At 37.2% G+C, this 57671-nt stretch carries 46 protein-coding genes and 1 other annotated feature (2 of these 47 only partly in view); of the genes, 28 read left to right on the top strand and 18 right to left on the bottom strand.

Features of this window, described 5'->3' with window-relative positions:
• The 3 genes from A3GQ_RS0105745 to deoC all read left to right on the top strand — a co-directional run.
• Positions 1–1214 carry the 3' portion of a PTS ascorbate transporter subunit IIC gene (locus tag A3GQ_RS0105745; RefSeq protein ID WP_028776237.1) on the top strand. The gene continues 136 nt to the left of window position 1, outside the view, so 1214 of the gene's 1350 nt are visible here — the last part of the coding sequence; the start codon falls outside the window, past its left edge; it ends in the stop codon at positions 1212–1214.
• 82 nt (positions 1215–1296) lie between these two features.
• Positions 1297–3303 carry a transketolase gene (gene tkt / locus A3GQ_RS0105740; protein WP_028776236.1) on the top strand — a complete coding sequence of 669 codons (2007 nt, stop codon included), beginning with the start codon at positions 1297–1299 and terminating at the stop codon, positions 3301–3303.
• A 24-nt stretch (positions 3304–3327) separates the two neighbouring features.
• Positions 3328–3999: a deoxyribose-phosphate aldolase gene (deoC, locus tag A3GQ_RS0105735; protein WP_028776235.1), complete on the top strand. Its 672-nt coding sequence runs from the start codon at positions 3328–3330 to the stop codon at positions 3997–3999.
• A 52-nt stretch (positions 4000–4051) separates the two neighbouring features.
• Here deoC and A3GQ_RS23530 read toward each other — a convergent pair whose 3' ends face one another.
• A complete protein-coding gene (locus tag A3GQ_RS23530; protein WP_051271243.1) occupies positions 4052–4741 on the bottom strand; it encodes a 4'-phosphopantetheinyl transferase family protein in 690 nt (229 codons plus the stop codon).
• 147 nt (positions 4742–4888) lie between these two features.
• Between A3GQ_RS23530 and A3GQ_RS0105725 the strand changes: the two genes are divergently transcribed.
• From A3GQ_RS0105725 to A3GQ_RS0105705, 5 genes are all read left to right on the top strand, one after another.
• Entirely contained in the window at positions 4889–5188 is a 300-nt protein-coding gene (locus tag A3GQ_RS0105725) for a hypothetical protein (protein ID WP_028776234.1), read from the top strand.
• Positions 5189–5270: 82 nt separating this feature from the next.
• Positions 5271–5461, top strand: a binding site (T-box leader).
• 44 nt (positions 5462–5505) lie between these two features.
• Positions 5506–6489 carry a tryptophan--tRNA ligase gene (trpS, locus tag A3GQ_RS0105720; protein ID WP_028776233.1) on the top strand — a complete coding sequence of 328 codons (984 nt, stop codon included), beginning with the start codon at positions 5506–5508 and terminating at the stop codon, positions 6487–6489.
• Positions 6490–6743: 254 nt separating this feature from the next.
• Entirely contained in the window at positions 6744–7190 is a 447-nt protein-coding gene (locus A3GQ_RS0105715; protein WP_028776232.1) for an SRPBCC domain-containing protein, read from the top strand.
• Between the two features lie 196 nt (positions 7191–7386).
• Positions 7387–8253: a hypothetical protein gene (locus A3GQ_RS0105710; RefSeq protein WP_028776231.1), complete on the top strand. Its 867-nt coding sequence runs from the start codon at positions 7387–7389 to the stop codon at positions 8251–8253.
• Between the two features lie 114 nt (positions 8254–8367).
• Entirely contained in the window at positions 8368–8673 is a 306-nt protein-coding gene (locus A3GQ_RS0105705) for a hypothetical protein (protein ID WP_169818252.1), read from the top strand.
• A gap of 174 nt (positions 8674–8847) precedes the next feature.
• On the opposite strand, the gene A3GQ_RS26715 is transcribed toward A3GQ_RS0105705, so the two are convergent.
• Both A3GQ_RS26715 and A3GQ_RS23525 read right to left on the bottom strand, forming a co-directional pair.
• Positions 8848–8991 (bottom strand): hypothetical protein, encoded by a 144-nt coding sequence (locus tag A3GQ_RS26715; protein ID WP_156877564.1) that lies wholly within the window; start codon positions 8989–8991, stop codon positions 8848–8850.
• A gap of 104 nt (positions 8992–9095) precedes the next feature.
• Positions 9096–9764, bottom strand: coding sequence for a DUF2238 domain-containing protein (locus tag A3GQ_RS23525; RefSeq protein WP_051271242.1), 669 nt, complete (start codon positions 9762–9764; stop codon positions 9096–9098).
• A 196-nt stretch (positions 9765–9960) separates the two neighbouring features.
• On the opposite strand from A3GQ_RS23525, the gene A3GQ_RS0105690 reads away from it, so the two are divergent.
• From A3GQ_RS0105690 to A3GQ_RS28195, 5 genes are all read left to right on the top strand, one after another.
• Entirely contained in the window at positions 9961–11589 is a 1629-nt protein-coding gene (locus A3GQ_RS0105690; protein ID WP_028776229.1) for an FAD-dependent monooxygenase, read from the top strand.
• A gap of 594 nt (positions 11590–12183) precedes the next feature.
• A complete protein-coding gene (locus A3GQ_RS0105685; RefSeq protein ID WP_028776228.1) occupies positions 12184–12594 on the top strand; it encodes a cupin domain-containing protein in 411 nt (136 codons plus the stop codon).
• Between the two features lie 469 nt (positions 12595–13063).
• A complete protein-coding gene (locus A3GQ_RS0105680) occupies positions 13064–14278 on the top strand; it encodes a Tm-1-like ATP-binding domain-containing protein (protein WP_028776227.1) in 1215 nt (404 codons plus the stop codon).
• Positions 14279–14286: 8 nt separating this feature from the next.
• Positions 14287–15129, top strand: a complete 843-nt coding sequence (locus A3GQ_RS0105675) for a phosphoenolpyruvate hydrolase family protein (RefSeq protein ID WP_028776226.1) — start codon at positions 14287–14289, stop codon at positions 15127–15129.
• Positions 15130–15518: 389 nt separating this feature from the next.
• Positions 15519–15647: a hypothetical protein gene (locus A3GQ_RS28195; RefSeq protein ID WP_281170809.1), complete on the top strand. Its 129-nt coding sequence runs from the start codon at positions 15519–15521 to the stop codon at positions 15645–15647.
• Positions 15648–15914: 267 nt separating this feature from the next.
• Here the strand turns inward: A3GQ_RS28195 and A3GQ_RS0105665 are convergent, their stop codons facing one another.
• The 5 genes from A3GQ_RS0105665 to A3GQ_RS26710 form a co-directional block, all read right to left on the bottom strand.
• Positions 15915–16451: a DUF4309 domain-containing protein gene (locus A3GQ_RS0105665; RefSeq protein WP_028776225.1), complete on the bottom strand. Its 537-nt coding sequence runs from the start codon at positions 16449–16451 to the stop codon at positions 15915–15917.
• A gap of 964 nt (positions 16452–17415) precedes the next feature.
• Entirely contained in the window at positions 17416–18195 is a 780-nt protein-coding gene (locus A3GQ_RS0105655; protein ID WP_051271240.1) for a GDSL-type esterase/lipase family protein, read from the bottom strand.
• Positions 18196–19148: 953 nt separating this feature from the next.
• Positions 19149–19355, bottom strand: a complete 207-nt coding sequence (locus A3GQ_RS0105645) for a hypothetical protein (protein ID WP_028776223.1) — start codon at positions 19353–19355, stop codon at positions 19149–19151.
• Between the two features lie 292 nt (positions 19356–19647).
• Entirely contained in the window at positions 19648–21174 is a 1527-nt protein-coding gene (locus A3GQ_RS0105635) for a YifB family Mg chelatase-like AAA ATPase (RefSeq protein WP_028776221.1), read from the bottom strand.
• 197 nt (positions 21175–21371) lie between these two features.
• Positions 21372–21512, bottom strand: coding sequence for a hypothetical protein (locus A3GQ_RS26710; RefSeq protein WP_156877563.1), 141 nt, complete (start codon positions 21510–21512; stop codon positions 21372–21374).
• Positions 21513–22250: 738 nt separating this feature from the next.
• Here A3GQ_RS26710 and A3GQ_RS26705 point away from each other — a divergent pair.
• The 3 genes from A3GQ_RS26705 (at position 22251) to A3GQ_RS26700 (ending at position 23844) form a co-directional block, all read left to right on the top strand.
• Positions 22251–22427 (top strand): hypothetical protein, encoded by a 177-nt coding sequence (locus A3GQ_RS26705; RefSeq protein ID WP_156877562.1) that lies wholly within the window; start codon positions 22251–22253, stop codon positions 22425–22427.
• Positions 22428–22676: 249 nt separating this feature from the next.
• Positions 22677–23582, top strand: a complete 906-nt coding sequence (locus A3GQ_RS0105620; RefSeq protein WP_028776220.1) for an NAD(P)/FAD-dependent oxidoreductase — start codon at positions 22677–22679, stop codon at positions 23580–23582.
• Between the two features lie 118 nt (positions 23583–23700).
• The gene (locus A3GQ_RS26700; protein ID WP_156877561.1) at positions 23701–23844 is read left to right on the top strand and encodes a hypothetical protein; all 144 of its coding nucleotides are present in this window, start codon (positions 23701–23703) and stop codon (positions 23842–23844) included.
• A gap of 350 nt (positions 23845–24194) precedes the next feature.
• On the opposite strand, the gene A3GQ_RS0105615 is transcribed toward A3GQ_RS26700, so the two are convergent.
• Positions 24195–34178, bottom strand: coding sequence for a non-ribosomal peptide synthetase (locus A3GQ_RS0105615; RefSeq protein WP_028776219.1), 9984 nt, complete (start codon positions 34176–34178; stop codon positions 24195–24197).
• Positions 34179–34824: 646 nt separating this feature from the next.
• On the opposite strand from A3GQ_RS0105615, the gene A3GQ_RS23520 reads away from it, so the two are divergent.
• Positions 34825–35514: a peptidoglycan recognition protein family protein gene (locus tag A3GQ_RS23520; protein WP_051271239.1), complete on the top strand. Its 690-nt coding sequence runs from the start codon at positions 34825–34827 to the stop codon at positions 35512–35514.
• A gap of 167 nt (positions 35515–35681) precedes the next feature.
• On the opposite strand, the gene hflX is transcribed toward A3GQ_RS23520, so the two are convergent.
• Positions 35682–36938, bottom strand: coding sequence for a GTPase HflX (gene hflX, locus A3GQ_RS0105605; RefSeq protein WP_028776218.1), 1257 nt, complete (start codon positions 36936–36938; stop codon positions 35682–35684).
• A 430-nt stretch (positions 36939–37368) separates the two neighbouring features.
• Positions 37369–38757: an MFS transporter gene (locus tag A3GQ_RS0105600; protein ID WP_245596741.1), complete on the bottom strand. Its 1389-nt coding sequence runs from the start codon at positions 38755–38757 to the stop codon at positions 37369–37371.
• A 294-nt stretch (positions 38758–39051) separates the two neighbouring features.
• Here A3GQ_RS0105600 and A3GQ_RS0105595 point away from each other — a divergent pair, with 294 nt between their 5' ends.
• Both A3GQ_RS0105595 and A3GQ_RS0105590 read left to right on the top strand, forming a co-directional pair.
• Positions 39052–39471: a MarR family winged helix-turn-helix transcriptional regulator gene (locus A3GQ_RS0105595; RefSeq protein ID WP_051271237.1), complete on the top strand. Its 420-nt coding sequence runs from the start codon at positions 39052–39054 to the stop codon at positions 39469–39471.
• A 551-nt stretch (positions 39472–40022) separates the two neighbouring features.
• Positions 40023–40619, top strand: coding sequence for a peptidoglycan-binding protein (locus A3GQ_RS0105590; protein ID WP_028776215.1), 597 nt, complete (start codon positions 40023–40025; stop codon positions 40617–40619).
• Positions 40620–41333: 714 nt separating this feature from the next.
• Here the strand turns inward: A3GQ_RS0105590 and A3GQ_RS0105585 are convergent.
• Positions 41334–41645: a hypothetical protein gene (locus tag A3GQ_RS0105585; RefSeq protein ID WP_028776214.1), complete on the bottom strand. Its 312-nt coding sequence runs from the start codon at positions 41643–41645 to the stop codon at positions 41334–41336.
• 506 nt (positions 41646–42151) lie between these two features.
• Here A3GQ_RS0105585 and tnpA point away from each other — a divergent pair.
• Both tnpA and A3GQ_RS0105575 read left to right on the top strand, forming a co-directional pair.
• On the top strand, positions 42152–42550 hold the full coding sequence (tnpA, locus tag A3GQ_RS0105580) for an IS200/IS605 family transposase (protein ID WP_028776213.1): 399 nt from the start codon (positions 42152–42154) through the stop codon (positions 42548–42550).
• A 4-nt stretch (positions 42551–42554) separates the two neighbouring features.
• Positions 42555–43613, top strand: a complete 1059-nt coding sequence (locus tag A3GQ_RS0105575; protein ID WP_028776212.1) for an RNA-guided endonuclease TnpB family protein — start codon at positions 42555–42557, stop codon at positions 43611–43613.
• Between the two features lie 553 nt (positions 43614–44166).
• Here A3GQ_RS0105575 and A3GQ_RS0105565 read toward each other — a convergent pair.
• From A3GQ_RS0105565 to A3GQ_RS0105555, 3 genes are all read right to left on the bottom strand, one after another.
• On the bottom strand, positions 44167–44595 hold the full coding sequence (locus A3GQ_RS0105565) for a hypothetical protein (protein WP_028776210.1): 429 nt from the start codon (positions 44593–44595) through the stop codon (positions 44167–44169).
• 267 nt (positions 44596–44862) lie between these two features.
• Positions 44863–45609, bottom strand: a complete 747-nt coding sequence (hemQ, locus tag A3GQ_RS0105560; protein ID WP_028776209.1) for a hydrogen peroxide-dependent heme synthase — start codon at positions 45607–45609, stop codon at positions 44863–44865.
• A gap of 117 nt (positions 45610–45726) precedes the next feature.
• Positions 45727–46743 (bottom strand): LLM class flavin-dependent oxidoreductase, encoded by a 1017-nt coding sequence (locus tag A3GQ_RS0105555; protein WP_028776208.1) that lies wholly within the window; start codon positions 46741–46743, stop codon positions 45727–45729.
• 150 nt (positions 46744–46893) lie between these two features.
• Between A3GQ_RS0105555 and A3GQ_RS0105550 the strand changes: the two genes are divergently transcribed.
• Positions 46894–47223: an ArsR/SmtB family transcription factor gene (locus tag A3GQ_RS0105550; RefSeq protein WP_028776207.1), complete on the top strand. Its 330-nt coding sequence runs from the start codon at positions 46894–46896 to the stop codon at positions 47221–47223.
• A 94-nt stretch (positions 47224–47317) separates the two neighbouring features.
• Here A3GQ_RS0105550 and A3GQ_RS0105545 read toward each other — a convergent pair whose 3' ends face one another.
• Together A3GQ_RS0105545 and A3GQ_RS23515 are read right to left on the bottom strand one after the other, a co-directional pair.
• Positions 47318–48283 carry a M20/M25/M40 family metallo-hydrolase gene (locus A3GQ_RS0105545; protein WP_245596740.1) on the bottom strand — a complete coding sequence of 322 codons (966 nt, stop codon included), beginning with the start codon at positions 48281–48283 and terminating at the stop codon, positions 47318–47320.
• Between the two features lie 437 nt (positions 48284–48720).
• Entirely contained in the window at positions 48721–49383 is a 663-nt protein-coding gene (locus A3GQ_RS23515; protein ID WP_051271235.1) for a DUF2238 domain-containing protein, read from the bottom strand.
• 155 nt (positions 49384–49538) lie between these two features.
• Between A3GQ_RS23515 and A3GQ_RS0105535 the strand changes: the two genes are divergently transcribed.
• The 6 genes from A3GQ_RS0105535 to A3GQ_RS0105510 all read left to right on the top strand — a co-directional run bounded on the left by A3GQ_RS0105535 (position 49539) and on the right by A3GQ_RS0105510 (position 57099).
• Complete coding sequence (locus tag A3GQ_RS0105535; RefSeq protein WP_169818251.1) at positions 49539–51959, top strand: AAA family ATPase; 2421 nt, start codon at positions 49539–49541, stop codon at positions 51957–51959.
• A gap of 152 nt (positions 51960–52111) precedes the next feature.
• On the top strand, positions 52112–53002 hold the full coding sequence (locus A3GQ_RS0105530) for a hypothetical protein (protein WP_028776204.1): 891 nt from the start codon (positions 52112–52114) through the stop codon (positions 53000–53002).
• 307 nt (positions 53003–53309) lie between these two features.
• Positions 53310–53480 (top strand): hypothetical protein, encoded by a 171-nt coding sequence (locus A3GQ_RS26695; RefSeq protein ID WP_156877559.1) that lies wholly within the window; start codon positions 53310–53312, stop codon positions 53478–53480.
• A 15-nt stretch (positions 53481–53495) separates the two neighbouring features.
• A complete protein-coding gene (locus tag A3GQ_RS25575) occupies positions 53496–54386 on the top strand; it encodes an SDH family Clp fold serine proteinase (protein ID WP_028776203.1) in 891 nt (296 codons plus the stop codon).
• 223 nt (positions 54387–54609) lie between these two features.
• Complete coding sequence (locus tag A3GQ_RS0105515) at positions 54610–55818, top strand: ATP-grasp domain-containing protein (RefSeq protein WP_028776202.1); 1209 nt, start codon at positions 54610–54612, stop codon at positions 55816–55818.
• A gap of 69 nt (positions 55819–55887) precedes the next feature.
• Positions 55888–57099 carry an ATP-grasp domain-containing protein gene (locus A3GQ_RS0105510; RefSeq protein ID WP_028776201.1) on the top strand — a complete coding sequence of 404 codons (1212 nt, stop codon included), beginning with the start codon at positions 55888–55890 and terminating at the stop codon, positions 57097–57099.
• A gap of 150 nt (positions 57100–57249) precedes the next feature.
• Here the strand turns inward: A3GQ_RS0105510 and A3GQ_RS0105505 are convergent, their stop codons facing one another.
• Positions 57250–57671, bottom strand: the 3' portion of a protein-coding gene (locus A3GQ_RS0105505; RefSeq protein WP_028776200.1) for an alpha/beta hydrolase. Its footprint extends 400 nt past the window's final position; 422 of the gene's 822 nt are visible here — the last part of the coding sequence; its start codon lies off the right edge, out of view; its stop codon occupies positions 57250–57252.

The following is a 57671-nucleotide window of genomic DNA, read 5'->3' as shown; positions in this document are numbered from 1 at the left end:
TCTTTATTTTATCTGCTGGGGCTAGTGTTATCGTAGGGACACTTGATTTCTTTAGTAAGATGTTTGATAAAGGTTTCCAAATACAAGGGGTTATCCCGAATAACGAAGCAATCGTTGCATTAGCACAAAAGACATTTGCAACAGAAACGGCGATGATCATGCTATTTGGAATGATCGTTAACATTCTTTTGGCTCGTTTTACCCGTTTTCGCTATATTTTTTTAACTGGGCATCATACTTTATTTATGGCTTGTATGATTGGCGTTATTCTTTCTACAGGTGGCATCAAAGGAGTACCTTTGGTTGTGATCGGTTCTATCATTCTCGGTTTATTGATGGTGCTCATGCCTGCGCTATTACAGCCAACGGTAAGGAAAATCACTGGTTCCGATGATATTGCTGTAGGTCATTTTGGATCTGTAGGCTATTTTATCTCTGGAATGGTTGGGAAATATTTAGGAAATCCAAAGAAATCAACGGAAGATGTGAAAGTACCAAAAGGATTAGGATTTTTACGCGATACTTCTGTTGCGATATCCTTGACTATGGCGATCATGTTTTTCATTGTAGCTTTTGCTGCGGGGAAAACCTATATTGAGTCCGAATTAAGTGGAGGACAAAACTTTATCGTATTTGCTGTCACGCAAGCCATAACTTTTGCAGCCGGTGTCTACATTGTCCTTGCTGGTGTTCGATTGGTCATTGCAGAAATCGTTCCTGCGTTTAAGGGGATTGCAGATAAAGTAGTGCCGAACGCCACTCCAGCTCTTGACTGTCCAGCAGTATTCCCTTTTGCACCAAACGCTGTGATTATCGGCTTCTTGGCTAGTTTTGTAGCTGGAATCATCAGTATGTTTTTACTTCCTCTAGTTGGTCTGAAAGTGATTGTACCAGGATTAGTGCCGCACTTCTTCACAGGTGCGACAGCAGGAGTATTTGGAAATGCAACGGGGGGAAGAAGAGGTGCAGTACTTGGTTCCCTTGCCAATGGTTTCATCATTAGTTTCTTACCAGCGCTCCTATTACCTGTTCTTGGGTCACTAGGATTTCAAGGTACCACTTTTGGAGATGCAGACTTTGGAGCAGCAGGAATTATCTTAGGAAATCTGATTAAATTAAGTCCCATATTTGTTTACGCTGTTCCTGTTTTGGTAGTTCTGTTATTAGTTGTTCTTGGTATCATCAAAAACAACAAAGAAAAAATGGTTTCCTAAACAGATATGACCCCATTGCCACTCTCTTATTAGGAAAGAGTCGATGGGGTTCATGTATGGATCATACAAAGGATGAGATAATATGGTACAGCACAACGATATAGAACAATTAACCATGAATACCATTCGAACATTGTCCATTGATATGGTAGAACAGGCAAACTCTGGTCATCCTGGTATGCCCTTAGGTGCAACGCCAATGGCATATACGTTATGGACGAAATTTTTAAAGCACAATCCGGCAAATCCAAGTTGGTTTAATCGAGATCGATTTGTATTATCCGCTGGTCATGGCTCTCCACTACTTTATAGTATCCTGCATTTACTCGGTTATAATTTGACGATGGATGATTTGAAAAATTATCGTCAATGGGGGAGCATTACTCATGGACACCCAGAATATGGTTTTCCAGCAGGGATTGAAGCTACTACTGGACCGCTTGGACAAGGGATTGGCATGGCAGTCGGCATGGCAATGGCAGAAGCACATTTAGCAAAGGTTTACAATCGAGAACATTTTCCTATCCTCGATCATTACACCTATGTTTTGTGTGGAGATGGGGATGTGATGGAAGGGGTTACCGCTGAAGCTGCATCTTTGGCTGGACATTTAGGTTTAGGAAAACTCATTGTACTTTATGATTCCAATGATATTTGTCTGGATGGTGACTTAGATCAATCTTTTACTGAGAAGGTATCGGATCGCTTTGGCGCATATGGATGGCAATATTTACGGGTGGAGGATGGAAACGACCCATCTGCTATCGCGCAAAAAATAGAGGAAGCAAAAGCAGATCTGGATCATCCAACATTGATCGAAATCAAAACTGTAATTGGTTATGGAAGTCCAAATAAAGCTGGTAAATCAGCGGCACATGGTGCTCCGCTCGGAGCAGACGAAACAGAACAAACGAAAAAAGCACTTGGTTGGAGTTATCCTGCATTTACGGTTCCAGCAGAAGTGAAAACATATCTGGAACCTTGCATGAAAAATGGTGCAAAACAAGAAGAAGAGTGGAATCAATTACTTAATGAATACGAACAATCCTATCCTGAACTAGCCCGCCAATTCAAACAAGCAGTAGCAGGAGAACTGCCAGATGGATGGGACAAGAAACTCCCAACTTTTGATGCAAATGCAAAGCCTTTAGCAACTCGTGAAGCATCAGAAGTAATATTAAACGCCTTAGCAAATCGCATTCCATCATTGATGGGAGGATCAGCAGATTTAGCGTCTTCTAATAAAACGCATATGAAAGGTATTCCTATCTTTCATAAAGATACTTATGAAGGCAGAAATATTTGGTTTGGCATTCGGGAACATGCAATGGGTGCAGCTCTAAATGGACTGTCCTTGCATGGAGGAATTAGACCATATGGTGCAACATTCTTTGTTTTTTCCGATTACTTGCGCCCTGTATTTCGACTTGCGGCTATGATGAAACAACCTGTTATGTATATTTTTACTCATGATAGCATTGCTGTTGGTGAAGATGGACCTACCCATGAACCAGTTGAGCATCTTCCTTCTCTACGTGCCATCCCTGATCTAACTGTAATTCGACCAGCTGATGCTAGTGAAACAGTTGCGGGGTATCATTATGCAATGAGTCAATCGACTGGTCCTGTTGCCTTTGTTTTATCTCGTCAAAAACTTCCTCATCTGACTTATGATAAAGCAGCAGAAGGATTAGCTCGTGGAGCCTATGTGTTGACTGACCCAACGGATGGAAAAAAAGCCGAACTCATCATCATTGCTACCGGATCAGAGGTGAGTCTCGCAGTAGAAGCACATCATCAGCTAGCTGAAGTAGGTATTGCAACACGTGTGGTTAGTATGCCATGTTGGGAGCTTTTTGAGAAGCAGTCAGAAGAATATCGAAAAGCTGTACTGCCATCATCAATTCCGCATCGCTTGGCGATTGAGATGGCATATCCCCTTGGTTGGGAGCGTTATACTGGAAACGAAGGGAAAATCATGGGTGTCACTACATATGGAGCATCTGCTCCTGGTGAAGAAGTGATGAAACGGTACGGTTTTACTGTAGAAAACATTATAGTCCAAGCAAAGAAGCTAAAGGGTCAATGAGAAATTCAAAAGGAGATATTTTCGATGAAAGAATATGCTAGCTTGATCGATCACACATTATTAAAAGCAGAAGCTTCGACTTCGGATATTCAAAAACTAGCAACAGAGGCAAAAAAATATCATTTTGCATCTGTTTGCGTTCATCCGAGTCATGTTGCTACTGCATTTGAAGTATTACAGGATACACCAAGTGTAAAAGTTTGTACGGTTATTGGTTTTCCACTTGGTGCGACTTTGACAGAGGTAAAAGTTTTTGAGACCAAGCTAGCTATCGAGCAAGGTGCTACGGAAGTGGATATGGTTATTCATATTGGAGCTCTCAAGCAAGGCGATGATGAGTATGTTCGCAAAGACATACAAGCAGTAGTTCAAGAGGCAAGAGGAAAGGCATTAGTAAAAGTAATATTGGAAACTAGTTTATTGTCAGAAGAAGAAATTGTTCGTGCTTGCAGTCTTGCCATTCAAGCGGGTGCAGATTTTGTAAAGACATCTACAGGGTTTTCAACAGGCGGTGCGACTACGGAAGCAGTGGCATTGATGCGAAAAACAGTGGGTGATCAATTAGGAGTGAAGGCTTCTGGTGGTATTCGCAGTGCAGCAGATGTCCAAGCTATGGTGGAAGCAGGAGCAAATCGAATCGGAGCAAGTGCAGGTGTCGAGATTGTAACAGGTGGTCAAGCAGATACAAATTATTAATGGAATGGCAAAAAAGATTTCTCTTTCATAAATGCAAAGAGAAATCTTTTTGTTATATTTTTATTATTTCAACATGAAATCCTTTAGGGAGGGTTAAGGCACCTAAATAATTTTCATGTTCGAAACAATAAAGAGACCATTTATCTATATTACTAGGGTTTGATCGGTCTTCCAATAACTGCGCTCTCTCGTTTATGCTCATGGTTACTTGTTCAATGGGATAGGACAGTCCCATTCCGATGGCTTTAATGTAGGCTTCTTTGATAGTCCAAGCTCGATAAAAAGCTGTTTTTTGATCACGAGACTCCAAATCTCGAAAGTACTTGCTTTCTTTTTCTGATAAAAAATGTTTGGTTAAAGATACATAGTCATCTAAAACATGGATGTACTCAATATCAACACCAATCGGATGAGAGGAAACAGCTAGGGCTCCTAACTGACTGGAATGACTAAGGTTAAAATGGACATAGGAAGAAGGTGAGGATAAGGATGGTTTTCCATATGCGTTTTTTTCGTATTGAATCTCTTGTGGATCACATGCAAGGTAGGAAGAGAGTAATTGACGCATGATACCATGGCTTATCACAAACTTTTCCCGATCGGATGAGAAATGAAATTTTGCAGCTTTTTCTTGTTCTTCGATGGAAAGTATCGAAAGGAATTTGTTGTTTTTATAATCTTGTGGATCAATGGAAAACAGCCAAAGATCGACATGTTTGGTTGGAGATAAAATAGTAATCATAGTCCTTTCTTGATATGAGTTATCTTTTCTGTTCTCGGTAGAAGGATAAATACCTGCTGTTTCAATTTTACTATTATTTCGACTATCTATAGCTAACTATTTCAAATATAATAATAATATACGTTCAGTCTCGTGGAAGAGGTATCCTTGAAGATCAACATCACGCTGGAAGTTGGTCAGGAAATCGAAGGTGTTCTTTCTCAGGATGGGAAAGAATGGTGCTTCTCAGCCTCAGCGATGGAGGTAGAGAAGGGAGACAACTGCTTGTCCTTCACGGGTGACGCATATGTCTCTATTAACTGTAACTGCAAGATGAAGGGCCACGTCTTCACAGGCGATGTGGTGAATCTCTGCGAGGAGGGTATCCAGATTTTGGGGGGTAAGATGGATTCATTCCTGAATACTTTCCAAAAGATGGTCTACCCACCCGAGGTCCTGTTGCACTAACTGGCGTTGGGCTCTAGAATTTATTCTAGAGCCGCCAATTTTGACTTATACATTATGAGATGTTATCCTTTAGCAAAATACATAAAAAGCGTGGAACAAGAAAAGTACATTTTATCCCCCTTTTACAGAGAGCTTGTGGGTGGTGGAAACAAGCAAAGGAATAAAGTGGAATGGGCTTGGGAGCTTTTTTTGGTTTACTCACGATACGAGTACAAAGTGATTTTCTTACATGGAAAATAACTAGGGTGGCAACGCGGTCCATTCGTCCCTAATTTTAGGGCGAAATGGGCTTTTTTATTTGGAGGAGGAAATATCAGATGGCAGTAGTATTCTCAGGAGTTCAACCAAGTGGAACACTAACATTGGGTAATTATTTGGGTGCAATCAAACATTTTGTTGATTTTCAAGAGGAAGAGCAAAGCTTTTTTTGTATCGTCAATCAACATGCGATTACCGTACCACAAGATCCTACCCAATTACGTGAAAATACGAGAAATTTGGCTGCTCTCTATTTGGCTGTTGGACTTGATCCGGCAAAAACAACGTTGTTTGTCCAATCCGAAGTAGCAGAACATGCTCAATTAGCATGGATCATGCAGACTATATCTTATGTCGGCGAACTAGAGAGAATGACTCAATTTAAAGAAAAAGCGCAAGATAAAGGAGAATCGATTCCTGCTGGTCTACTGACTTATCCCCCATTGATGGCAGCAGATATGCTGCTTTACAAAGCGACCGATGTTCCTGTTGGGGATGATCAAAAACAACATATCGAGATAACACGCGATTTGGCACAACGTTTTAACCATCGGTATGGAGAGGTTTTTCCACTACCTAAAATCCGTACTCCAAAAGTAGGGGCGCGTATTATGTCTTTGCAAGATCCTACCAAAAAAATGAGCAAGTCAGACCCAAATCAAAATGCCACCATTCGTCTGCTGGATACTGAAAAAGAAATTATGAAAAAGCTAAAGCGTGCACAGACTGATTCAGATAATACGATTCGCTTTGATAAAGAGGTAAAGCCTGGAGTCTCCAATCTGTTGGCGATTTACTCCTTATGTACAGGAAAAAGTATCGAGCAATTAGAGCAGGAATACGAAGGAAAAGGCTACGGCCATCTCAAAGTAGACACAGCAGAAGCAGTCATCGAAGTACTTCGCCCTATTCAAGCTAGGTTTCAAGAACTGATCTCCACATCGGAACTGGATCGTATTTTGGATGAAGGAGCAGCGAAAGCGAGAGAAGTAGCCTCTGTAACGATGAGAGAAGTGGAACAAGCAATGGGCTTAAGAAGGTAAATTTCCTATCTTTCAGTTGTTTATATTAGACTTTGATAGAATTTTGGGTGATTTCCTGATTGCTATGAGTTAGCGGCCGTCTGTCATCTTCGGATGCAGTCGGTCACACTAATTATATCCATTGAATTCTGAAAATTTTGTATATATTTTGGAATACTGGAGATATTTCATCTAGTATGCCAAATTCCCTGACACGTTCTGTCAGTGATGTTATGTTTTAATGTAGGTGTATCACGCATAGGGGGGTTGTGAAAATGGATTTAAAGTATGAAATATATATTGATGGTACATTGGAGCAAGTTTGGAATGCGCTAGTTGATCCGGAGTATGTCAAACAAATGTACTTCGGCAGTGTAATCGAGTCTACATTTAAAGTAGGAGATACATTAGCTTATGTAGGACCTGGTGCTGATGGTGATCAAACAATACATGTGTATGGGAAAATATTAGCGTTTAAGCCTAATTCGTTATTGAGTTTTACTCATTTTACAGGAAAAGTGTATAATCCTGATACGGAAAATTTTGAGTCTCGTATTACTTATTCCTTGGATCAAGCAGGGGAAGTGGTCAAATTGACACTTGTTCATGATCAATGGACAGATAATGATCCTTCTTATTTAGGAAGTCAAAAATATTGGCCTATTGGACTTTCTATGATGAAGACTTTGATCGAGACGGGAAAGTTGCTGAAAATTAGTTAATCGTATAAGGTGAATATTAGATCATGAAGCAAATATAAAATCAGATTACAACAAATATGTGATTCCTCATAAAGTGCACTAGCGTATGGGATTATCTTCGGATGAATCTAGCACGTTAGTGCTTTTTCATACGAAAATATATAACGTCAGAAAATTGATATAATATAGACAAGCAAATGGTATTAGGAGTGTTCCTTTGAATAAAAAAATATGGTTATGGCTCATTAGTATTTTTACATTTATTGGCGTTGGTTTGATCTATTCCTTTGTTCTTACATTCTGGTTATCAAAAAATTATAGCCCTGAGGTGGATGCAGCAGTCATCACTGCTTTGGTAACGATCCCTTTGGGATTAGCAACTTTATTAGGGACTGTATGGATTTCAGTAGTCTCGAACAGGAAAACGGTGGAGACTGCCATGATGCAACAAAGAACAACTATTAGAGACCAGTTGTTTATAAAAAGGATTGAAGTGTATAACGAATTACTCAAACAAACATGGAGATATTATCAATTCAATCAGGAGAAAGAAGAGAATATAAAAAAATATGAAACATATGTAAATTGGTTATATGAGTTTTACTTTGAGAATTTGGTTTACCTTAGTAAGGATATACGATTATTAATCCAATCGTATGTAACAACTTCTCCTTTTTCTCAGCATGCTAACTTTATTGATCCTGTTATTCATTTAAGAGATTGCGAAGAAATATATAAGAAAACCGACTGTTTCCTAAAAGAGCATAATTTGAAAATAAATGCATTCGATATCATTTTGACCATAAATTCGATAAATCAAATACCACATAAATGGTTTAAACAAAATCTAAACGTCAATATAAAAGATCCAAGTGTAAAGAAAGATGTTATCTTAAAAAGATTTGTGGGCTTTCTATATGACAAAAGATTTAAAAAAGATATTCATATTTATGAAGGTCATCATTTATGGGCAGAAGGAATTGCCAATGTCTATATTTATTTGAACTATTTGATAATGCAGGAGTTAGATTTTAAGTATATTGAAACAGATATTCATCATTTGTATTATCAAGAAAATAGGTAGGAGGAATCCGTAATTATAAAATCTTTACTAACAACAAGTTGGTATACCAATTGGGATATGTGGAGTGCGGCAGGACAATGGGTAGGTGGCCTTGGAACGATAATAGCAGTTTGGATGGCATTAAAACAGATAAATGAAACAAGAAGGTTGCAGTACGAGCTTTTAAAGCCAGAAATTGATCTTTATGCGTCTCCAGAAGGCGTTGTATATCAAGCTGGTGGCCTATCAATGGCAAAGCAATTGAGTTTGGATGCGTTTAAACTTGTGATGAATAGCGAATTTAAGATAAGGAGAAAAAACAGCTCGATTGACAATATCGAATCCATTGTGGTGGGCCGGAAGAGGAGTGATCTTGGTTTTCTAAGCGAACATGATCTGCTGATGTATTTGGATTTTCGGCAGGCCATCCATTTTTACTGAACAAAAGTTTACTTGTGTTTTATCCTTTATCTCCATCATTACGGTTGGTGAGATGTGAAAAACGGAAGAGTGATAAAACAAAAAACCAATCTACGGTGGACGAGATTGGTTTGGTAAAAGAAATGCTTGGATAAAGTATATTTCTTTTTCTGTAAAGTAATGAAAAGAACAGTTCTACATATCAAGATAATCCCATAAGGATTGATGATCTTTTTCCTTATCCTCAGATTCTAAAGTAGTTCGATTGCTGTCTTCTTTATTGTGAAGTTTATCAGGGAGATCAAGCAAAGATTGTAGAGTAATTTGTTTTACGTCCATAAAATGTAACACCTCAAAAGTTCAAAAAATCAACATTCTCCATTGTACCACAGATGATCAAACTCAAATAGACTGGACACCATACAACTAGAGAGTGATAAGATTTATCCAGAAAATGCTTTTTCCTCTTCCTCTACTTGCTTGTTTGATTTCGCTTGGGTTGAAAGTAAAAGGGATTGTTTTATCTTTTTTATACCCCATGTAAACAATATCATTAAAATACTTCCATACAATGCTAGTTCCATATCGTGTTGGGTATCCCATTGATCTCCTTGAATTCCAATAAACTTGGCTCCTTGTTCAGGGGCAACAATCATCGTTACCCACATTTCAATCAATTCGTAAAATGCTCCCGCAGAAAAGATAGTAAGAACAGAAATATATGCATACATTTTCTTAGGTAAATTTAAAAATTGCTGATACCATTCTTTTATAGGAATTACCATTAATAGTCCAAAAGAAAAATGAACAACACGATCATAGTATGCTCGATCCAATTCAAACCATTGTTTTAGCCAAGGATCAATTGGTGTTTGGTAGGAATAATGAGATCCGATGGTGTGCAGAGTTAGGTAGAGCATTATGCAAAAATAAGCAAAAGTAGTAAAAGAAAAATAACGATGTAAGAAGGCAAACACTACCAGAAAAACGATAATAAGTAGATTTTCCAAAAACCAACCAAAACGATCAACTGGTGACCATGCAGCCCATAGCCAAATTGCGGTATAACCAATAATCATTGTAAGTAAAGGCCATTGACTTAAGCGTTTCAAATGAAAATCCTCCTTGGATTTAAAAGAATGTCACTATGCATTATATATGAAAAGTTTCATAAAATAAAAAATATTATTCATTCAATCAAATCATTTCTATTTGCATTTGGTAGAGTATTATTCATATTCTGTTCATATACAAAGGTTATTATTAATTCAACAAAAAATACAACATATAACCTTGGAGGCAATCAACTTGAAAAAGCAACAAATTCCAGTATTGATCATAGGCGGAGGATTAGTCGGTTTATCAACAGCCTTGTTTTTAAGCCATCATAACATTGATTATCGCGTGATTGAGCGTCATCGTGGAACATCCATTCATCCAAAAGCGCGTGGAATCAATACACGATCGATGGAGTTATTTCGCCCCTTTCAGATTGAAGAGAAGATCCGCGTAGCAGGCGCAGGCTTAAACAAAGGTGGCGGTCGTTTGCTTCACGCAAATACACTGCTTGAAGCGGATTTCTCTACCATGAAAAACTTGATTCAAAAGCTGGAGGCTGAAAATGTCCAACTCAGCCCAACAATTGGTAGTTTCACGACCCAAGATTTGATGGAACCAATCTTATTACAGGCGATTCAAGAACGCCAAGGAGATATTCAATTTAATATGGAATTGGTTTCATTTACTCAAGATGAAATAGGAGTTACAGCACTCATCCAAAATCGTGAAACAGGCATTCGCGAAACGATCTACGCGCAATATTTGATCGCAGCCGATGGTGCGAATAGTAGGATTCGCCAAGCATTAGAAATCCAAATGAGTGGACGCGGAACGCTTAGTTATAATATGAATATGTATTTTCGTGCTAATTTGAATCCATACGTTGAGGGTCATGAGTTTAGCATTTGTAATATTAATCATCCAGAGGCGAATGGAACGTTGGTATCAATCAATTATGATGACGATCTTTGGACTTTTCATGTGAATTTTGATCCGGCCAAGGGAGAAAGCTTGAGCGATTTTACTGATGAGCGCTGTATTCAACTAATCCGTACAGCAGTGGGTAATCCTGAGCTTGATGTGGAGATAATCAGTGTTCTACCTTGGGAAGCAGCGGTAAAGGTGGCGGATCATTTTCAAGTCGGTCGTATCTTTTTAGTCGGAGATGCGGCACATCTCATGCCACCTACTGGAGGTTTTGGTGGGAACTCAGGAATCGCGGATGGACATAACTTAGCTTGGAAATTAGCTGCTGTTCTAAAAGGTACAGCTTCATCTGGACTCTTAAACACATATGAGATAGAACGAAAAGCAGTTTCTCTCTTTACCACCGAGCAAGCTGGTCTGATTGCGAATACAGGACAGCTTAATATGGTTAGTAAAAAAGAGGGGAAAGCTCCTGTTGTTAGTAATAATCATGTTATTATGCGGTACCAATATCGTTCATCAGCAGTCATCACAGAGCACTCGGATCCAGAAAACAATGGTATATTACCTTATGTAGATCAATTGGATGGGAAACCAGGAACACGTGCCCCCCATCTCTGGTTAGAACAAAATGGACAGCCTATTTCTACTATTGATCTCTTTAACAAAAACTATGTCCTTTTAACCGATGAAGACAGTACATGGACCCATACCGCACAAGATGTGTCTGCTGAACTAAATCTTCCAATCGATATATTCTCTATTGGACAAACAGGAAACTTACAAGATCCTGAAAATCAGTGGCACAAAACCTATCGGATTTCAGAAGGTGGAGCTGTACTCATCCGCCCAGATGGTTTTGTCGCTTGGCGTTCTGGTCAGGTAGAAAATACAACCGAGATTTTGCTAACAGTGATGAAACAATTGTTATCTTTAGAAAAAAATAATTAAAAATATTTTGCTAGTCGGTTATTAACATCATTTTGTTTACCATCCATTTATTGGGTATCGATAAAATGAATATGGAGAAAAATTGGTGTTTATTGAAGTGAAATCTAACTAACTCTCACCTATTGGATTAACACAAAAAGGAAAATTCACTAGAGTAATGTCCTATTTTCATGATTGACCACAAACTATGGAAAACATTAGTACCTCCTTTCTCTCGTAATATATTGATACTTGGATATATTCGAGAGAGAGGAGGTTCATTTGACTTCTGATTCTGTTTTAAACTCGCTTGTGAATTGGGATGCATCCCGATTTTGTATTCAGGAAAAGGACAATTCATATCATTACTGCTGTTCCATTGTGATTGGGTTGGTAGTTCCATTCTCAATGGTGATTTCTCATTGCTGTTACTTGTTTCTGCAATTCCTTCTCATAATTGATGATTAACTTTGTTTCGACTGTTTCTGCACTTGCTTTTAGGAAAGAACAACCTTAAAAACATAGCAGGATTTCATCTGGAAATGAGGAATATATGTATAATCAATTGAAATAATATTAAAAAAATTTATAACATCAATCGAGGGGGAGTTACAGATGAAAACAATTAAACCAAATAATGTGCCCACTCATTCTTTTGATTGGGGTTTAATCAAATGGTTTATTACGCCTGATCAAAATGAAGGAGCTAGTCTTACTTTTGGTGAAGTGATTTTACTTCCAAATCAAGGCCATGATCGCCATAATCATCCTGATGCTGAAGAAATACTTTATGTTTTGTCTGGAGAGGGCAATCAAATGATAGATGATGAAGAATTTTTTGCGATTAAAGCAGGGGATGTCATCTATATCCCCAAAGGAATCTATCACGCCACCTATAACTCTAGTTGGGAACCGCTTCGTCTTTTGGCGTTTTATAATCCTGGAGGTTCAGAAAAAGCATTAACACAATTACCTGATTTCAAAGAAATAGAAGCCGGAAAAGTTCAAACATTTATACGGGAGTAGAAGAATGGAAAAAATAGTACAGGGGCGAACTCTTCATTAGGAGTACTCCTTACATTTTAGTTTTGTTAAATCAAAAAGATGGTACATTCCAATATTTTAGCTGAATCCTTTGGTTTCATTCTCTGGATTTGTTGGGATAGGATATTGCTCTTATAGAAACAAGAAGTCATTACTAGCTGATCTGACAAAACTTTGTCCATCATAGATCTATTAGGTTGGATTGAACCAATTGACAAAAATTCAGTTCATAGTAGTTTGGAAATTCGATAACATTTAAAAACTTGCAAAATATGGCAGGTTTTCTTTTTCTTATTTTTGTTTGTGGTATTTCGTTTTCCGATATTTGACATAATATCTTTAATTTTTCTTTTTCTCTCTATATGAAGAGCAGTATTTGTAATAATATAATAATTAAATATAGTTTAATAATACTCCATCCATTTCATGTTATTTGAGGAGGGAAGAGCAAATGACTAAAACAATTGCTGTCATAGGAGCTATGGATACGAAAGGAAATGACTATCTCTTTGTTAGAAGAGAGATCGAACAAAGGGGTTACCGTACACTTGTCATCAATACAGGTGTTCTTGGAGAGCCGACATTAGAAGTGGATGTTACTGCGAGTCAAGTAGCTAATGCAGGTGGATCTTCTTTAGAGAAACTAAGAAAACGAAGAGATAAATCTATAGCGATGAATGTGATGACAAAGGGAATCGCTATCATCATGAAAAAATTGTTTGAAAAAGGTCAAATCCATGCTGGTTTTTCGATGGGTGGTACAAACGGTACTATTATTGGTACGGCTGGATTAAGAGCACTTCCTATCGGAGTTCCAAAAGTTATGGTTAGCACGGTAGCTGCTGGGGATACAGTGCCATATGTGGGATTTAGTGATGTGGTAATGTTTCCATCCGTGCTAGATGTATCAGGGTTAAATCGGGTTAGTGCACAGATTTATGCAAATGCAGTAGGAGCAATTATTGGTATGGTACAGACTGGAGTTCCTAAAATAGAAAGTAAACCGATTATAACGGCTTCGATGTTTGGAAACACAACAACACTTGTAAATAAGTGTAAGAGCAGGTTAGAGGATGAAGGTTTTGAGATGATGGTGTTTCATGCTACGGGTACTGGTGGGAAAACGATGGAATCTCTTATTGAAAAAGGGTTTATCAGAGGTGTGCTGGATGTGACTCCAACAGAACTAGCAGATTATTTAGTTGGAGGAGTTTTAAATGCTGGACCAACGCGTTTAGATGCTGCAGCAAAAAAAGGTATTCCACAAGTAATAGCACCTGGATGTTTAGATATGGTTAATTTTTGGGGCATACATACTGTACCAGATCGATTTAAGAACCGGCAACTTTATGAATGGAACTCGAACGTTACATTAATGCGTACTACCCCAGATGAAAATAATAGATTAGGTTCTTTATTAGCAAGAAAATTAAATCGGGCATCAGGACCAGTAGCAGTTTTTTTACCTTTAAAAGGAATTTCAGAATTAGATTCCCCAAGAGGAATTTTTTGGAACCCAGAAGCAAATGATGCTTTATTTCAGGCGATTAAAGATGAAATTCATAATAATATACCTGTCTATGAAATTGATTGCAACATCAACGATGAAGAGTTTTCTAACAGAGTAAGTGGAAAATTACTTGAATTCCTTGAAGACGAAAGGTAGGTCTAAGTATGCCATTTATTGCACGTAAGGAAGCATTAGAAAAACTTCATGTCACCGTAGAGGAAGGCAAAGCGGTTCTTGGTTGTGGGGCAGGAAGTGGAATCTCAGCTAAATTTGCTGAGCGCGGCGGTGCTGATCTAATCATTATTTATAACTCTGGTCGCTACCGCATGGCAGGACGCGGATCACTTGCAGGGTTACTTCCATATGGAGATGCGAATCAAATCGTGATGGAGATGGCAAATGAGGTTTTACCGATCGTACAATCTACTCCTGTGTTAGCAGGTGTGTGTGGAACGGATCCTTTCCGACAAATGCCTGTCTTTTTACGCCAATTAAAAGAAATGGGTTTTGATGGAGTGCAAAATTTTCCTACAGTTGGTCTGATAGATGGTGTATTCCGACAAAATTTAGAAGAAACAGGGATGGGTTTTGACTTAGAGGTAGAGATGATTCGTCAAGCACATGAACTCGATTTACTCACCTGCCCTTATGTTTTTGATGAAACACAAGCTATGGCGATGACTCAAGCGGGTGCCGATGTTTTAGTAGCTCATATGGGTTTGACTACCAAAGGTTCGATTGGAGCGGAAACTGCTTTAACATTAGAGAAATCGGCTGAGCGAATTCAATCCATTCACGATGCCGCAAGAAAAGTAAATCCATCTATCTTGATCTTATGTCATGGTGGTCCAATTGCGGAGCCATCGGATGTAGAGGAAATTTTTCATTTAACAAATGGAATAGCAGGATTCTTTGGAGCCTCTAGTATCGAACGTTTAGCGACTGAAGTTGCTATCCAATCACAAGTAGAACAATTTAAAGGGTTAGCAAGAGAGATAAAAACATAATTATTCTAGTTGCATTGTAGTAAATCTTTCTCTATTTAGTTTATATACATGAATCAAGCAAATGAAGTATCTGCTCAAGAAGAGAATGTTGCAGAAACTCTATTGGTAGTTTAATACTAAGCCATATAATAGATGATACTGGTGCCATAAAAAAGAGTCATTGTCGTTCAAGTCAATGACTCTTTTTTTCGACTTGTCCTTTTTAAAATCTATTAACACGATGCCATATATAACTGAGAACTTTGAGCTGCTTTTTGACATATGATCCATAGGTGATTGCTGATAAAGTAAAGGTTTCGGATAATAAAGGACACAATCAAATTGAACGGAACAAAAGATCATAATTAGTGTAAAATCAAATGGAAGGTGGTTTCGACTAAGGAGTAGAGATGGGAATCGACATTCAAACCATTGATGATCCAGAGTCAAGTGGAGTAGACATGATTGTTGTCTATTCCGATGACAAGAATAACAAACTAACAGATATTGAGGTAATCGAAGTGGATTTGGATGCGTAATATTCTATTCATCCTCGAAACAACATGACATGCTGATTATTTAGAAATCAGCATGTCACCCTCTTGTACGCATAAAAAGCGAGTTTTTCTTGTTGTGCTGATATGTTCAGATACTTCAATTTTTTAATATACATGCTATTTCAATTAAATGAAGACTAGGACAGAGTAATAAATACACGAATGGAGCTTTACTGAATATATAAGAAACACACCCTGTAATCAAGGGTGTGTTTCTTATATAAATGAAAGAGATCATATTTTGAAAAATTAATAAACCGTTACTTCACCAAGGGTGGATGGTTCTGTACCTTCATTATTGTAATAGAAAGCGAATACCAATGTGTTTTTACCAGCTTTGTATGTTAGATAAACGCCATCTTCCCCTTTTACTTCTTTCACGGGTTTACCTAGTGTTTGCTTTACTTCTTTATATGTAATGTCCCAATAACTTTTATCTCCTGAATAAATTTTGACTACTTTCCCTTTTTCTGCAATGAAACCAATACCTTTTTTGTCATAGTAAAGATGATTTGCATCTGAACCACTATCTGGTTTTCCCCATTTTTTTACAATATCATTTGTCTTGGATTGGAGACCAAATTTTTCACTATTGACGGTTTTTCCTTGTGATGCAAGGTTTCTAATCTTTTTGATCGTTGCTTGATTCGATTGTTGTTGCACAGGTGAAACGATTTTTGTATTTGGAGCAGCATGTGTTGTATGGATTGTAGTAATTGCGGTACCTGTTATTAGTAAACCAGTTGCTAAACTAAATGCGATTGCTGATTTTTTCCAATTTTTCACTTTTATCATCCTTTTTCTTGAAGATATTCTTATTGTAAAAAACAGAGATGTCAAAAAGTTAAGGAAATTAATCTAAATTGTATCTAAATCATGATAAAATTAAGTTTTTTCCAGTTATTGAAAGAAATAGTAAAAAATTCACTTTTGGATAAAGTGAATGTACTCATAATCAAGATATGTGATGAAGGACTTTTATCTATGACATGTTTACTATGAACACTCAATATGGGTTATCCACTCTATAATGGAGTGTCTTCTTGTCCAAAAATGGATCAGCTTATTATCACTAAAAGACAGTCTTTATAACGAGTGACCGGCTGGGTTTATCCAAAGATAATCCAGCCGGTCTGTGTGCTCTGATAGTTATCAGATATGAGGATTCGTCGAGGGAGTGTACTCGCCGTGGCGCCGAGCGGTCGCTTCCTCTCGGGCTCGTGCGTCAGCTACAGCCTTTTTGGACTCAGGGGTCGGCGTAGCCTCTTCCTCGTCATCCGGTTCGGACCAAAATGCCATCTTTTTACCCTTCAAATGGTTGGGTATGAGCAAACTATTCTATATTAACATAAATTAATTTTTCGCATCAATTGGACAGTGGATTTTTTGTTTTAAATTTGACCTAGAATTTGGGTGTATTCCTCGTCTATTTTTCTTATTAGCGAAAGTGCTATCATCGTGTATGTATTTGTATCTTCTGGAGGAATTAGGGAGACTTCCGATCTGCGGATCGAGTATCTAAGGAAAATCCGATTCACGAATGATCTTTGACTCTAATGGTTAGAACCTCTCACTTCTTAGCGTTAGCGCAAGTGGGAGAGGTTCATTTGCCTAAATACAAGTATAGGAATTAACAAAAAAAGACAATAAGTAGTTGTCTTTTTTTGTTTGTCAACCAGTATCCTATGAGATGTTCCATTTTTATCTTGTTTAAGGTTTTTCTTTCCCTTATTTATTAAGGATGTTCCTGCTAATTAGCTTTGACTTTCGGTTTTTTATGAAGAATCTGTTCCCCTAATTTAGCTAATACTTGCTGTCCTTCCATAGTTGGATGAACATCATTTTGAGCTAAACGAACGAAAATATACTGCTTTTCGTGAAATGCTGAGTGTGCATCTGCCACTTTTAAATGGAATGTAGACGCATTGTTGTCAATGATCATATTTAGTGGATGAATGATGGTTTCAGAAAATGGATGCAAGTAAATGGATGCAGAAGGAAATGGATTGTAGAGATTATACAACACAATCTTTGCTGAAGGAGCAAGTTGTTTTATTGTATGGATAATGATAGGCAGGTTTTCAGAATACTTTTGCGTTGCCTGATCGAAACTTTTTTGTTGCTCTGGGGTTAATCGAATAGGTTTTTGTGCATTTTCTGGATTTAATAACCCAAATTGACTAGCTAGTCTTAAAATATCATTACTACCGATGTCCAATGTAATAACTTTTGCTTTTTTTACTGCTGTTTGAAATTTTGGGGTCTTTAAAGCTTGTAGCAAATCATTTGATGTCCAACCAGGAACTCCTAAGTTTTCAACGTTCTTATTTAAATGAGCTCCTATCAAATAGGGAAATGCATAGGGAGAGGGAGAATTATTATTTTCGCCTAAATTGTATCCAAATGTAATGGAATCACCTAATGCTACAAGAGAGGAGTGTTTTTTTGCTGATGAGGCAAAAGATGAACTAGGGAAGACGAAGGCGCATATCAGTGTTAGGGTGAATAGAAAAGTGAAGATTTTTTTCATGGAGCCAGCCCCTTGATGATTATATTTTATGCAACTGTGTCCATCATAATACAATCAATTCGATAATGGTATGGTTACAATGCCATTACTATATGCTTTTAGATAAATAAAAATAGAATTATACAATCTGACAAACTAGTGCGCAAATCTGGTATATCGAGGTGCCGGATAGCGAAAGAGACTCATCAAATGTGGATGTTTTTATTGTTTGAAAAATTTAACCCAGATGAAATAGATGAATGGTGGGATGACGATGATACAACGGTTTGTCTTTATTGTTGATTCTGTTATTGGTGAGTGTTCTGGATTTTCCATCACAAACTCAACAGCTGGCTGAGATCAAAGTTAAGTTAAAATTGCTTATGTGTCATCACCCACCAAGCTGAAAGCTGTCCGCCGCTACCACATGATCGAAGGATACTTGAACATTACGTGGGTTCACAGCGTCGATTGTAGAGAGATACATTTTCATACACAGTACGATTGTGGGAGACCCAAGGCAATATAGTGAATTCGAGTCATTTGATCAATTCATATGTTTATTTGATTAAAACCCCCAATGCCACCACGAAAAATCGATTCACTCGAGAGTAGGGGAAAGAGGCTGACTTTTTTTGCTTTAAGCTTACTGATTAAATCGTTCTTCTTCCCATTCGTCTCTTTTTCGTTCTCCTGTCACTTGATTATAAATATAATCATCGTCTCTAAATCCAAGAAGAATCGGGAATTTAAATTGATATTTCTTGATTTAACTCGTGATAGGAGATTGGAGAACCATGTAGCATAAAGTTGTTTTTCTACAAAAAATACTGATCCACTTCGTCGTTTTAACAGATTTTTCGGAAGTCGAAATATAGATCAAATCCGCCAGTTGCTATACAATCGTGAATAGGTTCACGATCTTCATAATATAATGGTGTTTCATCTGTAACTTTTTCATGAGGTAAAGCCTGCTATCTCGAACCTAAAGCAAATGTTTCTGCATCTAATAAAATGAGCTGAGTATTTTCCATGTATATAAAATTGAAAATTTTTTTCAGTTCATCCATTTTACGATACCAATTTGAATTTTTTATTGTTTCTAGAGCAGTTTCGTTAACCTTATTTTTGAGAGAAGAGTTATTTTCCATTGTATCTGCTAATTCAAGATGGAGTATCAAGAATTGATCCTCTTTTTTAACTTGCCAATATTTTGAATCAAGATTAGTATCTGCATCTATTCATTTCTCATGATTAGGAAATCCATTTTTATCAATAGGAATTTTGTATTTTTGATTCCAGGTTAACACTTCTCTTTTATTTCATGATTTTGGAGTTTTTTTCGGTTTCCATTATGCATGATGACATAATGTGCACCGTTTTCCTTTATAATTTTTCTAATATTTAGGTGAAGTGTAGGTTCTACCCCATTTAGAAACAACCGCAAAAATGATAATTTAAATAAAGCTTCATCTATTCCCAAAACTTCCGATCCAACGTTCGATATTGAATCGCTTCTGCAATATGAGCTACTTCAATCTCCTTTGTCCCTGCTAAATCTGCTATTGTACGAGCTACTTTTAATATTCGATCATGGGCTCGTGCGCTCAATCCTAATGAATCAAAGGAAAGCCGAAGCAGTTCCTGCGATTGGGAGTCTAGTTCACAGTACTCCTTTATTTCCGATGGGGTCATGGTACTGTTGCAGAGGGTAGTGGATTTGGAAAAGCGTTCGTTTTGAATTTGCCTTGCTTGATTCACACGATCACGAACAGTAGCAGAGGATTCATTGGTTGCTCTGCTAGATAATGTTCCAAAGTCTACTTTTGGTACTTCCACATGCAAGTCAATACGATCAAGTAACGGACCGGAGATTTTGGCTCGATATCGTTGAACTTGTTGAGCATTGCAAGTGCAAGGTCGGTCTTGATCATATCCAAAGTATCCGCAGGGACATGGATTCATCGAACCAACAAGTACAAATTCCGCAGGAAAGGTGAGCACCGCACGAGCTCGACCCAAGGTGACTTCGCGATCTTCCAGTGGTTGGCGTAACACTTCCAATGCAGACTTGGAAAATTCAGGTAGCTCGTCTAGGAATAACACCCCTCGATGAGACAAACTAATTTCTCCCGGTTTTGGTATTGCTCCGCCACCAACTAAGCCTGCTTGAGAGATTGTATGATGGGGAGAGCGAAATGGACGTTCCGAAATCAAGCGACCTCTATCTTGGATAAGTCCTGCAATGCTACAAATCTTGGTTACTTCTAATGATTCTTGTATATCCATATTAGGAAGAATGGACGAGATCCTTTTTGCTAGCATGGTCTTACCAGATCCGGGAGGTCCAATTAATAATAAGTTGTGTGATCCGGCTGCCGCTACTTCCATCGCTCTTTTTACATGGGTTTGACCTTGGACGTCTGCTAAATCTAGCAAAGGCATAGAGGGAAATTCTCGTTCTTCGACTGGTAACGGTTTAGGTTTCCACTCTCCTTTGAAATAGAGCAAGACTTCTTGCAACGTTTCAACCGGAATAATTTGCATGCCACTCACTAATTCAGCTTCTGCGGCATTTTTCAATGGTAGTAATACTTTTGTTAGTCCTTTTGCTTTTGCTTCCATCACCATCGGTAAAACACCTGATAAAGGGCGAAGCGTACCATCTAAAGCAAGCTCGCCTACGATAAGGTATTGGTTAAATTGAGATACTTCTGCTTGTCCACTAGCAATCATTACCCCAAGAGCTATTGCTAGATCGAAGATAGAACCTTCTTTCTTGATATCTGCTGGTGCTAGATTGGTAGTAATGCGCTGGAGGGGAAAGTTAGCTTGGCTATTACGAATCGCAACTCTTACTCGTTCTTTTGCTTCCCTGACAGCAGAATCTGGAAGGCCAACGATATCAAACATTGGCAGACCATTGCTGATATCCACTTCTACTTCCACTAAAAAACCATCTACGCCAAGGACACTAGCACTCATTAGTTTTGCATACATCATCCTCACACTCCGAACATATTTTCTATATTTCATTTTTCCACACATGTGCTCGTAATTCCTCTTGAAGTTTTTTGTTTTGATTAAAAAAATGGAAAAAAAGAATTCATAATAGAACCCCTCTACGTGCGAGGGGTTTGTTAGAAAATATGGAATGATTTCATCCGAGTGCCCGCTGATTCATTCCAAATGGAAGATCAGCAGGCACGATTTACAGGAAGTGGCTCATAAACGACGATGGAAGCCGTCACAGCATATAGAGCACTATCCACGGTAATCACATGCGAATGTCCACAAGATCCAAAGAGGTTACAGATGAAAGCGATGATGTTTCGCATTACTCCTCCCTATAAGTGACAGGAATTACCGTCACTTTTACTTTAGCAAAGATTATGTACAATGATCACTTCTATTAATAAAATAAGTGTTTATTATGGGCTTGATTGGAAGGGGATAAAATTTGTTATGATGTGGATGGCAGACTGATTTATACCTCGAAAAGTAAAATCAGTCTGCCATTGTTCTCGCTGATAAACTAGTTAGATATCAGCGAAGGTTCCCCCAAGCAATCCCGCTATCCTTGATGTCGTTTGGAGTTTGAGTGTATGAGGTTGGGTCTGTTGGAGTAGACGTTGGCTGCTCTTCCGGGTTTTCTGTTGCCATTTCAGTTCCTTTATCTGTGTTGATGAATTAGCGGAATTGCTAATTCATAGAAATGGTATACAATATTCCGATTATTGTTTGTAGTGTAAGGCTAACTAATGAATGTAATAATAAAAAAATTTGATTCCGTAAACATTCGTTTCTTTTTTTCGTTGGTTTGTGCAGTTGAGAATGAATCTTGTCTAATAGATGGAAAAAAACAAATCACTTGTTTCGATAACAAACTTCCTTTTGTTCGGCTTTCTAGCAGTTTCTGTTGAGACCTAATAAACCTATCTTCTGATTCATAAAATACCGTTTCATATCTCTAGTCTTATTTTAGAATGTTCCCTTATTAGAAAAGAGGCAAATATAGAAAGGACAGGGTAGATAGATGTTTGTTGGATAGTGGAATAAATTATTAGGTGAAGAACTTGGGTATTATCAGATACAATCATGCTAAAATAAGAGGAATAGATGCAGGTGGAACCTTCGGAGGGGAATATGGGAATCTTTCTTCTTCTCGTACTCGTTGTCGTCCTTATCGTAGGGGTGGGCATGAGCAAGACCTAAGAAGTAGAGTCACCTCTGTTAACCAAAGTGACTGGTAAGAGCATCTAGATGGACATTTTACCAGTCACGCCATTTTTAAACAGAAAAGTCTTTAAAAGTTTTTTCGGAGTGAAGAAGTCGTTCATCATATAATAAACTGGTTTGTTTAACAAACTAAGTCCTCGATTTTACCCCTCTAGCAGTATATTTTTTGACTATTCCATACGTCTAAGCGAAGTATAAGAAAAGAAATTTGGAGCCAAAATGGGAGAGTGATAGTAGCATAAAGCCAAGGAGAAAGGGAATAAATCATGATTTTTGATTGTGCAATTATCGGTGCTGGACCCGCAGGTTTAAATGCAGCGCTTGTTCTAGGACGTGCACGAAGAAACATTATCGTCTTTGATAATGGGACAAATCGAAATCGAGTAACACAAGAATCGCATGGTTTTCTGACTAGAGATGGAATAAAACCACAAGATTTCAAACAGATCGCACATAGAGAATTGGCCAAATATCCTTCTGTCCAATTGGTGAAGGATACTGTGGTACAAGTGGTAAAACAAGTGGATCATGATCAGTATGCAATTGTTACTAGTAACAATAAGTACCTTACAGAGAAAATCATTTTAGCCACAGGTGTTCAAGAGATTCACCCAACTATTCCTGCTCTAGAGCAATATTATGGTATTAGTATTCATAGTTGTCCGTACTGTGATGGTTGGGAAAGAAGAGATCAAGCGTTAATAGTATTAGCCGAAAAAGAAAAAGGCGCCCTTCATATGGCTAAATTGGTATATAACTGGTCTACAGATTTGATAGTGGCTACCAATGGTTATCCTATGTGTCCTTCCATGCATAAGGAACTAGCGAATCGAAACATTTTGGTTGAGACAGACCCTATAAAAAAACTGCATGGAGAAAATGGCCATCTACAAAAAGTTGAATTTGTTTCTGGTTTGATTATTGATCGGACAGGGGGATTTATTGTATCTGAGTTTTATCGATCGAATCCTTTCTTGGAACAGCTAGGTTGTCAACTAAAAGAAAACGGTCAGGTAGAAATGGATGCATTGGGCCGTACCTCACAGAAAAACATATACGCAGCAGGTGAGTATTCGCAACTTAGTCCATCAGCACTAATTTTAGCTGCTGCGGATGGCAGCAATGCTGCATTTGCGGTAAATGCGGATATAACACATGAGCGATTTTGATTGGAGAGAAAAAAAGTAGGCTGTCGGTTTTGCGATAGCTTTTTTTATGTGTATCATGCTGAAATATTTCGTATGGTGTAAGATGAATAAGTAGGTTGATCTCCCAAGGAGTGCATAGATGAAGGAAATCTGTGGCTATCTCAGCATTGTCTTCTTTTCCGTTGGTGTACTTCAATGTACACTGCAATCTGAGTGGGAGACAGTTCTCGGATGTATGATCACGGGAGTTGCCGCCTTAGTAGTCAGTTTCCGCCGCTCCTAAGCGGGGAACCCTGCTAGCTCCTCTGATTAGAGGAGTACAGTGACAGATTGGTCCCCTGAGAGGTGATCCAGTCTGACACTAGCAAAATGTAAAAGTCATAGAACAAGCAAGATTGTCCTACCTGTTTATGGTATGTACATTCGTTGGTATTGGACTGCTTCGTTGCAATCGATTTGTGATTTTTTTTACCAGAAAATAGAACATGATGCCAAAAAAAGATACAGCTTTATGCAACGATAACGTTTTTCTCTCATAATTTAGGAGCGTTAGTTCAGTTTAATAATGAATATGTCTAAAACGAAAGAATTAACAAAACAGACCACTTGTAACTGAACAAGTGGTCTGTTTTGTTAATGAGGAATAAGGATTTTTTCATCTTTTTCTGTTTTTTCTTTTATCATAGCTGTTAGTACAGTAGATAGGATTTGTGCATTTTTCTGTAAATTTTCACCAACTAACATGCCAGCATGATCCCCGAATCCTTGATTTACTCTATACATGTGAGTATGAGGGGTCCACCAATTATTGGTGTCGTTTGTGTTATTTGCTAAAATTTGATGGATCGTCGCCTTTGTTTCTCCTGTTGTTTGAATTTGATCCAAGTACGACCAATATCCACTTACCATATGAATCAACTCTTTTTGGGTGAAATGGCTAAAGAAAAGAGCGTATGGTTCTTTTGAAGCAAACTTTTTAATCCATTGTTCGACTTGATTGGGATCACCTTTTACATCATCATGTAGGCTGGTAGATGGTCGAGAGTCTAGCATGATGATATCGGAAACAGAATGGCCTTTTTCTTCTAACTTTTTTGCTACCTCATAAGCCAGTACTCCACCGGCTGAGTAACCTAGTAATTGAATAGGGCCATTAGGCTGTATAGATAAGATATGTTGCACATATTTCCCCATGCGATCATCACTTAAAATAAAATCAAATCCGTAGAAACTGTGTGTGTCAAACAATCGAGCTAATCCTTTATAAAGCATTCCCCATCCAAAAATAGGTGGAAAACAGAATATATGGTTTCTTTGTTCTTTATTTAAAAGAGTTACAGGTTTACTGTTAGCTGAGTCTGAATGAATGATTTTTGCTTGTTGTTTAATAGTAGGATTTTGAAAAATGGATCGCAATGGAAATTCAACAGACCAGTTTTCTCGTATTTTACTCATTAATTGGATTGCTTTTAACGAGTGACCTCCTATAGAGAAGAAGTCTTGATCGATTCCTATACTAGAGATTGCTAGAATTTCAGACCATATTGTACAGAGTTCTTGTTCCGTCTTGTTGGTAGGGAGTTGAATGTCTTCTTTGGATATATCCTGTGCTTTTTGAATTTCGTGTAGTGCTATCTTATCCGCTTTACCATTGCGATTAACAGAAATTTTTTCAATTTGCAACTGGAATGCTGGTACCATGTAATTAGGTAGTTTGGATTGTATGAATTCTTTTAGGGCATGTAGATCAAGAGTAGCACTTGCAACAACAAAAGCAATTAAATATGTATCTCCTCGTTCGTCGATTTGGTTGATTACTTTGGCCTGTTTAATGGTAGGAAATTGTTTATAAACAGACTCTATTTCACCTAATTCAACGCGGAAACCACGTATTTTTACTTGTTGATCGACTCTACCCATATACTCGATATTTCCATCAGGTAGCCATCTTGCCAAATCCCCAGTCTTATAAATACGCTCACCTGGAATAAATGGATTAGAAAGAAATTTTTCTTCTGTTAAATCATGCTGGTTACAGTATCCCCTAGCTAAACCATCTCCCCCGATATACAATTCACCAATAGCTCCTATTGGAAGAGGATGAAGTGATTTATTTAGAATATATAGTTGGGTATTTGCAATAGGTTTTCCTATGGGAAGACGAGATACAGATTTTGAATCACTATGTACCCAATTGGTTGAAGCGACCGTAGTTTCTGTTGGACCATATGCATTTACAAATTTTCCTGCCCATTTTTCTGCCAGTTCTTTTGGACTTTGTTCTCCTCCTACGAATATTTTTTGTATGAGAGGTAATTTTTCTTTCTCTAAGTACTGTGCATATACAGGAGGAACGAGTATATATGTTACATGATGTTGATGAACATACTGCTGAAATTTATCGATATCTAGTAAAACCGTTTCAGGTATCAATACGAGTGTCATACCAGATAGCAAAGCATGGAATATTTCTAAAACAGAAGCATCAAAGGATGTACTAGCAAATTGGGCAATTCGATCTTGTGAAGTGTAAGGAAACATCCGTTGATGATGCCAAATGAGATTTGGTATACCAATATGCTCCACCATTACACCTTTTGGATTACCAGTAGTTCCAGAAGTATATATGATATAAGCCAAATCTGTAATATGGGTGCAATTTGATATATTGGATGTGTCAGGGTGATAGTTTTGCTCATCTTGCAGATCAATCCAAATAGGATCATTGATAATAAATGAAAGCTCCTCATCAAGTGATTCTCCTATCACCAACTTTGCACCACAATCTTGTAGCATGTACTGAATTCGATCAATTGGATGTTTAGGATCAATAGGAACATAGGCTCCACCTGCTTTTAAGACTGCTAAAATGCCAACTAGTACAGAGATAGATCGATTGGTTAAAAATGCTACTCGATCGTTGGGACCAATACCTCTTTGCCGTAATGTCCATGCGAGTTGATTGGCACGAGCATTTAATGCTTTATAAGTGATAGATTGCTGATCATAAACGGCTGCGATTTGATAAGGAGTCTTTTTTACTTGGTTTTCAAAAAGAAGATGAATGGGATGTTTTGGATAATCTGCTTTTGTTTGATTCCATTTTTTCAAAATTTGTTTTTTCTCCCTATCAGACAATAAATCCAACTCGCCAATGCATTGATTTGGCTTATCGATCAATTTTTGAAGAATCACCATAAAGTGCTGGATAAGACGTTCAATGGTTTCTCTTTGAAATAGAGAAGTACGATATTGCATGGTTCCCGTTATTTTTGATTGTTGTTCGGACAAAAACAGAGATAGATCAAACTTGGAATAGCTTGTTTTCTCAGGTAGAGCACTCGTTTTTATCCCATCAATTACAAGGGATTCATGTTTATTGAAGTTTTGTACACCAAACATGGTATCGAATAAGGGATTACGTCCAGTTTCTCTTTCTACTTGCAATTTATCGATTAAAGCCTCAAGTGGGTAATCTTGGTTTTCGAAAGCTCGTAAGGACTGTTCTTTTACTTCTTGCAAGAAAGAACCTATTGTTTTTTGGCTTTCTGGACGATTTCGCAATACGATAGTATTTACAAATAGTCCCATGATGTTTTGCAAATCTGGATGTGTTCTACCAGATACAGGAGTACCTACCAATATGTCAGATTGACGAGTGTAGGTGGACAGCAATATATTGAAGGCAGCTAGTCCACACATATATAAAGTAAAACCTGATTTTTTCATCCAGTTTTGTATGTTTTCGACTAGTTTTGTGTCGAGTTCAAAAGAGATGGAGGCACCAGCTAGGTCTTCTTTTTTTGTTCTTGAGAAATCTGTTTGGAGATCCAATGTAGGTAACTTGTCGCTGAGATTTTCTAGCCAATATGCTTCTTGTGTTTCTAATTTTTTTTGATCAAATTGCTGATTCTGCCATACAGCATAATCTTTATACTGAATGGTGGGTTGTGCCAAGTTTTTGCCACGATAATGATCAATCAATTCTTGGAGAAGTAATTCGATCGAAACACCGTCCGATACAATATGATGTATATCGAATAGTAGTAGATGTTTCTGTGGATGAACTTGGATCAGTTTTGCTCGGAATAATGGTCCTGTTTCCAAGGAAAAGGCTTTAGAAAAACTAGTTATTTTGTCTGGGATTTGTGCTTCAAACGCTTGGTCCCTTTCTAGCTTCCAATTCATTTGAGTGTGAATGTACTGCATAGGTTCGCCTTGTATTAGCAAAAAAGTTGTTCGTAAAATTTCATGACGCTCCATTATTTGCAAGAAAGCTTTTTCCAATCGATTTGCATCGATCTTACCTTCTAACCATATCCCGCCAGGGATGTGGTAATGGGTCGATTGTGGATCCAACGCTTGTAGGAAGTACATTCTACGTTGTGAATAGGATAATGGCTGATATATAGCGGTTGGAGCAATTGGAATCGATAGATGATCGGATATCACTTCTTTTTCCAAATGAGTAGCTAGTTCAGCAATCGTGCTGTGATCAAAAATGGTCCGCACTGGTAATGTGATCGAAAAATGTTGTTGAATTTGATTGACCAAGCGTATGGCATTCAGTGAATTTCCACCCAAGTGAAAGAAGTTTTGATTTACTCCAATTCCCTTCATGGAAAATATATTCTCCCATAGTAGAACAAGCTTTTTCTCCATTTCGGTGGTTGCCGATAGCTGATCATTGGGATGAATCAAAGTATCCTCTGGCTTAGGAAGTGCTTTATGGTCGACTTTTCCATTTTTCGTTAAAGGAATGGAATCAAGCAAAATGCTAAAAGCAGGAACCATGTATTTTGGTAAACGAGTATTTAAGTAAGTTTTTATTTCTGTCGTATTAATATTGTCTCCAACTAAATACGAACACAAATAAGATTCGCCCTCGTTATTTTGATAGTTTTGTACCACAACATGATGGATTTGATCATGTTGCAATAAGACAGATTCAATTTCACCGATCTCCACACGATGCCCTCGAATTTTTACTTGTTGGTCTGATCTACCCATATATTCCAAATCTCCATCTTGCAATCTTCGCACCAAATCACCAGTTTTGTACATACGTTTTAAAGGATCATATGGATTTTGGATAAAGCGTGAATCAGTCAATTCTGGTCGATGTAAATATCCACGTGCTACTCCAGATCCACTGACATATAATTCTCCAATTACACCAATTGGTACCGGTTGAAGATGGGCATCCAATACAAACAGTTGTAGGGTAGGGATAGGACGACCAATGACAGAACGATTGGAAGCAATATCGAACGATGTCAGTTTTTTATAGGTAACATGTACAGTTGTCTCGGTAATACCATACATATTTACAAACTGAATTTCTGGATATTTTTTTGTCCATCCACCTAGTTTGGATGGGTTGAGCGCTTCTCCTCCAAAAATAACATATCGAATTGCGAGTTCCATGTTATCTGCTGGTAAGGCGGCATCCGTCAGTGCATAGAATGAACTTGGTGTTTGGTTTACAATCGTTACTTTTTCTTTAGAAAGCAAGGATAAAAAGGCCATAGAATCCCTTGCAACTTCTTGTGGGACAATGATTAACTTGCCGCCAAATAACAATGCTCCATACATCTCCCATACCGAAAAATCGAAGCAATAGGAGTGGAAAAAAGTCCAAATATCAGAAGAAGAAAAATCATACAAAGATTTTTCTGGAAAAAGCAAAGAAACAACATTCCGATGTTCTACCATAACTCCTTTTGGTTTCCCTGTAGAACCAGAGGTGTAAATGATGTATGCGAGATCATCTGGTTTAGACATATTTGGTAAATGTGCTGGGTTATGTGTTTGGACTATCTCTTCTAATATGATTCGATCTTTTTGGTAATACGATGGTACAAATGATCGTTTTGGCACAATCAATAAGTTCGCTTGGCTGTCGTTCAACATGTATTCAATGCGATCTGTAGGATACGTAGGATCGATGGGCAAATATGCTCCTCCAGCTTTTAATACTGCAAGGATACTGACGATCATATCTAACGAACGATCCATAATGATGCCAATGACCGGATTTTTTTCCAAAGGAAAACTTAGAATTTCTCTTGCCAATTGATTTGATTTTCCATCTAATTCTTGGTATGTCATTTCTTCCGAGCCTAAAGCCACAGCAATGTTATTTGGAGTTTCTTTGACTTGTTCCTCAAATAGTTGTGAAAGGGAAACAGCTGGATATGCAGCCTCAGGTTGATTCCATCCATGTAAAAGTTGAGTTTTTTCTACCTGTGTCAAAATATCTAAGCTGCCTACTGTTTGGTTCGGTGATTGAATGATTTGATGAATAATCTGACGAAAATGTTTGGCAAATCGTTCCATGGTAGTTGCTTCGAACAAACTAGTTTGGTAATCAAAATGGCAGACAATATCATTTTCGCTTTCGTTTGCTGTTAACGATAAGTCAAATTTGGAAACAGGTGGTCGGACAGAGAGCAGATCTATCTGTAGTCCATCCATTTGCAGTAAATGTTCTCCAAAATTTTGCATCGTAAATAGAACTTGAAATAATGGGTTTTGACTAAAATCACGATCTAATTTTAGTTTTTCTACTAGCATTTCAAATGGATAGTCTGCATGATCAAACGCGGACATCGATTTATTTTTGACTCGTTGGATAAACCCGAGAAGGGTGTCTTCATCTGTAAGTTCATTACGTATTGCAACTGTGTTAACAAACATTCCTAGCATCGAATGTAAATCAGGATGAGAACGACCTGCTACAGGTGTGCCAATCACGATTGCGGATTGATTGCTGTATTTGTAAAGTAGTAGATTAAAAGCAGCTAATAATAACATATATTTGGTTGAATTCAACTCTATCGTTAGCTGATTTAATCCATCTTGTAATGTTTTACCCAATGAAAATGTAAATCGATTTCCTTCATAAGGTGCCAGTGGAGTAGCAAGATGGTCCTTTGATAAATCTAGAACAGGGATATCGGAATACTCCTTCAACCAGTATTTCTCTTGTTTATCACAATTTGCTGAATCCAACCATTCTCGTTGCCAAGCAGTGTAATCTTTATAATGAATGGAAAGAGGCGCCAATTGTTCATCTTTATAGAAAGCTGATAATTCGTGAAGCATAATATCAATAGATGATCCATCTGAGATCATATGGTGCATATCCACAAGTAAGATATGGTGATTTTCTTCAATATAAACTAATTGGACTCGCAATAGTGGGGATTCCGTCAACGAAAATGGCTGAAGAAATGAGCTCATAATTTCATTTATATCTTTCTTCGTTCCGTTTACATGCTTTATGTTTACCTGTCCAACTCCATTGATTTTTTGTACCAGTTCACCATTCACTTCATGGAAGGAAGTTCGCAGAGATTCGTGCCGTTGGACGAGTTGTTGAAAAGCTTGTTCTAAGCGCTCTACATCTAACGATCCTTTTATTTCCATGCCTCCAGGTATGTTATAGTGAATAGCTTCTGGTTGCATTTGTTGTAAGACAAACATTCTTTTTTGTGCGGGTGAGACAGGATAATATTCCTGATATGCAATGGGTTGCAATTTTTGCTCATCACCTGTTTGCAAACTATCTAAATAGGCTGCTAATCGCTGGATTGTTGCATACTCAAAAATCATGCGATTAGATAGAGGAGTTGAAAATTTTTGTTGCAGTTGCGTTAACAATTGGATTGCATGAAGTGAGTTTCCACCCACATGAAAGAAGGAATCATGGATTCCAATACGATCGATTTTCAACACTTTTTCCCAAAGAGAGACTAGTTCTTTTTCCATAGCAGATTGTGGTGGAGAATACTCACTTCTTCCACGATCTGTATGTGGTTTAGGTAGAGAGGGATAATCTATTTTTCCATTTGTAGTTAATGGGATTTCCTTTATCCCCATCATGGTATCTGGAATCATATAAGATGGTAATCGATCTGCTAAAAAGGATTGTAATTGGCTTTGGGATATGACTTTTTTGTATAGGATATAAGCACATAAGTAGTTTTCGCTGGATTTGTCTGTCCAAGTCTGTATCACGACGTCATTTATTGCTGGATGTAGTCGGAACGTTGCTTCTATTTCTGCGGGTTCTATTCGATATCCACGGATTTTTACTTGCTGATCCATTCGACCCAGATACTCCATGTTTCCATCTGGTAATACTCTTACCAGATCACCTGTACGGTAGATACGTTCATGAGGGAGATAAGGATTAGAAATGAATTTTTCTTCCGTTAATGCAAGTCTTCCTAAATATCCTCTTGCCAAACCTATTCCACCGATACATAGTTCCCCAGCTACGCCAATAGGTTGCAATTGTTGATGCTGATTAAAAATATATACTTTTTTGTTTGCTATTGGTTTTCCGATAGGTACATTACGATACTGAATATTACTATTTGGATGGTACATGCTGGTTACCACAGTAGATTCAGATGGACCATAAGACACAACATATCGATCTTTCCATTTGCTTACTAACTCTCCAGAACTAGCAGAACCACCACAGATCAAATAACGTACATGGGGCACTGCATGGGGGTTTACATGTTTTGCATAGGATGGTGTCAATCCTAAGAAAGTAAGTTGATGATGGTGGACAAATTGCTCCAAAGCACGAAAATCATGTTTAACCTCTTCAGGAATAAGGTATAAGGTTGTCCCGCTAAATAGACTTAAGCAGAGATCTTTGGTAGCACCATCAAATGCAAACTGTAAGAATTGTCCTACTTTATCATTCTGATTAATCTGGAAAAAATTCTGATAATGCATAGTTGCATTTATCAATCCGATGTGTTCTTCCATTACTCCTTTTGGTTTACCTGTAGTACCTGAAGTATAGATAATATAAGCCAAATCTGTATTTTTATTGATGGACAAGGGATTATTCGTACATTCATTTGTGATATCCAACTGATCTACATCTAACCATGGAGTGTCTTGATTTGTGTCATCTTTAAATTTTTGTATGATGGAGCTTTGACTGAGTACAAAAATAGCACGACTGTCTTCTAACATATATTGAATGCGCTGTTTAGGATAGTCAGTACTGATCGGCACATATGCACAACCCGATTTAAGAACGGCAAGAATTGCAATGATGCGTTCAATAGAGGAATCCATACACAGACCAACACGGTCATCTGGTTTTACTCTTTGATTTCGGAGATAATGGGCTAACTGATTTGCACGTTTATTTAGCATTTCATAGGTTAGTTCTACTTGAGGTGTAATAACGGCTGGATGATCAGGTGATGCTTGTGCAATTGTTTCAAAGAGACCATGAATAGTTGCTACAGATGGAAGATCGATCTGAGTATCATTTAATTCATGGATCAGAAAAGCTTCTTCCTTGGTTGAGCAAATAGATAGTTGAGTAAGTGGTTGTTCTGGTGATGTAATCATCGCGGTTAAAAGTACAAGCAATCGATCCATTATTACTTCTATATCTGAGGGGGAAAACAGCTCATTGCGATAATCCATGATAAGTGTTAATTGATCTTTCGAAATCATTTTCTTTAAATGAAAATTGATCGTATGAAAGTCATACCCACTAAAATAGATGTCTGATTGATCAGAGACAACTTCTTGATATTCCACACCCATCGTAAAGATTTGTTTGATACCAGGACTAGTTTTTTCTTTTTTGTCCAATGCATGGTGATAGGGGAACTTTTGATGACGTAGCAATTTCATTTGCTTGCGATTGACGTTACGGATCAAATCTAGCACCGTAGATGTTTCATCAAATTGGATATAGAAAGGTACAGTATTTAAGAACATTCCCAAATCTCCACGTTCACTTTTCTGGCGATTCCCAAAGTAAGTTCCCAAAATCGTCTCATTTGTATTATTCATTCTTGCAAAATAGTAAAAAAGAGCAGACATAAATAAAGTATAAGGACTAATCCCATAGATACTACAAAACTTTTCGATTTTTTGTTTCATATCAGGAGTGAAAACAAATTCTTTCCGACTTGCTTTTAGGCTTTTGGTGTATAAAATGTCAGCTTGATTGATAATATCATCTGGAATAGATGCCAATTCTTCCAGCCAAAACTGTTCGTCTTTTTGATAGCGTATAGTTTGTTGGTATCTTTTATCACGTTCGAGATAGGTATCTATCGTTTTATTTTCGTCTATATCTATTTGTGTTCTCTTTAACAAGTTTTGATAAATGTTTTTTACTTTGTGAACTACCAAATCAAGAGAAATACCGTCTAAGAGAATATGATGGCATTTTACATAAAGATAAAAACGCTCCTTTTGGATAACTGCTGCAAATTCAATTAGGGCTGAATCGAAGAGAGTGAAGGGTATCTGGGTTTGATTTTGAAACCAGTCTTCTACCTCTTCGTTGGAATAATTGCTTAAATCATGAATGGATAGTTCGTAAAGTTCATCATTAGCTATGTATTGAACAGGTTCTTTTCCGGTTTGTGTTGTAAGGCGAGTTCGTAAAATATCATGATGCCTCATATAGATACGAACAGCTTCTTGTAGCTGATACATATTAAAGTAATCCAATTTTGTTCGTCCTGCTATATTGGATACACTCGTATGTGGAAAAAAGACTTCTAGATGCCAAATTCCTTTTTGTGCTTCATTTAATGGGTATATTTTCCTTGTCATATTTTACAATCCTTTCATATGAAGTTCCTCTGAAGAGAATTTCATCCAATTATACTATCAATATCTTTGAAAAACATGAAATTACTGAAATTATTCCATATTAGACTTTAAACGTTCATATTTTCTAAATTTATTTATTTATTGTAATAAAAAACAAAAAATGGAAAATAAAAATAAGTAGGTCTGGATAGTCGATAGAAACGAGGATAAAAAATAATCGTGGAAACATGCCCAGTACTTTGTATATAGGTTATATAGTTAGTCCCGAATTGATCCACCATCCTCTTTTCCTTGTGTTTTACTCTGGAAAGATACAAAAGTAAGAAAGATAAGAAAGGCGCAAAACCGACGGTTCAATGGGTTAAAATTGCACTTTGGGTGAATTCTCAGAGTAACGAGGATGCATACACGGGATGACAATGTAGTAATAGATGCCTGTTTGGATTAGTTGATGATTGTCTCTTATTTCAAGAGAGGCAGATCAGTTTTGACCCAAATCATAGTGAGATCACCAAAAAGCCAAAGCGGGATACTCAAAAATCACCTAGTAAAGAAAGGCTTTTCCCAAATATATGGAAGTACATAAATGCCGTTCCTAGGGCCGTTTCTAAAATCTATCATAGTAGGGAGAAAGGAGTAGAGAAGAATGGAGATCAAACAAAAGCTTATACCTGCTAATAACAAAGAAACGAGACCAGGGCTTGCTTTAGACCCGATCTATATCACCATTCATGAAACAGATAACACAAATAGAGGTGCAGATGCAGATGCCCATGCCCGATTACAAGTATCTGGGAATAGTAGAAATGCTAGTTGGCACTATACCGTAGATGATCATGAAATATGGCAGTCTATTCCGGATAATGAAGTAGCGTGGCATGCAGGAGATGGGACAAATGGAACGGGAAATCGAAAAAGTCTTTCCATTGAGATTTGTGTAAATCAAGATGGAAACTTTGAAAAAGCAAAAGAAAATGCAGCATGGCTTGCGAAGCTTTTGATGAACAAACATAAAATTCCGCTTAATAACGTGGTTCAACATCATAAATGGAGTGGAAAAGATTGTCCGCGAAAACTACGAGCAAATGGTTGGAATGCATTTATTAATCAAGTGAATTTGGAGAGTGACGATGTGGTAGAAAACATGTATGATCTATCCTATTTTAAAGATTACCAGTTGATTGGTATACGTAGTAGCAAACATCCGAGTGAAATACATGAAAAAATAACTTGGGCTATGGAAGCAAATGCAAATTGTGTTTTATTGCTAAAGCGTGGATTTGATCTTCGTTTGTTACAAAAAACGCTTAACGATATGTATCCACCAAGTTCGTAAAAATAGCCCTGAATGACTTTTCTGTTGTTCAGGGCTATTTGTTTCTTAACCATGACAAATTGGTTTTTTAATGAAAGAAATTCAAATCCATACCAATGATAGTTTGAAATACAAAAAGACTATCCATAAAATGGATAGTCTGAACGGGGGGGGGGGNGAATTCAGAGTTATGTTACATAAGGTAGATATTTTTCTAGATCTGTTTGCCTACACTCCGCGATGACTTTCGCCCCATTTTCTTCATATTTGGTAGACAAAATGTTTGCCTCGTTTTTTAAATGAGCAAGTAAGTGATTTTGATCATACGGTATCAGCATTTCATAATATTGAAAGTCTTTGAAGATTTCCATGCGTATTATTTGTAGAAGTTCTTCTATTCCAATTCGTTTCTGTGCAGATAGAGTAATCGCATGTTCTTCGACATGAGGTATGCTGAAGTCGATCAAGTCTGCTTTGTTATACACATAAACAATAGGAATATTTTCTACTCCGATGTCTTTTAACACTTGATTTGTCACATCGATCATTTTTTGGTAGTTTGGGCTAGAGAAATCAACAACATGGAGAAGTAAATCTGCTTCTTTTACTTCTTCTAATGTAGACCGGAAAGCTTTCACCAAATGGTGGGGAAGCTTATTAACAAAGCCAACCGTGTCTGTGAGCAAAAAGGATTTCTGATCGTGGAGCTGTATTTTTCGAATTACGGTTTCCAAGGTAGCAAATAGCATATCTTTTTCAAATACTTGTTTAGCAGGGATATGTTGGGATTGTTCCACGATAGCATTCATGATCGTGGATTTACCTGCGTTCGTATAACCTACGAGGGAAACAACTGGAATGCCACTTTTTTTGCGTTGTTTCCGTTGTGTTTGTCGCTGAGATACTAGTAGTTTCAATTCTTTGTTAAGACGTGTGATCTGTTCTTCGATATTTCTGCGGTCTAACTCTAGCTTTTTCTCCCCAATCCCTTTATTTCGTGTACCAACTCCGCCACTTTGTCGACCGAGGGATTTTCGCAGACCTACCAATCGAGGAAGCATATATTGTAATTGAGCTACTGCTACTTGCAATTGAGCTTCTTTCGTTTGTGCTCGCTGAGCAAAGATATCTAATATCAAAATGGTCCGATCAATTACTTTACAATCTAAATCAGCTTCCAAGTTTCGAATTTGAGTAGGGGATAGTTCATCATTGAAAATGACAAGATTGGCTTCTTGTTCATCGATTTGACGCAATACTTCTTTTACTTTCCCTTTGCCGATGTAATGAGATGCTTGAATATGTTCAAGTTTTTGCACTACCTCACCGACTACTTCGACCTCACAAGCTGTTGCAAGGTCAGCAAGTTCAATCATGGTCGCTTCAAAATCTTCTTGATGTTGTAGTTTTACTCCGACAATGATCGCTTTTTGTATTTGTCCCAATTAGCAATACCTCACTTTATTTTTAATTTTTAGTTGTATAGTGATGTCATCTATGCATGCACCATACTTGCTATTGGATGTGTCGCAAAGCAATCAATTACACTTGGGTTGTCTGTCCTCGAAAATAAACAGGAACGAACAAACGATACATTTCTTTTGCTGTAAAAAAACACAACAAAAAGAGGGTAGATGTGTCTTATCGTACCCTCTTTTTTGTATGCCAATTCAGGTATCCTATTGAAAAAGGTAGACGAATCCCACAACTCTGTCATAAAAACAGAGTTTTTGATCACTATTCAGTTAGCGACACAAGTGTGAAGACGCAATCTTACCATTTTCAATGGAAACCCCTCCGCTCTAAGTTAGATGAAATTAGTGTAGCATGTATATTTATTATTTTCAATCATAAACATTGAATTTTTTTTATTTTTTATGAAGTAGATTCTTCAGGAATGGTATCTTGTTGTCGTCCAAAAGAGAAGACATAAAGCAATGTACTTGCAATTACGATCAAAGTAAAGATCAACATGATATTACTATACAAGTATGCATTCGGATTAGAAATCAATGGATGAATCGCTATTTTTAAAATAGACGATTCCATTGCTCTGGAAACAAGCGCGGTTCCAATGGCTCCTGATACGAAAGAAATCAAGTTGTAAAAACCCATGCCAACTCCGATTTGTTTGTTAGGTAAAATATTGGTGACACTTTCTATCAGTGCAGTTTGTAAGAAAGAAAATCCAATATATTGGATGATCAATGCCATTCCAATGAACCAAACCCATAAACCGATTACGGATGCTTGTAAAAATAAACTCAATGTGATTAAGCCTAAACCAAGGTATACGACAAAATGGCTACCTTTTTTTACGGTGAGATTACCAGCCACTGTTCCAAAGATTACAGCACTAAAAGCACCAGGGAACATGATAAGTCCAATCGTCTGTGTATTTAATTGATAAAGTTCATCAAACATTAAGGGAAGAACAAACATCATACCCATAACTGTGCTGAAAATCAGAAATCCAATGATGAGCGCGTTCCGGTAAAGACGATTGGAGAAAAGTGCAGGTTCTACAAAAGGATTTTTTACACGACGGATATGGAAAATAAACCAGATCAAAGCAACAAAAAAGACAGGAATATAGAACCAATGTGTTTCTGTCAAGTAAAGGATAAGAGATGAAACTACTATTCCCATCAAAATGGTTCCTATAATATCTAGTTTTCCACCACTACTCTGCTCATTTGGTAAGATGCGATGGAAAAATGGTAAAGCGACTAAAGAAAACACTGGGATGATAAATAAATAGGACCAATGATATGTACCAGATATATAACCACCTAATACAGGTCCGATTCCAATGGCAAAAGAAACAACAGATGTAATAATCCCGAATAATTTTCCGCGCTGTTCTTTTGAATAGTACCTAGCAATAATGATCATCACTAGAGCCGGTATTGCCGATGCCCCAGCACCTTGCAAAGCTCTTGAGACGATAACAATAGGATAAGAATTGTGGAATGCAAATCCGATAACTGAACTTATGCTGTACAAAAGTATTCCAAAGGTAATCAGCTTTTTGATACTAAAAGCATCAGAAAGCTTCCCATAGATGACTGATCCCATTCCAAAAAAGATAATAAATATGGTAATGATCCAGCTCACTTGAGATGGGTTTAACTTAAATTGGCTTGCGATATTTGGGGTAGAAACATTAAAAACCGTTTCGTTTAATACAGCAAAGAAAATGATATAGACAATCCAAGGTACCAATCGTTGCATATTTGGTGACGAGGAGTCAGTGGTAGTCATAAAATTCATTCCTCTCTAACATTAAATTCACCTATATTTAATACATGAATATATTTAATTTTTGTAAAGTTTTCTAGATGAAAGAGATAAAAAATAATAAAACAACAAAATATTAAAACACAATCCTAATTCCTTTCTTTCTCGCTTTTTTGTCAGTAATTATTTATTATATTACTAACAGAGAGAGTAGATTTACACGTTTGAAATGTATATAATTCATACTGTGCAAATAGATGATAAACGATTGTTTACTAATTGTCAATGCATTTAAAAAAATGAAAAGGATGTTTGTATATGTCAGCAGAAATAGGGTGTATTGCAGGTAATTTTGTTCGACTTTTACCCCTGTTTTATGAAAAATTTCATACTCGCAAACGGTCGGAGTTGACTTCTCTGCAAATTCATATTTTAGAGAGCCTTATTCAATGCAACGAAAGAATTTCGATGACTCAGTTATCAATAAAAATGGATATTTGTAAACAACAGTTAACTACTTTGATTTGTAAATTGGAAGAAAAAAAATATGTGGTAAAACAACAAGATGAAAAAGACAGACGTATCATGAAATTATCGATTACACCAAAAGGAGAAGATGTAGTTCAAGAACACTGGGCAGAAATTTGTAAGAAGATAAGTACATTAACAAAAGAGGAACTATCCGATTTAGAATATGCATCCTCTAAAATGCTACAAATCATAAATAAAATAAACTGACTATAATAAGTACGATAATAGGTAGAAGTTGAAACGAGCAAAGTGGATCAAAACCCAATATTTTTGACTAGCTATGGAGTATTGACGCTTGGAAATTTCTTTCATCATTAGGAGTTCCCAAGTGTCAAACATCCTATGGCTATATTCTATGCTTATTTTTGACGATTAGGTTTCTATGCTATAATCTTAATCCTTCTTTTGGAATTTTTTATCTAATGAGAAAATTAAGATTTATTTTATGTTACTATGATAGGTGTCTTGTTGTAAAAGCGTTTCTAGAATAAGAAGAAAGGATCGTAGGCACTCGTTTTTAGTCAATCCGACATACATAAAAACTTGCAAATGCAACAATGAAGCAAAAATGAATCAAAACGAACTGCGCTTGCAATGTAAAGAGTGTGAGTATACTTGCTGTGTATATCTAAAAGAGCTATTAATATAGATAAGGCTATCTAGAGCCAAAGCCATTTCATATACCAAACATAAATATATTTACATATTTTTTATATTTATATAAAATATTTTTAGATTTTCATAAAAGGGATGTCGATATGAGTAAATCCAAATTAGTTATATATACAGGATTCATCGTTTCAGCTTGTTTATCTTTATTCATTTTTTTGGTGGGTTTAGGAATGAAATTATATCATCATTTTACAGATGATGATAGGGATATAGTAAATAGCACAAAGCAAATTGTCAGCCCTCGAAATAATATCCACCAAAATTTCAAATCTAGTAACCAATCTGTTAAAAAAGATAATAACCCAAAGCAATCTCAGAGACACCAACAAACACCTTCCAGCACCTCTCAAGAAAAAACGATAGTAAAACAATTACCAAAAACAGAAGGTCAATCGAAACCAAAAAAGAAAACGACTTCTGCTATTTCTCGAGAGTTTCCTGGGAAGCAATATTTCAAAATGGGATCGAATAATAAGTATGTTACACAATTAGGTTACCTATTAATCAATGCCGGTTTTGGGAAATACTATACAAAAGGACCCACTCCTAACTTTACAGTAGCTGATCAAAAAAATTGTCAAGAATTTCAAGAAGAACAAGGTTGGAGAGGTTCCAATGCAGATGGGTATCCAGGAGAAGAAACTTGGAAACGATTGATCCTGATTTGGGATAAGAATCACTAGAGATGTATTATTTTGAGACTCCACACGACTAAAGTCGTGGGATTCTTAGGTAGTTAGCGCACTCACTCCATTTCTGNTTTGTGCAACTCCCAAGTTCAGGGCTGTCTCATCAGCCCGTCCCATGCAGTTAGAAGGGTACCCACATGGGCGGAACGCCTGTTACCAGCGTTCTAGTCCTCTTCCTGCCTCTAATGGTTTTACTCGGTAGGAGACAGATCCATTTGCTACCGAAACCCTATACCATTAACATTTTCAAAGAACAAACCTACTAGCCGTAGGATGATCACCGATCATGTGTTCTAATGTACAAAATATTCGTTGCTCTTGCAACCCCTTTTTTTGGGGTTTGGAGCAACGCTGTCTTTCAGCCCACGATTCAAACCGTGGGCTTTCAGTCGGCAAAAGTCTGTAATGGAGAATACATTTGAATTGTATAGATTCAGTTTTGTCTTTCTAAATTAAAAATCTAAAATAGAGGATAAACATGACAAAACAAGATTTTTAGCGTTCGAGTAAATGAGATTTTATAGGGTACTGCATGGATTGTAAAGGTGCTCTTTTTAAATAATATTGATGTAGTTCTCATCAAGCTTATATATGGCATCCTTGCAGGAATGGAAAGTCACTAAAACAGACAATAGCAACTACAATCTCTACTTGACTTGAATTCTGAGAGGAATTCAAAGAAGCTCTCTAAAGATATCAGGATTATCTTTAGAGAGCTTCTTTCATGTATTTGTCTACTTCTTTGAGAAAAGTTTTAAATTCTAGTTCCATTTCTTCCCATCCGTTTGTTTTCATCCAGTTAATGATATTCATCATGTATGGATGATCATCTGGGTAATCCTCGTTGTATCCTTTCTCGAGAATAGGCTTCATTCGTCCAATCATCTGAAAACCTAGAGTGAGAAAATCCATCTGATCTTTAGCGAAAGGTAATAGGTACTGTAAGCAATTTCTCTCCTGTTGCCATTGCTGAAGTATTCTTCGCTTGGTGAAAGTTACATTATGACTTTGATGTTCCATTTTCCACCTCATAATATGTATATTGGAAAATATTATAACATTTTAAAATGAAAAAGTCGCTTAAATTTGATTTAGACAAAAAAGATGAGAGTAATCATGGCTGATTTTAACAATGATTTTATTAATGAATAAATATATTCAAATTAGATTTTATTTTATGTTATAATTTTTCTGAATATTATTTGTGAAAAAGTACCCATTTCCATTTCATTTCACAACATCCCTATCTACAATAATTCCCTTTAATCTCTATACATGGATGCTGCATGTTTTGTCTATAAATATGCTTTGGAGGAAAACCATTTGAAAAAAAATATTCTACATTGTCTATCGCTTCGGTAAATTCATCTGATGTCAATTACAGAATTTTGCCGACTGAAAGCCCACGGTTTCAATCGTGGGATGAAAGGCGGCGTTGCTCGGTATCCCCTTTGTGGGGATGCTTAGAGCAACAATTTTTTGTCTCTATCGTTGCAGTATAATAATAAAACTAATACAATTAAACTATGGAGCAAGAATATAGAAGAACTCAAACCACTGTATCTTTAATCAACTATCATTTTGTTTTCTGTCCACGCTATCGAAGAAAGGTATTGGTAAATAAGGTAGAAGAACGATTCGAGCAGTTAGTGGCAGAGATCTGTCAAGAGAATGATTGGATCATTGTAGCCATGGAAGTGATGCCTGACCATTGTCATTTGTTCTTGAATTGTCTTCCTTCTGATTCTCCATCTGATATTATGGCAAGAGTGAAAGGAGTGACTTCTAGACGATTGAGACAAGAATTTCAACATTTGTCTCATCTGCCAAGTCTTTGGACACGCTCTTTCTTTGTTAGTACAGCAGGGAATGTATCTAGTGAAACCATGAAACGCTATGTCGAAGCACAGAAAACAAGGGGGTGAATCAATGCCTACGATCACACTACGTTTGCAGCTACATAACCCCACTGGGGCCAAACAGCAAATGTATCAAAGAATGACCGAGATCAACACAGATTTTGCTAACTGGTTCCTGTTGCATCCAGAAGCCAATAAGGCAACGAGCACAATTTTTAAAGAATTCTCTGATGAGAACTTTCCTTCTGCTGTTGTGAATCAAACCATTCGTGAAGTGAAATCTCAAAAGAAAAATCAGAATGCAAAGACTTTCCGTAAAATATGGTGCAGTTTCAATAATCAAAACTTGAAGGTGGAAAGGAAGAGTGAATGCTACACTGTCTCTTTCCCCGCGCTTGAAAAGCGAGTAGGAGTTCCAGTAGTAGCAGAACCATTTCAAGTAGCATGGCTAGAGAAGATCCTCAATGGAAATGTGAAACAAGGGGCTGGAAAGCTCTATCAAAAGAAAAAGAAATGGTATCTTGCAATTCCGATCAGTTGGAATGTGGAATCCTCTCAAGATGAAAAAGTCATGGGGATTGACTTAGGTCTTCGCTATCTAGCTGTTGCTAGTATTGGAACGAACTCTCTTTTCTTCAAAGGCTCTCAAGTCGCTAATTCTCGTAGACGATATTCATCCAGAAGACGGAAACTAGGACAAGCAAAAAAACTGCAAGCTATCAAGAAATCAAAGGATAAAGAATCTCGCTGGATGAAAGACCAAAACCACAAAATCAGTCGTCAAATTATTAACCATGCACTCGCCAACGGTGTTGGAGTGATTCGCATGGAAGATTTGACTGATATTCGCAATACTGCTAAATCAAAAAGAATGGATCAAGGCCGAAATCTACATTCATGGTCGTTCTACCAACTCAAAGAATTCATCAAGTACAAGGCTGAAATGGTTGGTATTGGTTTTGAATTAGTAAATCCGGAATACACCAGCCAAACTTGCAAATGCGGTCATCAAGCAAAATCAAATCGAAGTGGTTTAAAGTTTCGATGTAAAGAGTGCGGACACACCTGCCATGCCGATCTAAACGGAGCCATTAATATAGCGAAAGCAATTTCGGGTTTAGCAGCCTAGCGTACTGGTAACAGGTACGCCGCCCATGTGGGTACATTCTAACTACATGGGACGGGGTGATGGCACACCCCTAAACTTGAGCGTTGTCCAAAACGGAAACGGACTGCGGACACTAACGACTCAAGAATCCCACGCTTTCAAGCGTGTGGAGTGTCAAACTAACCAGATCTTTAGAATAAATGCGGATGGGACGAATCTGCAACAAATCAGTAGCGAGCCAATACATGTTGCTGATATCACAGATTGGAAATAAAAAAGGGAGCCTCACTTGTGAATATACCAGTTCTAACACTTCACATCTTTTTATCGTCTGATCAGCTAACGCTGGTCAGGTTTTGTTTGTGATACAGCATATTTTTTACACACAAACAAGATCCATGATAAAGTAACAGAGGAAAACATCATTTTGTGTTGCCTCTGTTCATATGGGACTTTTTTAATTTACATATAGGAGACAAGTTGTATATTTTTTCGAAAAAAACGATGGATAAAATAACGTAAATCAGTAGTGGGTAAATAGATTCTCCCTTCTTTTTTCTTTTCTTAGGAGATGCTACATATGGAGAAGGGAATTAAGAACAGCTAGCTCCTGTGGGAGCATCATGACCATCTGAATCTTATGATTCGGATGATCACCCACTTTTACACATCGAGATTTTCCCATAGCCATCAAGCTAAAGTGAATGGTATCACCTAGATAAATGAACAGCAACGAACAAACTCCCTGCATGATGTAAGGGAGTTTGTTCCTATATATCGATATATTAATTTTAGATTGGTACCCCGTCACACCAACGGGGCAGGAACCAGTTTGAAATTCAATTTCAGAGGGCGTCGGGATAGTAGTCCCAGTACGAGACGTTCTGGTTGTACTCGATGCGAGACTGCTCTTCTGGAGTTGCGTTGTTGTACTTGCAGTTATTGCAGTACCGCTTCTCTGGTTGGGAGTCCAAAGTGAACAGGCCAACATTCTCTTGTCCACAGTCTTCACACTTACCGAACATGTATCCTCCTTTCAAGGTTCCCATATCCTCCTCTTAGTGAGAAAGATGCTTACTGTAATTATAACAAAAAAATATTCAAAATACATAACTATCTTTCATCTCTTCAAGTTGGGGTGATTATTTTGTTTTTAACTTGATGGTTATAGGCCTCTTCACTTGTGATATATAACTTTTTTTAATACTGACAACAGGTAGAAAATAGAGAGACAAAAAGGCTGATCTATACCGATCAACCTTTGGTTTATTTAGATAATGAGATATTTATTTAAATCATCATTGGAAAGACGGCATCCTGTATAAAAAGAACCGAAATCTCCAAATCTGGCACTTACTTCATCAAAGCGCATTTCTTGAACAATCTTTTTGAATTGAAGTGGGTCTTCTGCGAACAAGGTTACGCCCCATTCCCAATCATCTAATCCAACAGAACCAGTAATGATCTGTTTTACCTTGCCAGCATAAGATCTACCTATTAATCCATGGCTTTTCATCATCGTTTTACGTTCTTCCATAGAAAGCATGTACCAGTTATCTGCTCCATCTCTTCTTTTGTCCATTGGATAGAAACTGATATATTTACTTTTTGGTAAGATTGGTTTTAACCTTGCTTGGATGTGTGGATCAGTATCTGGGTCCGTTCCAGGTCTCATTTGATAACCGCTTAATTCCACGACTGAGATATAAGAGTAAGCAGGAAGCAGAAACTCTGCAAAACTTGTTTTATCGAATTGGTTCTTTACTTCACTTAGTTCTTCTAAAGTAGGACGTAGATGAACAAAAAGCAAATCTGCTTTTTGACCTAGAATAGAAAATTGTCCAAAACTGCCATGTTGGTTGTCCTCGAGTGAAGCATAAGAGGCTGTTAAGTCTAATAATTCTTGGATGATTTTTTCTCTTTTTGAAGGATCCGTTGACTTCCAACTTGTCCAATCCATGACTCGAAAATCATGACTTACATACCAACCTTCATAAGTAGTAACCATTTCTCCCATTTATTCCACTTCCTATTAGACAAATTTAAAAACCATCATTTCCATATTAACAATTAGATAATCCAATGCATTCTTACATATGGACGTTTTATGAAATTTAGTTAGATACAACAGCAGTTAACTATATTTATTTGTTAAACCAAAAGCATTTGCAAGCAGTTGATAGGAATGAATTTTGTGGTCCAATTTATTCATAAAAGATACTACCATTACTTCGTCTGTTTCATACTGATCACACAGATTTTCGATCTGCTTCTTTACTGTACTAGGGTTACCGACAACCATGCGCTTTCGATTTACAGCAATTCGATTACGATCATAGTCGGTATAAGGATAAACTTGTGCTTCTTCTATGGTTGGGAGCCCTTCCGTAGTAACTCCTTTTTCAAGCAAAAGCAGAGCGAGATCGCCACTCTTTGCTAGTTTTTCTGCCTCTTCCTCTGTATTTGCGCAAAATACAATGATTGCCAGCAGTGTTTGAGGTTTTTCATTAACAATACTAGGCTTGAATCTATCACGGTAGTATTTTACAACATCCACTCCGCCTTCTCCATTTATAAATTGCGCAAAAGCATAACTAGCCCCACGTTCTGCTGCGAGTAGTGCGCTTCCGCCACTTGATCCCAATAGCCACATTTCAGGTGCAGTATTAATTTTTGGCGTTGCAAAAAGCGAAGGAAAACGAAAGTCTTTATCAGCTAAATCATAAAGATAGGTGATTAAATCATCTAGTTGTTGTGGGTATTTATCCGCATATGTACTTCTATATTCTTGCAGTGCTTTTGTAGCTAGATGGGTTCCGCCTGGAGCTCTTCCAAGTCCCATATCAATTCGATTTGGAAATAAGCCTTCTAATACTCGGAAATTTTCTGCTACTTTATATGCGCTATAGTGTGGGAGCATGACACCCCCTGATCCAATACGAATGGCATTTGTTACTGTAGCCAAATGACTCATCAAAACCTCAGGGCTAGAACCTGCCAGATTTTTAGCGAAGTGGTGTTCAGAGACCCAAAATCGATGAAACCCTAGCTTATCTGTTTCTTTAGCTAGATGGATCGTATTTTGGAATGCATCAAATGCTGTTGCACCAGCTGATATCAAGGATTGATCCAATACACTAAGTTTTATCAAGTTGTTCACCTCTCCTGTAGTATCTATTGGTAGGAAAGAAAATATAAGGTAGATCTGACTGTAGAGTTTATTTATGAATCTGTATCATTTTATCATAACATGCAATTTCATTCCTTGACAGGAATATTCCTTAATGGGTATATTATAGATATGAAAGAAATACTGCAAGCACTAGCTGAACCAAACCGTTTTCACATTGTAGAATTGCTACGGAAAGGACCACTGACAGTCGGAGAAATAGCAGAGTATCTCCAATTGAGGCAGCCACAAGTTTCCAAGCATTTAAAAGTTCTAAGTGAGGCTGGACTTGTTCAGGTGCAGCCAGAAGCTAATCGACGGATCTACAAGCTTCAACCTCAATCATTTCGAGAATTTTATAATTGGATTGATTCTTTTCGGCAAATTTGGGAGGAAAGATTGGATTCTTTAGATGCTTATTTGCAGCAATTGCAAAAAAAAGAAAAGGATGAAACAAGCTGATTGGTTAATACAGTAGATTGTTTTAGAAGAAAGAGTCTTATATGAAGATAAAAATAAAAGAAATCCCATTCCATCTTCTGGAATGGGATTTCTTTTATTGTAATTCCTTGTCGGCTTTTGCAACTAATTCAGTTAGAACTGTTGTAAAAGATTTTAGATGAGTTTGTACTCGACCAGGGAATTCTTGTTCTAAAAAGGTCAAATTATCTTTTGCTGTATGCCAAATTGCACCATGTTTTACTGTTTGGGTATATCCATCCAAGTCACCGATTTCCCAGTTGGTTGCTTCGAAATATGCATAAGGGATGCCAGCAGCCTTAAATGGTGAATGATCGCTCCAATCGCCAGTTGTGCCTGCTGGATACTCAGGATTTAATCCAGGGTTAGTAGACATTGGTATTTTGTGTTTTTTAGCGATTTTTAGTGCAAAATCACGTAATTTTCCTTGTGATCCTTGATCGCCATAAACATACATGTTATCTCCCGCGATCAAACTATCTAAGTTAATCATTCCTACTGTATTTTTCTTCTCTTCATCTGTCATTTTCGAAACATAGTACTTGGAACCTTGTAGACCAGCTTCTTCCGCACCAAAGAAGATCACTTTAACGGTATAAGGTGTTTTCTTTTTGGAGAGGGCTTTCAGCGTTTCTAATACAACACCAATACTGGAACCGTTATCATCAGCTCCCTTACCTGTGGAGACTGAGTCATAGTGTGCTCCGATAATAAGTACTTTGTTTGATTTTCCTTTTTTTGTAGCAATGACGTTTTGTGATTGGTATGTTACTTCTTTTCGTGTGTAGGAGAAATTTTGAATCGTTGGATGTAGACCAAGTACTTGTAGTTGAGTAGCAAGGTATTGGCTAGCATTTTTTTCAGCTACCGTACCTGCAACTCGTGGCCCGATGTTTTCGGAAAGATATTGCACTTGTTGATAGGCAGTTTCTCCTGTATCTTTTGGTTTTGCAGATGCAATAGAAAATGGTGTGATAAGGAGTGATAGAGATAGTGCACTAGTAAGTAATAATTTCCAAGGCCTAGGTCTGGATGCAATCAAAATATAAACCTCCTAATTGGATATAAAAATTATAATACTTACTAATTCTATAATATTTTAAAGTGAATTACTATCTTATATGAATGGTCCTATCATAAGAAGAATTTATAATCGAACAATTTGGATAGATGATGGTAAAGAAATGAAAAGGTATTTTTGTTGTATCTTTAACAAAAAGTAAAATATTCTGATTTTTATCCGGTTTTAATATTATAGGAGGAAAAGTGAGTAGAGAAGTGTGTATGAGGATATGATCGGGTATGAAAGGGAATTGTACGAGATTGCTTTGATTTAGTTTATCATTTTAGACAATAGAAGAAAAAAGGAAAATAAGTAGTCTGCCTAAATGAGGACAGACTACCTAACTTAAGCGAACTCAACATTCAACGATTCGGTAAATTTTTCATCTCATAGAGAATACTTATCTCATCCATAAGCTAATTCGGTTGTAATTGATGTTTGGGTTTCTTGTATTTCTTTTTATGAGTGTTTTTCTTTTTGGTGATGAAGCTGATTTGTTTATTGTGGACTTTTCCTAAACATAAAATGATAATAGCCCCTGTCAAAGCACAAATGATATCCCAATGAGAATCAAAAATATCACCCTGATAGCCGAGGAAGTTTTGGATGTCCCCCTTAAAAAGAAAAGCCATACCAAATTCAAATATTTCGTAGAGAGCACTCAATGAAACGCTTAGCATGCCTACAATAACAAATAGCCACTTTTCTCGATGAAAAAAATTTGTTCGAATAAAGTATTCTCGCATCAAGACAGCGGTAACCATGCCATAGAAAATATGACCAAATCGATCAAAGTCATTTCTTTTTAAATGAAACATAGTTTTTATATCATGAAAAAAGGGAACCCGAGCATAAGTATAATGTCCTCCTATTAACATAGTGATTGTTCCAAAAAAGATAACCCAGTAAGACAGAGGTGTGAGTGGAAATCGTTTATAGGTAAGAATTAATACTACTATTAAAATGATCGCTGGAAGAACTTCGAAAAACCATACGCTTCGTTTAATTGGATGAATGCCTGACCATACGAGAACAATGGTAAAGAGGATAAGCTGGATCAATAACACCATCTTTTTCATCAATTCACCTCTTTGAAATATATATCTTTTATGTTCTCGAATAATTGATATGTCTATACATTAGGTTCTATTGCCTTGCTTGGTTTAGAATCTTGCTTCTATTCCAAGCAAAAGGTAAGATTAATGCGAGTATGGTTTTATTAGGAGGTGCTTATTTGTCCCAAACTTCATTGCAAAAAGGGAAAAGAGAATTAACAGAGCTGTTATACACTCGAATTCGAACAGATGGATATCGGAAAATTTCCCCTGATGAATTGAATATATGGAAGAAAAAAGCGGAGTATAGAGCAGAAGAATATATGACTACCTATCCATTTATGCGACCAATACGACATATATGGATTGGATACTTTAGTCTCTCTCTCATTTTTAAACTCGTAATAGTTGCTATCTATCTTCTTGCTTCCATCGGTTTACCAGGAGAGTACCTGTTTAATTTATTTGTTTTATTTCTTATCTCTCCTATATGGTTAGGTATTTTAGGTTACATGGTTCAAAAATCATCTCTACTGTTATCAAAAATGATAAAAGGAAGCGAGTTAGATCGATTTCGCAATAATTTGGTAAATTATACAAATTTAATCATGGATATGATCAATCTAGATAAAGACCTATATACATATCGAGTTGCCTCTTGTGGTAGTGATTTTCCTGATTGGTTTGATATTTATTTAGAAAAACAGCAAGCATATAGTACTGTTACTACTTTTCAAGAACAAAAGTACTTAGAAGTTTTCTTTAATCAACGAATTCATCACTATGCAGTCCAGCAGAAAGACGTTTACTTTCGTATCAATATCATGAATAAAACGTTATATACAGAAGAAGAAAGAAAGAAAAAGCTGGACCAAATGCATCAACAAGCTTCTGTATCGATTCAGAATCACCAAGGATGGCAATTTGATATGTCGGCAGAATTAGCTACAACAACAACACAACTCTCTCATCAAGACAAAGAAAAACTGTTAAAAGAAGCAATGACAGAGTTAGATGATATGATTGGACTAACTCCAGTAAAAGAATTTGTCCTTGAAATGAAAGATATGGTAGCGATCCAAATCGAACGTGCTAAAATTGGACAAACGGTTCAGAGTCAAAGCTTGCATATGATTTATACAGGTAATCCAGGTACAGGTAAAACAACAGTAGCACGCATTGTGGCAAAGATTTTCAAAGCACTTGGAGTGGTATCAAAAGGACATTTGGTTGAAGTGACAAGAGAAGATCTTGTAGGAGAGTTTATTGGACATACAGCACCTAAGACTAGAAAAGTAATCGAGAGGGCGATCGGCGGAATATTATTCATTGATGAAGCATACGCACTTTCTCGTGGCGGAGATAATGATTTTGGTAAAGAAGCAATTGATACCTTAGTCAAAGGAATGGAAGAAAATCGAGACGATCTTATTGTTATTCTTGCTGGGTACACGAAAGAAATGACAGAGTTTATGAAGGTGAATAGTGGATTAAAATCACGATTTCCAAGTCAAATTCAATTCCCCGACTACTCTGCAGAAGAATTGTTATCCATTGCGAAAACTTCGCTTGCAAAAGAACAATTTCAGATCGATGATGTAGCGGAAAAAGCGCTGTTATCTGTTCTAGAACGCAAACAAATAGCTGGAAGAAACGATGATGGGAATGGTCGGCTTGTCCGGAATGTCATACAAGAAGCTGTCCGCAAACAATCCAAACGTTTAAAACAAAATGGTTTTCAGTCACCAGAAGAATTGAAAATATTACGTTCCGAAGATTTTGGTGTAGAAGCTTCCGATACAATGTTTGATCTAGAGGCAGAGTTTGCAAAAGTAGTAGGTAACAAACAAGTAAAAGAGCATATTCGTTCTCTTGTAGCACAAGTAAAAGTCCAAAAACTCCGAAGAGATCAAGGTTTCTCTAAAGGAACAGGACAATCGCTCCACATGATTTTTAAGGGCAACCCTGGTACAGGTAAAACAACGTTTGCTCGTATTATTGGTCAAGCATTAAAGGAACTTGGAGTTTTAAAATCAGGGCAATTAATAGAAACAGATCGAAGTGGTCTAGTAGCTACTCATATAGGACAAACAGCACAAAAAGTAAATGAAGTCGTCAATGAAGCGTTAGGTGGTATTTTATTTATTGATGAAGCATATGCCTTGGTTTCTAAAACAGAAGGTGATTTTGGCAAAGAAGCAATTGATACGTTGGTTAAATCAATCGAGGATCATAGGGAAAATCTGTTAGTTATCTTAGCTGGTTATAATAGAGATATGGATCTCTTTTTACAAACCAATGCAGGTCTTACCTCACGTTTTCCCAATGTATTTCAATTTGCTGACTATACGACAGAAGAACTTTATCAAATCTTATTACGTATCGCAGATGGTGAACAATACCAGCTTACACCGGAATGTAAAAATGTTATTCTTTCTATTCTCCGTTCCCATATTCAAACCGGAAACTCGAGTAATGGGAGATTTGTTCGCAATTTATTTGAGCATGCAGTAAGGAAACAATCTGTTCGTTTAGGTAATCAGGCAAATATACAAAAAGAAGATTTAATAAAATTGCAACCCGAAGATTTTATTCAATAAAAAGATGCCCTGTATTTTAAACAGGGCATCTTTTTTAGGGATCTGAACATAAAACTGTATCCATGATTCAAACTAGCGGTAATAGAGCAAATAGTAGTAAAATACGTTATAGCTAGGCTGATGTAATATTTACATATTTGGGAGGTATCGGATTGGCCAAGTTCTTTCGTTTTTTTGTGTTTTTATATCTGTTCGTTACTATGTTGTCGAGTAATTCTGTATATGGAGCAGAAACACAAACAGAATTATTACAAAAAAAAATAGATCAATTGGAATTAGAATTGGACAAATCCAATCTTGTAGATGAAAAATTGAAAATGTTGGAGAAGAACAACGATCAATTTCAAGCAGATCTACAAAAAGATCAAGAAAACTTGTTTAGTACATTTAATTTTTTTATTGCAGTAACTGCTTTTTTGTTTGGGATCATGGCTGTTGTATTGTCCATAACCATCGGTCAAAGCCGAAAGGAATTTAAAGAAAATATAAATGATAGCATGAATATAATGAAGACAGATGTGGAGCAACAATTTGATGCGGAATTAAAAGAGAGTTTGCAACGGAATAAACAACATTTTCAGGAAAGCATAGAAGAAGAGCGGAAAGTTCTTCAGCAAATGATTGAACGTGAACTTGCCTATAAAAAAGTAAGAGTATTAATAACTGGTTCAAAAGAAGACCTTCACCTAATGAAAGCCAGAGAATTAAAACCGATAGAGCGAAGAGGGATATCAGATATTACGATCATGCCTTTTGACGAACAATTGTTTAGAGAAAAGCTGTTTGAAAATACTTTCGATATTGTCGTTTACCGCTATAAAACAGCATGGGGAAACAATCAAGATGCTAGAATAAGAGTAGTAGTAGACGAGTTAACAAAAGCAGGGTCTGATATACCATTGATTGTATATAATTATGAGAATGGAAAAGTGGAAGGAGAAGATAAAAGGAAGCTGGAGGAATACCTTTGGACTCGTTATGCAAATGTACCAGCGACTTTAGGAGATAGCTTAATCACAATAGCTTATGCATTTTCTAAATAAATGAAAGTTCTTGTCCTGTCTCGGTAATGATAGTGATAGGTTCGCCATCAACCTCTTCGAATTTCACTTGCAGTTGGTGATGATGGAAAGCCTTGAGAATTCCATATTAAGCGAATCCATACATTTTAAATTCATTTGGGATCTGTTACATCAAATCGAACAGATAGTTCTACCAAACGCGTGCAAGCTTGTTTGAACCGTGATAAAATAGTAGTTGGCTTAGTGTTGATTTATGCGCTTTTTGTTCATCATATTTATGAGGTTGCATATACTAAGTTTGATGAAATAATCAAAGGGGGTTTTTGGGTTGTTCCAGTCACTTCTAAGAGCGAAACAACAATTTGTCGCAGATACAAATACAGATAAAAACTTTGAGATGTTTGTTAAATCATTCCAAGAGTTTGAGAAAAACATGGTTGCAATGGAAGAAAAACCAGAACGCAAAAAATTATATGGAAGACCCTATCGGTCTGTTTAAGAAAGGGGGGTAGGCGTGGATTTTTCATCTCCTAGTATGTCCCATCTACCGCCAAATCAACCGTTATATCACGCTGTTCACCGTGATCGTTATATTAGGCAAACACTTATCAAAGAAGTAGAAAAGGTAACGGGTCGCCCTCTCATTGTATATATTGCAAACTTTAATCATCCGGAAAGTGCCATAACTCGTGAGGATATTGCACCTTTTAGTGAGATGGTGACTGCGTTAGATAAAGACAGTGATGTAGATTTGATGATTCAAAGTCCTGGTGGAGATCCAAATGCTGCGGAGATCATCGTTCATACATTACTTGCTAAAACCAAGCATCTTCGTGTGGTTGTTCCTCAAGCGGCGAAAAGTGCAGCTACTTTGGTCAGTTTAGCTGCTGACGAAATTTTAATGAGCAATACTTCTGAGCTTGGACCGATTGATCCACAAGTAACGATTCCAACCGCCTTTGGACTTGCTTTTCGACCGGCTCAAGCCTTTTTAAATGGATTGGAAATGATTAAGAAAGAACACGCAGGTGGACAGGCACTTAATCCAGCATACTATCCTTTCTTAAAGGGTGTGGATGCTGCGTTGATTGATTACTGTTTGAAATCGATTGAACATTCCAAACGTTTAGCCGTCAAATGGTTATCTCGTTCGATGTTTAAAGGACAAATAAACGAAGCCAAACGCATTGCAGAAGAATTGATCAACATTGAAAAATATCCAAATCACGGGCAAGTGATCAATTATCAAGATGCAAGAAAAATTGGATTGAATGTTGTTTATAAAGCAGATCATGATCCATTGTGGCAAGCAATGTGGCAACTTTATATTAACTATATGATCATGATGAGAGAAAAAGAAAGTGTAAAGATTTATGAAAGCACTTACTCTTCCATTATGATATAAAAAAATAATAGGAAAGATCGCAATCTTCCAATTATAGAGAAGATACGGTCTTTCCTATTATTTTTTAAGAAAACTTTTTTTATTTGTAGTTGATTGACGATTTGGTGAAATGGTATAATTTTAATCAGACCAACAAAGACATTTGAAATTTTACACGAATATTACAGAAAGGAATGCGTTTCTTCTTATTAAAATATTAGCTCCGTAAAGTAGGGGGTTTTTTATGAGCATTTTAATTATCAACCGTTTTGCCCACGACCGTTGCCAATATGAACAATGGCTTAGTGGTCTGGATGAAGAGTTACTTCTCCTCACTGCAGAGGAAGTAATCGATAGTTTTCCGGCAAAAGACTATGCTTATATCGAATCCTTTCCTCAATTTGACATCAATGGTAAAGTGGAGCTTCGTGCGATTGAACTTTACGAGCGTTATCAATTTCATACTGTGATCGCTATTTCAGAAAGAGATGTACTTCGTGCTAGTTATTTGCGACAGCGTTTTGGACTGAATGGGCAGTTACCAGAAAGTGCACAGCAGTTTCGTAACAAAATTATTATGAAAGAAATCGCACAAACTGCTCAATTGGCGGTACCAAAATTTAAGTCCCTTCAAACTAGCTTGGATTTGATCTCATTTGTGGAGCATCATGGGTATCCTGTTGTCATAAAACCAATTGATGGAGCAGGATCACAGAATATTCAAGTAATTTATAACCAGCTAGATTTAGAGTCGGTTTTGGAGAGTGGTATTTATCGTGCTACCGAAGTAGAGACTTTTATTTCGGGAGATATGTATCACGTGGATGGTCTCGTTACCGAAGGAGAGGTTGCATTTATTTCTGTTTCCAAATATGCGAGCGGATGCCTTGCATATCAATCAGGAGGGTATAATGCTAGTTATTTGATCAGTCGTGACAATCCAATGTTTGGACGACTTGTTACTTTTACCAATCGTCTTCTCCGGACGCTTGATACACCAGAGCATACTGCATTTCACACCGAGTTATTTCATACACCAAATGACGAGATTTTTTTGTGTGAGATCGCAAGTAGAACAGGTGGAGGACGCCTTGATTCCTATTTGGAACAAGCATATGGCATTCACTTGACAAAGGTATGGGTTCAAGCACAATGCGGGATAGATCTTTTGGAGAAAGTTTCAAGTGTGATGAATAAAAGTCAACATGTACTGACAGGAGATGTCCTTATCCCTCCTAGAAAAGGAAAATTTATTTCTGGTCCATTAGAAAGCCCCCCTTCTTGGGTAACGGAATTTCGAATGCTTGCAAAACCGGGACAGCGTTATGATCATCCCAAATTTAGTATTGATCACATTGCATCGTTTGTTGTGCAAGGTGATACAGAGAGTCAAATAGAAAACCGACTTACACATGTAGCCAATTGGTTCGAACAATCTTCATACTGGGAATAAATGTTTCTCTCAAGTTGGAAGTATAGCAAGGGTAAAGATAAATTTAAATATTCAGAAAAGAGTGATGGGATGAGTATTTTAATTTTGAATCGTGTTTCTCGTGATCTTGCTCCATATGAAGATTGGTTGAATCATTTAAACGAAGATTTAATACTATTAACATCTGATGAGTATGCGGAAGATTTTACTCCTAGTAACTTTGCCTATTTTGAATCATTTTCAAACTATAGCTACAATTCCAACGTAGAGTTAAGAGCTATTGAATTATTTGATCGTTATAAATATCGTGCAATAATTGGCCTATCCGAACGAGATGTTCTTCGTGCTGCCTATTTACGCGATAGATTTGGAATCGAAGGACAAACATGGGATAGTGCATGGAATTTTCGCAGTAAAATTAAAATGAAAGATTTAGCTGTTAGTCATGGCTTACCTTGTCCGCCATATCGTGAAATCATTCACAGTTTTGATCTTCTGGAGTTTGTAGAAAAACACAAATTGCCAGTTGTTATCAAACCAATAGACAGTGCCGGTTCTGTGGGCACAACTGTAATCGAGACACAGGAACAACTGGAGAATCTGTTGATGGAGGGTGTTCCACACAACTGGGAAGTAGAAAAGTTTGTAGAAGGTGATTTGTATCATGTAGATGGGTTTATTTATCATGGAGAATTGATCTTTACATCTTGTAGTAAATATGTCGAATCATGTTTATCATTTCACGAAGAAGGTAAATTTACAGGGAGTTATATCTTAGATCAAAACACTGAGCTGTCCAAACGATTATCGGATCGGGTAACAAAACACCTACGTATTATGGCTCCTCCTGAGCATACCCCTTTTCATGCGGAGTTTTTTCATACTCCTGATGATCAAATCATCCTTTGTGAAATTGCGAGCAGAACAGGCGGGGGGCGGGTTAATATTCAGATTGATCAATCGTTTGGAGTTAATTTGAATAAATCGTGGATTTATGCACAGTTAGGTTTGGCATTGGAGTTGCCTGCAGGAGGGAGAAAACAGGTTAAACCTCATGTTTTAACGGGTTCAGCTTTATTGCCTCCTAAGAAAGGAACGTTTCAAGGTTTTCGAGCAGAGGTATGGCCTGACTATGTAACGGAATATCGATTGTTAGCAGAACAAGGAGAACAGTTTAATGGTCCAAAGTCAAGTGTGGACCATATGGCGTCTGTAGTTGTAGTTGCTAGTACAGAACAAGAGATGGAAGATCGACTCCATGAATGCAATCGGCTTTTTCAAGAGCATAGTATCTGGACTTAAAAATGGACAAGCATAAAAAGTGTGCATTTTAATAGGGAAGCGATCCTAAAAATAGGGTCGCTTTATTTTGAGTAAATTCTTTTTTAGCGTGTATTATATGGGGGTAAAATGCATGGATGACGGCTGTCCATTGTGACAGCCGTCATTTCCTCAGCTTTCCTTCGTTTGTGTAATGAATTGGTGGATTGTGTCACACACAATCCGACAGGAATGATCGAGAAGACAGTTATGACCTCCCATTACCTCCGCGATTTTCACATGTGCTAGCCTTTTCATGGTGATTCGTTCTGTTTTTTTGTTGTGAACCACCTCATCTTTTCTTGCTAGCAACACGAGAGTAGGTTTACGAGGAGGATATTTTTGGAGTGTCCGATTGGTGAAACGAATGGATCGGATCAATTCGATGACTGAGATGATTGGACGATCTAGGTCTGATCCGCGGTATTTGGCAAAGGGGATCTCTGATCGCTTAAAAGGAATCGTTGGGCGAAACCGACTGATTCCTTGGGCCAAAGGTCGATCCAAAGAAGTCACTCGAATTGCAGATGTTGGGAGTCTGCTCTTCCATTGCA

Origin of the sequence: Shimazuella kribbensis DSM 45090 (genome assembly GCF_000428065.1) — a bacterium.
In the GTDB taxonomy this organism is placed as follows: Bacteria; Bacillota; Bacilli; order Thermoactinomycetales; family Thermoactinomycetaceae; genus Shimazuella; species Shimazuella kribbensis.
This window is presented reverse-complemented; position numbering and strand designations above follow the sequence as displayed.

What these genes read in the sequence shown, in the direction of transcription:
- tkt (WP_028776236.1), top strand. Translation starts at nt 1,297, where the DNA reads ATGGTACAGCACAACGATATAGAACAATTAACCATGAATACCATTCGA.
- deoC (WP_028776235.1), top strand. Translation starts at nt 3,328, where the DNA reads ATGAAAGAATATGCTAGCTTGATCGATCACACATTATTAAAAGCAGAA.
- A3GQ_RS23530 (WP_051271243.1), bottom strand. Translation starts at nt 4,741, where the DNA reads ATGATTACTATTTTATCTCCAACCAAACATGTCGATCTTTGGCTGTTT.
- trpS (WP_028776233.1), top strand. Translation starts at nt 5,506, where the DNA reads ATGGCAGTAGTATTCTCAGGAGTTCAACCAAGTGGAACACTAACATTG.
- A3GQ_RS0105715 (WP_028776232.1), top strand. Translation starts at nt 6,744, where the DNA reads ATGGATTTAAAGTATGAAATATATATTGATGGTACATTGGAGCAAGTT.
- A3GQ_RS0105705 (WP_169818252.1), top strand. Translation starts at nt 8,368, where the DNA reads ATGGCATTAAAACAGATAAATGAAACAAGAAGGTTGCAGTACGAGCTT.
- A3GQ_RS26715 (WP_156877564.1), bottom strand. Translation starts at nt 8,991, where the DNA reads ATGGACGTAAAACAAATTACTCTACAATCTTTGCTTGATCTCCCTGAT.
- A3GQ_RS0105685 (WP_028776228.1), top strand. Translation starts at nt 12,184, where the DNA reads ATGAAAACAATTAAACCAAATAATGTGCCCACTCATTCTTTTGATTGG.
- A3GQ_RS0105680 (WP_028776227.1), top strand. Translation starts at nt 13,064, where the DNA reads ATGACTAAAACAATTGCTGTCATAGGAGCTATGGATACGAAAGGAAAT.
- A3GQ_RS0105675 (WP_028776226.1), top strand. Translation starts at nt 14,287, where the DNA reads ATGCCATTTATTGCACGTAAGGAAGCATTAGAAAAACTTCATGTCACC.
- A3GQ_RS28195 (WP_281170809.1), top strand. Translation starts at nt 15,519, where the DNA reads ATGGGAATCGACATTCAAACCATTGATGATCCAGAGTCAAGTGGAGTA.
- A3GQ_RS0105655 (WP_051271240.1), bottom strand. Translation starts at nt 18,195, where the DNA reads ATGAAAAAAATCTTCACTTTTCTATTCACCCTAACACTGATATGCGCC.
- A3GQ_RS0105635 (WP_028776221.1), bottom strand. Translation starts at nt 21,174, where the DNA reads ATGTATGCAAAACTAATGAGTGCTAGTGTCCTTGGCGTAGATGGTTTT.
- A3GQ_RS26710 (WP_156877563.1), bottom strand. Translation starts at nt 21,512, where the DNA reads ATGCGAAACATCATCGCTTTCATCTGTAACCTCTTTGGATCTTGTGGA.
- A3GQ_RS26700 (WP_156877561.1), top strand. Translation starts at nt 23,701, where the DNA reads ATGAAGGAAATCTGTGGCTATCTCAGCATTGTCTTCTTTTCCGTTGGT.
- A3GQ_RS0105615 (WP_028776219.1), bottom strand. Translation starts at nt 34,178, where the DNA reads ATGACAAGGAAAATATACCCATTAAATGAAGCACAAAAAGGAATTTGG.
- A3GQ_RS23520 (WP_051271239.1), top strand. Translation starts at nt 34,825, where the DNA reads ATGGAGATCAAACAAAAGCTTATACCTGCTAATAACAAAGAAACGAGA.
- A3GQ_RS0105600 (WP_245596741.1), bottom strand. Translation starts at nt 38,757, where the DNA reads ATGACTACCACTGACTCCTCGTCACCAAATATGCAACGATTGGTACCT.
- A3GQ_RS0105595 (WP_051271237.1), top strand. Translation starts at nt 39,052, where the DNA reads ATGTCAGCAGAAATAGGGTGTATTGCAGGTAATTTTGTTCGACTTTTA.
- A3GQ_RS0105590 (WP_028776215.1), top strand. Translation starts at nt 40,023, where the DNA reads ATGAGTAAATCCAAATTAGTTATATATACAGGATTCATCGTTTCAGCT.
- A3GQ_RS0105585 (WP_028776214.1), bottom strand. Translation starts at nt 41,645, where the DNA reads ATGGAACATCAAAGTCATAATGTAACTTTCACCAAGCGAAGAATACTT.
- tnpA (WP_028776213.1), top strand. Translation starts at nt 42,152, where the DNA reads ATGGAGCAAGAATATAGAAGAACTCAAACCACTGTATCTTTAATCAAC.
- A3GQ_RS0105575 (WP_028776212.1), top strand. Translation starts at nt 42,555, where the DNA reads ATGCCTACGATCACACTACGTTTGCAGCTACATAACCCCACTGGGGCC.
- hemQ (WP_028776209.1), bottom strand. Translation starts at nt 45,609, where the DNA reads ATGGGAGAAATGGTTACTACTTATGAAGGTTGGTATGTAAGTCATGAT.
- A3GQ_RS0105550 (WP_028776207.1), top strand. Translation starts at nt 46,894, where the DNA reads ATGAAAGAAATACTGCAAGCACTAGCTGAACCAAACCGTTTTCACATT.
- A3GQ_RS23515 (WP_051271235.1), bottom strand. Translation starts at nt 49,383, where the DNA reads ATGAAAAAGATGGTGTTATTGATCCAGCTTATCCTCTTTACCATTGTT.
- A3GQ_RS0105515 (WP_028776202.1), top strand. Translation starts at nt 54,610, where the DNA reads ATGAGCATTTTAATTATCAACCGTTTTGCCCACGACCGTTGCCAATAT.
- A3GQ_RS0105510 (WP_028776201.1), top strand. Translation starts at nt 55,888, where the DNA reads ATGAGTATTTTAATTTTGAATCGTGTTTCTCGTGATCTTGCTCCATAT.